General features: G+C 47.1%; 70 protein-coding genes and 1 riboswitch. Of the genes, 67 read left to right on the top strand and 3 right to left on the bottom strand.

Features of this window, described 5'->3' with window-relative positions; genetic code table 11:
• On the bottom strand, positions 1-1,631 hold a 1,631-nt coding region (locus MDMS009_RS16365; protein WP_043888324.1), incomplete at its 3' end, for a TonB-dependent receptor plug domain-containing protein.
• 27 nt (positions 1,632-1,658) lie between these two features.
• Positions 1,659-1,856: riboswitch (cobalamin riboswitch) on the bottom strand.
• Between the two features lie 141 nt (positions 1,857-1,997).
• Here MDMS009_RS16365 and MDMS009_RS12075 point away from each other — a divergent pair.
• The 13 genes from MDMS009_RS12075 (at position 1,998) to MDMS009_RS12015 (ending at position 14,882) form a co-directional block, all read left to right on the top strand.
• Positions 1,998-3,185 carry an O-succinylhomoserine sulfhydrylase gene (locus MDMS009_RS12075; protein WP_008291827.1) on the top strand — a complete coding sequence of 396 codons (1,188 nt, stop codon included), beginning with the start codon at positions 1,998-2,000 and terminating at the stop codon, positions 3,183-3,185.
• 111 nt (positions 3,186-3,296) lie between these two features.
• Positions 3,297-5,087, top strand: coding sequence for a vWA domain-containing protein (locus MDMS009_RS15895; RefSeq protein WP_052298175.1), 1,791 nt, complete (start codon positions 3,297-3,299; stop codon positions 5,085-5,087).
• Positions 5,088-7,772 carry a hypothetical protein gene (locus MDMS009_RS16405; protein WP_008291800.1) on the top strand — a complete coding sequence of 895 codons (2,685 nt, stop codon included), beginning with the start codon at positions 5,088-5,090 and terminating at the stop codon, positions 7,770-7,772.
• Positions 7,773-7,864: 92 nt separating this feature from the next.
• A complete protein-coding gene (locus MDMS009_RS12060; protein ID WP_008291798.1) occupies positions 7,865-9,199 on the top strand; it encodes an FAD-dependent oxidoreductase in 1,335 nt (444 codons plus the stop codon).
• 69 nt (positions 9,200-9,268) lie between these two features.
• Positions 9,269-10,138: a chemotaxis protein CheW gene (locus tag MDMS009_RS12055; protein WP_008291823.1), complete on the top strand. Its 870-nt coding sequence runs from the start codon at positions 9,269-9,271 to the stop codon at positions 10,136-10,138.
• A 38-nt stretch (positions 10,139-10,176) separates the two neighbouring features.
• Positions 10,177-10,653: a transcription elongation factor GreB gene (gene greB / locus MDMS009_RS12050; protein WP_036314617.1), complete on the top strand. Its 477-nt coding sequence runs from the start codon at positions 10,177-10,179 to the stop codon at positions 10,651-10,653.
• 78 nt (positions 10,654-10,731) lie between these two features.
• Positions 10,732-11,112 carry a MerC domain-containing protein gene (locus MDMS009_RS12045; protein WP_043888323.1) on the top strand — a complete coding sequence of 127 codons (381 nt, stop codon included), beginning with the start codon at positions 10,732-10,734 and terminating at the stop codon, positions 11,110-11,112.
• Entirely contained in the window at positions 11,105-11,503 is a 399-nt protein-coding gene (locus MDMS009_RS12040) for a TraR/DksA family transcriptional regulator (RefSeq protein WP_008291833.1), read from the top strand. The genes MDMS009_RS12045 and MDMS009_RS12040 overlap by 8 nt, the downstream gene beginning before the upstream one ends.
• On the top strand, positions 11,493-12,704 hold the full coding sequence (zigA, locus tag MDMS009_RS12035) for a zinc metallochaperone GTPase ZigA (RefSeq protein ID WP_008291812.1): 1,212 nt from the start codon (positions 11,493-11,495) through the stop codon (positions 12,702-12,704). The genes MDMS009_RS12040 and zigA overlap by 11 nt, the downstream gene beginning before the upstream one ends.
• Positions 12,704-13,339 (top strand): DUF1826 domain-containing protein, encoded by a 636-nt coding sequence (locus MDMS009_RS12030; RefSeq protein ID WP_008291813.1) that lies wholly within the window; start codon positions 12,704-12,706, stop codon positions 13,337-13,339. The genes zigA and MDMS009_RS12030 overlap by 1 nt, the downstream gene beginning before the upstream one ends.
• Positions 13,340-13,429: 90 nt before the next feature.
• On the top strand, positions 13,430-13,876 hold the full coding sequence (locus tag MDMS009_RS12025) for a Fur family transcriptional regulator (RefSeq protein ID WP_036314625.1): 447 nt from the start codon (positions 13,430-13,432) through the stop codon (positions 13,874-13,876).
• A gap of 79 nt (positions 13,877-13,955) precedes the next feature.
• Positions 13,956-14,657 carry an ABC transporter ATP-binding protein gene (locus MDMS009_RS12020; protein WP_008291811.1) on the top strand — a complete coding sequence of 234 codons (702 nt, stop codon included), beginning with the start codon at positions 13,956-13,958 and terminating at the stop codon, positions 14,655-14,657.
• 21 nt (positions 14,658-14,678) lie between these two features.
• Positions 14,679-14,882 carry a hypothetical protein gene (locus MDMS009_RS12015; RefSeq protein WP_043888322.1) on the top strand — a complete coding sequence of 68 codons (204 nt, stop codon included), beginning with the start codon at positions 14,679-14,681 and terminating at the stop codon, positions 14,880-14,882.
• A 174-nt stretch (positions 14,883-15,056) separates the two neighbouring features.
• Here MDMS009_RS12015 and MDMS009_RS15890 read toward each other — a convergent pair whose 3' ends face one another.
• The gene (locus tag MDMS009_RS15890; protein WP_008290350.1) at positions 15,057-15,875 is read right to left on the bottom strand and encodes an XRE family transcriptional regulator; all 819 of its coding nucleotides are present in this window, start codon (positions 15,873-15,875) and stop codon (positions 15,057-15,059) included.
• A gap of 105 nt (positions 15,876-15,980) precedes the next feature.
• Between MDMS009_RS15890 and MDMS009_RS12005 the strand changes: the two genes are divergently transcribed.
• Positions 15,981-16,265, top strand: a complete 285-nt coding sequence (locus MDMS009_RS12005) for a hypothetical protein (protein ID WP_043887910.1) — start codon at positions 15,981-15,983, stop codon at positions 16,263-16,265.
• On the opposite strand, the gene MDMS009_RS12000 is transcribed toward MDMS009_RS12005, so the two are convergent.
• Complete coding sequence (locus tag MDMS009_RS12000) at positions 16,266-16,718, bottom strand: hypothetical protein (protein ID WP_008290335.1); 453 nt, start codon at positions 16,716-16,718, stop codon at positions 16,266-16,268.
• A 15-nt stretch (positions 16,719-16,733) separates the two neighbouring features.
• On the opposite strand from MDMS009_RS12000, the gene MDMS009_RS11995 reads away from it, so the two are divergent.
• The 53 genes from MDMS009_RS11995 to MDMS009_RS11745 form a co-directional block, all read left to right on the top strand.
• Positions 16,734-17,303 carry a hypothetical protein gene (locus MDMS009_RS11995; protein WP_008290339.1) on the top strand — a complete coding sequence of 190 codons (570 nt, stop codon included), beginning with the start codon at positions 16,734-16,736 and terminating at the stop codon, positions 17,301-17,303.
• Positions 17,296-19,464: a transposase domain-containing protein gene (locus tag MDMS009_RS11990; RefSeq protein WP_008290354.1), complete on the top strand. Its 2,169-nt coding sequence runs from the start codon at positions 17,296-17,298 to the stop codon at positions 19,462-19,464. The genes MDMS009_RS11995 and MDMS009_RS11990 overlap by 8 nt, the downstream gene beginning before the upstream one ends.
• A gap of 50 nt (positions 19,465-19,514) precedes the next feature.
• Positions 19,515-20,279, top strand: a complete 765-nt coding sequence (locus MDMS009_RS11985; RefSeq protein WP_008290142.1) for an AAA family ATPase — start codon at positions 19,515-19,517, stop codon at positions 20,277-20,279.
• Entirely contained in the window at positions 20,276-20,887 is a 612-nt protein-coding gene (locus MDMS009_RS11980) for a hypothetical protein (RefSeq protein ID WP_008290358.1), read from the top strand. Before MDMS009_RS11985 ends, MDMS009_RS11980 begins: the two co-directional genes overlap by 4 nt.
• Positions 20,887-21,108, top strand: coding sequence for a hypothetical protein (locus tag MDMS009_RS11975; protein WP_008290147.1), 222 nt, complete (start codon positions 20,887-20,889; stop codon positions 21,106-21,108). The genes MDMS009_RS11980 and MDMS009_RS11975 overlap by 1 nt, the downstream gene beginning before the upstream one ends.
• A complete protein-coding gene (gene csrA, locus MDMS009_RS11970; protein WP_043887800.1) occupies positions 21,108-21,287 on the top strand; it encodes a carbon storage regulator CsrA in 180 nt (59 codons plus the stop codon). The genes MDMS009_RS11975 and csrA overlap by 1 nt, the downstream gene beginning before the upstream one ends.
• Positions 21,284-21,616, top strand: a complete 333-nt coding sequence (locus MDMS009_RS11965) for a hypothetical protein (protein ID WP_043887799.1) — start codon at positions 21,284-21,286, stop codon at positions 21,614-21,616. Before csrA ends, MDMS009_RS11965 begins: the two co-directional genes overlap by 4 nt.
• A 2-nt stretch (positions 21,617-21,618) precedes the next feature.
• Positions 21,619-21,888 carry a hypothetical protein gene (locus tag MDMS009_RS11960; RefSeq protein ID WP_008290127.1) on the top strand — a complete coding sequence of 90 codons (270 nt, stop codon included), beginning with the start codon at positions 21,619-21,621 and terminating at the stop codon, positions 21,886-21,888.
• A gap of 13 nt (positions 21,889-21,901) precedes the next feature.
• A complete protein-coding gene (locus MDMS009_RS11955; RefSeq protein ID WP_008290166.1) occupies positions 21,902-22,519 on the top strand; it encodes a DUF3164 family protein in 618 nt (205 codons plus the stop codon).
• 8 nt (positions 22,520-22,527) lie between these two features.
• The gene (locus MDMS009_RS11950; RefSeq protein WP_008290122.1) at positions 22,528-22,752 is read left to right on the top strand and encodes a hypothetical protein; all 225 of its coding nucleotides are present in this window, start codon (positions 22,528-22,530) and stop codon (positions 22,750-22,752) included.
• 362 nt (positions 22,753-23,114) lie between these two features.
• A complete protein-coding gene (locus MDMS009_RS11945; protein WP_237700449.1) occupies positions 23,115-23,666 on the top strand; it encodes an HD domain-containing protein in 552 nt (183 codons plus the stop codon).
• Entirely contained in the window at positions 23,663-24,271 is a 609-nt protein-coding gene (locus MDMS009_RS11940; RefSeq protein ID WP_008290338.1) for a regulatory protein GemA, read from the top strand. The genes MDMS009_RS11945 and MDMS009_RS11940 overlap by 4 nt, the downstream gene beginning before the upstream one ends.
• A gap of 16 nt (positions 24,272-24,287) precedes the next feature.
• Positions 24,288-24,662: a hypothetical protein gene (locus MDMS009_RS11935; RefSeq protein ID WP_008290342.1), complete on the top strand. Its 375-nt coding sequence runs from the start codon at positions 24,288-24,290 to the stop codon at positions 24,660-24,662.
• The gene (locus tag MDMS009_RS11930; RefSeq protein ID WP_008290124.1) at positions 24,662-25,570 is read left to right on the top strand and encodes an AAA family ATPase; all 909 of its coding nucleotides are present in this window, start codon (positions 24,662-24,664) and stop codon (positions 25,568-25,570) included. The genes MDMS009_RS11935 and MDMS009_RS11930 overlap by 1 nt, the downstream gene beginning before the upstream one ends.
• A gap of 75 nt (positions 25,571-25,645) precedes the next feature.
• Positions 25,646-25,966: a hypothetical protein gene (locus tag MDMS009_RS11925; RefSeq protein ID WP_043887798.1), complete on the top strand. Its 321-nt coding sequence runs from the start codon at positions 25,646-25,648 to the stop codon at positions 25,964-25,966.
• A gap of 168 nt (positions 25,967-26,134) precedes the next feature.
• Positions 26,135-26,680, top strand: coding sequence for a glycoside hydrolase family 108 protein (locus MDMS009_RS11920; RefSeq protein WP_008290134.1), 546 nt, complete (start codon positions 26,135-26,137; stop codon positions 26,678-26,680).
• Complete coding sequence (locus tag MDMS009_RS11915) at positions 26,667-27,245, top strand: 3TM-type holin (RefSeq protein WP_008290135.1); 579 nt, start codon at positions 26,667-26,669, stop codon at positions 27,243-27,245. The genes MDMS009_RS11920 and MDMS009_RS11915 overlap by 14 nt, the downstream gene beginning before the upstream one ends.
• Positions 27,246-27,247: 2 nt before the next feature.
• Complete coding sequence (locus tag MDMS009_RS11910; protein ID WP_081443580.1) at positions 27,248-27,475, top strand: TraR/DksA family transcriptional regulator; 228 nt, start codon at positions 27,248-27,250, stop codon at positions 27,473-27,475.
• The gene (locus MDMS009_RS11905; RefSeq protein ID WP_008290353.1) at positions 27,476-27,811 is read left to right on the top strand and encodes a DUF2730 family protein; all 336 of its coding nucleotides are present in this window, start codon (positions 27,476-27,478) and stop codon (positions 27,809-27,811) included.
• Entirely contained in the window at positions 27,808-28,098 is a 291-nt protein-coding gene (locus MDMS009_RS11900) for a VpaChn25_0724 family phage protein (RefSeq protein WP_008290323.1), read from the top strand. Before MDMS009_RS11905 ends, MDMS009_RS11900 begins: the two co-directional genes overlap by 4 nt.
• The gene (locus MDMS009_RS16300; protein ID WP_008290347.1) at positions 28,095-28,268 is read left to right on the top strand and encodes a hypothetical protein; all 174 of its coding nucleotides are present in this window, start codon (positions 28,095-28,097) and stop codon (positions 28,266-28,268) included. Before MDMS009_RS11900 ends, MDMS009_RS16300 begins: the two co-directional genes overlap by 4 nt.
• Positions 28,268-28,816, top strand: coding sequence for a DUF3486 family protein (locus MDMS009_RS11895; RefSeq protein ID WP_008290117.1), 549 nt, complete (start codon positions 28,268-28,270; stop codon positions 28,814-28,816). The genes MDMS009_RS16300 and MDMS009_RS11895 overlap by 1 nt, the downstream gene beginning before the upstream one ends.
• A 3-nt stretch (positions 28,817-28,819) precedes the next feature.
• Entirely contained in the window at positions 28,820-30,346 is a 1,527-nt protein-coding gene (locus MDMS009_RS11890; protein WP_008290169.1) for a terminase large subunit domain-containing protein, read from the top strand.
• 2 nt (positions 30,347-30,348) lie between these two features.
• Positions 30,349-31,914, top strand: a complete 1,566-nt coding sequence (locus MDMS009_RS11885; protein WP_008290130.1) for a DUF935 domain-containing protein — start codon at positions 30,349-30,351, stop codon at positions 31,912-31,914.
• On the top strand, positions 31,907-32,203 hold the full coding sequence (locus MDMS009_RS11880) for a Gp49 family protein (protein WP_008290712.1): 297 nt from the start codon (positions 31,907-31,909) through the stop codon (positions 32,201-32,203). Before MDMS009_RS11885 ends, MDMS009_RS11880 begins: the two co-directional genes overlap by 8 nt.
• Positions 32,204-33,421: a PBECR2 nuclease fold domain-containing protein gene (locus tag MDMS009_RS11875; RefSeq protein WP_008290145.1), complete on the top strand. Its 1,218-nt coding sequence runs from the start codon at positions 32,204-32,206 to the stop codon at positions 33,419-33,421. It begins immediately after the preceding gene.
• Between the two features lie 96 nt (positions 33,422-33,517).
• Positions 33,518-33,967 carry a phage virion morphogenesis protein gene (locus tag MDMS009_RS11870; protein ID WP_008290150.1) on the top strand — a complete coding sequence of 150 codons (450 nt, stop codon included), beginning with the start codon at positions 33,518-33,520 and terminating at the stop codon, positions 33,965-33,967.
• A gap of 230 nt (positions 33,968-34,197) precedes the next feature.
• Positions 34,198-34,650 carry a hypothetical protein gene (locus MDMS009_RS11865; protein ID WP_154646946.1) on the top strand — a complete coding sequence of 151 codons (453 nt, stop codon included), beginning with the start codon at positions 34,198-34,200 and terminating at the stop codon, positions 34,648-34,650.
• Positions 34,650-35,228, top strand: a complete 579-nt coding sequence (locus MDMS009_RS11860) for a hypothetical protein (protein WP_008290118.1) — start codon at positions 34,650-34,652, stop codon at positions 35,226-35,228. Before MDMS009_RS11865 ends, MDMS009_RS11860 begins: the two co-directional genes overlap by 1 nt.
• Before the next feature lie 173 nt (positions 35,229-35,401).
• A complete protein-coding gene (locus MDMS009_RS11855) occupies positions 35,402-36,496 on the top strand; it encodes a phage protease (protein ID WP_008290138.1) in 1,095 nt (364 codons plus the stop codon).
• Positions 36,496-36,897, top strand: coding sequence for a hypothetical protein (locus MDMS009_RS11850; RefSeq protein ID WP_008290156.1), 402 nt, complete (start codon positions 36,496-36,498; stop codon positions 36,895-36,897). Before MDMS009_RS11855 ends, MDMS009_RS11850 begins: the two co-directional genes overlap by 1 nt.
• Before the next feature lie 37 nt (positions 36,898-36,934).
• The gene (locus MDMS009_RS11845; protein ID WP_008290173.1) at positions 36,935-38,005 is read left to right on the top strand and encodes a Mu-like prophage major head subunit gpT family protein; all 1,071 of its coding nucleotides are present in this window, start codon (positions 36,935-36,937) and stop codon (positions 38,003-38,005) included.
• Positions 38,006-38,071: 66 nt separating this feature from the next.
• Entirely contained in the window at positions 38,072-38,494 is a 423-nt protein-coding gene (locus MDMS009_RS11840; RefSeq protein ID WP_008290141.1) for a hypothetical protein, read from the top strand.
• Positions 38,495-38,509: 15 nt separating this feature from the next.
• Complete coding sequence (locus MDMS009_RS11835; RefSeq protein ID WP_008290132.1) at positions 38,510-38,929, top strand: gp436 family protein; 420 nt, start codon at positions 38,510-38,512, stop codon at positions 38,927-38,929.
• On the top strand, positions 38,926-39,489 hold the full coding sequence (locus MDMS009_RS11830; RefSeq protein WP_008290165.1) for a phage protein Gp37: 564 nt from the start codon (positions 38,926-38,928) through the stop codon (positions 39,487-39,489). Before MDMS009_RS11835 ends, MDMS009_RS11830 begins: the two co-directional genes overlap by 4 nt.
• Before the next feature lie 3 nt (positions 39,490-39,492).
• Positions 39,493-39,741, top strand: coding sequence for a DUF2635 domain-containing protein (locus tag MDMS009_RS11825; RefSeq protein WP_008290139.1), 249 nt, complete (start codon positions 39,493-39,495; stop codon positions 39,739-39,741).
• 2 nt (positions 39,742-39,743) lie between these two features.
• On the top strand, positions 39,744-41,210 hold the full coding sequence (locus MDMS009_RS11820; protein WP_008290164.1) for a phage tail sheath subtilisin-like domain-containing protein: 1,467 nt from the start codon (positions 39,744-39,746) through the stop codon (positions 41,208-41,210).
• 15 nt (positions 41,211-41,225) lie between these two features.
• Positions 41,226-41,576 carry a phage tail tube protein gene (locus MDMS009_RS11815; RefSeq protein ID WP_008290154.1) on the top strand — a complete coding sequence of 117 codons (351 nt, stop codon included), beginning with the start codon at positions 41,226-41,228 and terminating at the stop codon, positions 41,574-41,576.
• Positions 41,577-41,580: 4 nt separating this feature from the next.
• The gene (locus tag MDMS009_RS11810) at positions 41,581-41,961 is read left to right on the top strand and encodes a phage tail assembly protein (RefSeq protein ID WP_043887794.1); all 381 of its coding nucleotides are present in this window, start codon (positions 41,581-41,583) and stop codon (positions 41,959-41,961) included.
• A gap of 81 nt (positions 41,962-42,042) precedes the next feature.
• On the top strand, positions 42,043-43,815 hold the full coding sequence (locus MDMS009_RS11805; protein WP_008290161.1) for a phage tail tape measure protein: 1,773 nt from the start codon (positions 42,043-42,045) through the stop codon (positions 43,813-43,815).
• Entirely contained in the window at positions 43,815-44,942 is a 1,128-nt protein-coding gene (locus MDMS009_RS11800; protein ID WP_008290153.1) for a DNA circularization protein, read from the top strand. The genes MDMS009_RS11805 and MDMS009_RS11800 overlap by 1 nt, the downstream gene beginning before the upstream one ends.
• A complete protein-coding gene (locus MDMS009_RS11795; RefSeq protein ID WP_008290121.1) occupies positions 44,935-45,957 on the top strand; it encodes a phage baseplate assembly protein in 1,023 nt (340 codons plus the stop codon). The genes MDMS009_RS11800 and MDMS009_RS11795 overlap by 8 nt, the downstream gene beginning before the upstream one ends.
• Complete coding sequence (locus MDMS009_RS11790) at positions 45,957-46,508, top strand: phage baseplate assembly protein V (protein WP_008290167.1); 552 nt, start codon at positions 45,957-45,959, stop codon at positions 46,506-46,508. The genes MDMS009_RS11795 and MDMS009_RS11790 overlap by 1 nt, the downstream gene beginning before the upstream one ends.
• Positions 46,505-46,966 (top strand): phage GP46 family protein, encoded by a 462-nt coding sequence (locus tag MDMS009_RS11785; RefSeq protein WP_008290120.1) that lies wholly within the window; start codon positions 46,505-46,507, stop codon positions 46,964-46,966. The genes MDMS009_RS11790 and MDMS009_RS11785 overlap by 4 nt, the downstream gene beginning before the upstream one ends.
• On the top strand, positions 46,956-48,020 hold the full coding sequence (locus tag MDMS009_RS11780) for a baseplate J/gp47 family protein (protein ID WP_008290140.1): 1,065 nt from the start codon (positions 46,956-46,958) through the stop codon (positions 48,018-48,020). Before MDMS009_RS11785 ends, MDMS009_RS11780 begins: the two co-directional genes overlap by 11 nt.
• Complete coding sequence (locus MDMS009_RS11775; RefSeq protein WP_008290129.1) at positions 48,011-48,598, top strand: YmfQ family protein; 588 nt, start codon at positions 48,011-48,013, stop codon at positions 48,596-48,598. Before MDMS009_RS11780 ends, MDMS009_RS11775 begins: the two co-directional genes overlap by 10 nt.
• Before the next feature lie 2 nt (positions 48,599-48,600).
• The gene (locus MDMS009_RS15885) at positions 48,601-49,548 is read left to right on the top strand and encodes a hypothetical protein (protein ID WP_008290149.1); all 948 of its coding nucleotides are present in this window, start codon (positions 48,601-48,603) and stop codon (positions 49,546-49,548) included.
• On the top strand, positions 49,548-50,069 hold the full coding sequence (locus tag MDMS009_RS11765; protein WP_008290664.1) for a hypothetical protein: 522 nt from the start codon (positions 49,548-49,550) through the stop codon (positions 50,067-50,069). Before MDMS009_RS15885 ends, MDMS009_RS11765 begins: the two co-directional genes overlap by 1 nt.
• The gene (locus tag MDMS009_RS11760; protein WP_008290144.1) at positions 50,069-50,431 is read left to right on the top strand and encodes a hypothetical protein; all 363 of its coding nucleotides are present in this window, start codon (positions 50,069-50,071) and stop codon (positions 50,429-50,431) included. Before MDMS009_RS11765 ends, MDMS009_RS11760 begins: the two co-directional genes overlap by 1 nt.
• 138 nt (positions 50,432-50,569) lie before the next feature.
• Positions 50,570-50,764 (top strand): Com family DNA-binding transcriptional regulator, encoded by a 195-nt coding sequence (locus MDMS009_RS16755; RefSeq protein ID WP_081443579.1) that lies wholly within the window; start codon positions 50,570-50,572, stop codon positions 50,762-50,764.
• Positions 50,730-51,491: a DNA adenine methylase gene (locus MDMS009_RS11755; protein WP_008290345.1), complete on the top strand. Its 762-nt coding sequence runs from the start codon at positions 50,730-50,732 to the stop codon at positions 51,489-51,491. The genes MDMS009_RS16755 and MDMS009_RS11755 overlap by 35 nt, the downstream gene beginning before the upstream one ends.
• 31 nt (positions 51,492-51,522) lie before the next feature.
• Entirely contained in the window at positions 51,523-52,413 is an 891-nt protein-coding gene (locus tag MDMS009_RS11750) for a hypothetical protein (RefSeq protein WP_008290170.1), read from the top strand.
• Between the two features lie 35 nt (positions 52,414-52,448).
• A partial coding sequence (locus tag MDMS009_RS11745; protein ID WP_008290359.1) for a hypothetical protein occupies positions 52,449-52,652 on the top strand: 204 nt, incomplete at its 3' end.

Below are 52,652 nucleotides of genomic sequence, written 5' to 3'. Positions count from 1 at the left end.
TCAATATTGACACTGGTACTATCAAAGCTGGGTAAGAAAACCGTGGTGATAAGGTCATCAATATCGTTTTTGAACAATGTCGCACTAGTCTGAACCCTGCCGTTTAACCAGCTCTGATCAAGGCCCAATTCCCAATTCTCACTGGTTTCTGGATCCAAATTTGGATTACCAGAGTAAGCGCTAAAAAAACTGTTAGGGGTAAACCCATACAATTCGTAAAGTGATGGTGCTCTGAAGCCTTCGCTGTAGGAGGCTCGAATTTGCGTAGACGGTGTTACCTCATAGCGGGTTGCAACACGGTATGAGGTTTCAGAGTCGAAATCATCAGTGTTGTCATATCGAACACCAAGCGTCGCTGAAAGTTTTTTTGTAAGCGTAATTTGATCCTGTAAATAAATGGCGCGATTTTGGCGTGATTTATCTGTCATCTGGTTTTGAATAAAGCCACCACCGAAATCCGTGAAACCCTCGGCTTCAATTTCTTCTTGTTCAAATTCGTAACCGACAGTGATTACATTGTTGTCAATAAGATAAAGATCATTCTGCAGGCTCAGTTTTTGTTTTTCCCCATCGTAGTCAGTGCGATTCAATGTTTCAAAAGCTGTTTGTCTGTCATTGCGGTTTTTGCGTTCGATATCGGTATGGGTCAAACTCAGTGTTGGTTGCCACACCCCATCAAAAAACTGGCCTTTAATTTCAGCACCAATATAGGTCTGCTTGCTACTGTTGTAGGCATCGAAGTCTTCAGAAAGAAAACCGTCAATGTCGGTTTCTGATTCTATGTGTCGGCCAAAGAAAGAAGCCTGAACGTTCTCGCCTTGCCAGCCAATACGGCTAGAGACTACTTTATTCTGGTGACCATCGTCATCACGGGAAATACCTGACGGCATGCGATCTTTGTTCGGTGCGGTGTCGTTATCTGATTCGTAAAGGCCACCAGTCAATGAGTAATTGAAACGGTCTTTTGAGCCAGAAACTGAAAACGTTTCATGATGCGTAGATTTGTTACCTGCAACCAGTTTAGCGCGAGCTTTAAGTGGCCCTTCACCAGCTTTAGTACGAATATGAATAACAGCGCCTATGGCATCAGCACCGTAAAGTACACTTTGTGCACCTCTAACGATTTCAATTGAGTCCACATCATCGAGCAGGAAGTTGCCGAAGTCGAAGGCACCGGTTGGCGAGCTAGGGTCATTAATTTCAATACCATCGATCATAATCAGAGTGTGGTTAGAATTAGTGCCTCTGGCAAAAACTGAAGTTTGTGAACCTCGGCCACCGGTTTCAGCAACGCGCAGTCCTGACACGCCTTTTAGAGCGTCTGCGAGACTGTGAAGCTGTTTGAGTTCGATTTCTTCTCTGGTAATGACAGAAACACTGCTGCCTGTATTTTTTACCGCAGTTGGTGTTCGTGTCGCTGTGACCACAATTTTATTGAGATCGGTGCCGGCTGCGTATGTGTTGATGGATATGCCTGTTAATAAAGCAGTACCAACAACGTGGGAAAGAAAGGTTTTTTTAAATAACATGATGATGCCTGTGCTTTGCAGTATCCACCCGATACTGCTGATGAGATCTATCCGCTGCAGGCGTGACGAAAGCTCGGCAAAGCCGATAATGATTCGCCACATCGCCCACCGCGACGCGAAGTTGGGATCAAAGTCCCGCTGACACAGGCCGGTCTCCGGACTTACAAGTAAACTTAGACAATCGCCTTCCCGTATTTCACAGTGGCCTTTTGAATGTCTATGACTTGATTACCGTTGCGGGGGCAGTATTGGATTTGCTTTTCAGCACACCAATTTCCCGATTATCCTGCATGTTTTCATGCAGACACCTGCGTCAGAGTGCGCAAACTCTAATCTTGGTGAGGTGCTTTGTCAAACTGACAGACTTAGTCTACTAATTGATTAGCTTTAAATTATTAGTGTGAAAAAACTGGTCAGTACAAGCCTTACCCATTAGAATTAAACGATTTACTTTATTAAGCATGACAGATGACAGATACGTTTAAAGACAAAGGCTTTGCCACTAAAGCGGTCAGAGTAGGCCACCGCAGAACCGCAGAGTCAGAACAGTCCGAGCCAATTTTTCCGACATCCAGCTTTGTCTTTGACAGCGCTGAACAGGCTGCTGCACGTTTTTCGGGGGATGAACCAGGTAATATTTATTCACGCTTTACCAATCCGACGGTGCGAACATTTGAAGAGCGTTTAGCCGCGCTTGAAGGCGGTGAGTCCGCGGTAGCAACGTCATCAGGGATGTCGGCGATTTTATCGACGATGATGGGGTTATTGGAGTCGGGCGATCATATTGTCTCTTCCATGAGTATTTTTGGTACAACTCGTGTGCTGTTTGACAAGTATCTGAGCAAGTTTGGTATCAATACTGATTATGTGAAGTTGTCTGATCTGGATGATTGGAAACGAGCGATCACGCCAGAAACTAAAATGTTGTTTCTGGAAACACCGTCCAATCCACTTAATGAAATTGCTGATTTAGAAGCTTTGTCTGCGCTTGCTAAAGAACATGATTGTTTATTGGTTGTTGATAATTGTTTCTGCACACCCGCTTTGCAAAAACCATTAGATTTCGGCGTCGATATTGTGGTGCATTCAGCAACGAAATACATTGATGGGCAAGGCCGTTGCATAGGTGGTGCCGTGGTTGGTGATGCTGAAAAAGTGGGTGAAGAGATTTACGGTTTTTTGCGTACAGCGGGACCAACGATGAGCCCATTCAATGCCTGGACTTTTCTTAAAGGCTTAGAAACATTGGATTTGCGGATGAAAGCGCATTCATCCTCTGCCTTGGACTTAGCGCAATGGCTGGAGCAACAACCCGCTGTCAGTCGCGTTTTCTACGCTGGCTTGCCAACACATCCTCAACATGAGCTGGCGAAGAAACAGCAGTCGGCATTTGGTGGCATTATCGCTTTTGAAATTAAAGGTGGCCAGCAAGATGCCTGGAAAATGATCAATGCCTTGGAGTGGATTTCTATTACGGCCAACCTAGGTGATAGTAAAACCACCATTACCCATCCAGCCACTACCACACATGGCAGACTGTCGCCTGAAGCAAAAGCACTAGCGGGCATTACCGATGGCATGCTTCGTATTTCGGTCGGGCTGGAAAGTGTTGACGATATCAAAACGGATCTGACTCTGGGCTTCTCACAGCTGTAAAGCAGCGGCATAAAACCTGCATAAATCAATCTAACTTAAAATTCGCTGTCAGAAAATTGTCTCCTCATTTGGAGGAGGCGACCTGATAGCAACCAATAGCGGGTTAGAGCGATGTTAAAATTCATCAAACTTATTTTGCCGGTTGTGCTGTTATGTTTATTGCCACAGCGGCAAATGTGGGCTGCTGATGAGCCTGTGAGTGATGTGCGGGTGGTCGTTGATATATCGGGCAGTATGAAAAAAAATGACCCGAATAACCTTCGAGCGCCAGCCGTTAGAATGTTAGTCGGCCTAATGCCGGAAGAAGCGCGGACAGGTGTGTGGACCTTTGCCAAGATGGTCAATATGCTGGTTCCATGGAAACCGGTTAATGATGATTGGCGGCAAACGGCTATTGAAAAATCAAGCCAAATTCACTCCTTGGGGCTGTTCACCGATATTGAACAGGCGCTGAAAAAAGCCACTGCCAATCAAAAACAAGCTAATCCCAAGTTCAGACGCAGTATGATCCTTCTCTCCGATGGGTTCATCGATCTGCAAGCTGGAAATACCGCCACGCAAAAGTCCAGACAACGAATCCTGGATAAACTTGTGCCTAAATTGAAGAAAACTCAGATAGCTGTTCACACTATTGCCCTGTCAGAGAATGCCGATCATGAGTTACTCAAGGCCTTATCAATGGCTACTGATGGCTGGTATCAACGTGCTGATAATGCCGAAGACTTACAGCGCATTTTCTTACATTTATTCGAAAAAGCAACGCAGCGAGATACGGTCCCATTGGCTGACAATCAATTCAGCATTGATGACTCTGTCACTGAAATGACCGTTTTGGCATTCAGACAAAAAGACACAGCAGCAACGACGTTGACCCTGCCGGATGGTTCCAGAATGACACAGTCTGATCGATCTGATGCGATTCGTTGGCAGCATGACAGCAGTTATGACTTGATCACCATTGATAACCCAGCAACGGGGCAATGGCAGATAAACGCAGAACTGGATCCTGATAACCGCGTGATGGTCGTGACGGATATGTCGCTAGAAACGACTGACTTACCCAATAATGTGTTGCTTGGAGAGAAGTTTGATTTTGAAGCAACATTAACCGAAAAAGGCGACGTTATCACCCGGGATGGATTTCTGAAGCTTGTTGATGGCACATTGGAACAGGACAAACAAGGTGAGGTGAAGTCACTGGCATTACTTAGACAGCCAGATAAAAGTAAATACAGGGCTACATTGGGTAATACCTTCAGAGACGGTCGTCATGATGTCATCGTAACAATGAAAAGTGCTACCTTTGAGCGACAACGTCGTCAAACCATCAATGTGATTGCCGCACCGATTAATGTTGAAGTAGAGCAACTTGATCAACAAACACGGAGTCATCGCATTGAGGTTCAAGCAGACGATAGACTCATTAAACCGGATTCTTTGACGATAACGGCACTATTAAGAGAAGAAGATGGCAGCGAGTGGCCCTATGATTTGCTGAAGACGGGCGACAATAACTGGCGCTTAACATTGACAGAACTGGAAGCACAAAAACCGTATCAGTTGTCACTACAATTACGTGGCGAAACACCAGAAGGACGTAAAGTGTTCTTACAACCAGAGCCGTTAACCTTAATGGATTCATTTGCCAATGCGACGAGTGAGTCTGAAGTCGTATCAGAAGACGCCAGTGATAACCCTGAAGTCTCTATGGCTGAGACTGCACAAGCAGAGAAGCTCATCGAGCCAGAAACAGAACAAAACATAATAGAACAGAATCAAGCCATGTCAGACAATATGAAATTATTGATTGGTAACGCTATTATCTTACTGTTGCTTCTCGCCGGTGTGGTTTGGTGGCGAAAACAAACAGCATCAACTGTTGTGGCCGGAGATTTAATTTAAATGACGCTGACGGATCCTATCTTTGAGTTATTGGCTTATGAAGTAGCAATTATTTTCGCGATTATTGCAGGGTTATTGCTGATTAAGAGTGTTAAACAACGCAAAAGAGTCAATAAAGATACAACTAACGCAGTAAAACAAATCAAACTAAGCCGTGAGCAGCGTGAGCAAACTATTAGAAAGGTCTTATCAGAGAGTTATGGCTTGGAAGGTGAAGCGCTCAATAGCCTGACGCAAGATTTTTTAGCGCGGGAAAGAACCATTTACACAAGGGTACTGACTCTCTATTCAGAGCAAGACGGAAACGCACTGGCAGAGCTCCCCAAACACATTGAAAAAGCAATTGATGAAAGTTTGGCGTTGATGCCTGTGGGACAGGGCAGTCAGACATCAGCCCCGCCGCACAACGGCGAAGACGAAAAGGTTGAAGATGCCGACCTTGTTGAGAATGAAAGCGCTGAGCCAGAACAAGAAAAAGAAGGTGACCTTGCCGACTCTGTCCAAACTGACGATGAGTCGAATGATACTCCTGAAAACGACGAGTCATTATTTGACGATAGCGCCAGTTCACCAGTAATCGAATCGTCCGAACAAGAGCTCGAACAAGAGCTCGAAACAGAGCCCGAACAAGAGGTCGTAACAGAGCTCGAACAAGAGCTCGTATCAGAAGAACCCGAACAAGAGTCCGAACAAGAGTTCGAAACAGAATCAGACCTAGAGCCAGAAACAGAATCTACACCCAACGCTTCTTCAGAATTTGAAACCCTTGATGCAAGCAATACCGAGTATCAAGCTGATTCAATAGAGTCTGATGAGCAGCTACTTAGCACCGATGATATTGAGGCATTGTTGGGTGGTGATGATATTCAGATAGAAAGCGATGTAGTAGACCTGTCAGAAAATACACCAAACGAAGCTGTTCAGAACGACGAACAAGAAACACACCAAAACAGCGGCGATAATGTTGCTATGCCTGATGAGGTGGGCGTTGAAACCTCTGATTTTGATACGGAGCAAACCGCCAAGCAATCAGAACCCCTCCCTCAGCCACAAATAGATGAAGCGGAATCAGGTCAATATGTCGAGTCAGAGATTACCGAGATAGATGGTGATCTCGGCACTGCTGCGGAGAGTGAATATTCAGAGTCAGTCGACGAAGCTATCGAGCGCTATGCTGAATCCACACAGGATCTCGAAACAGTTGGTGAATCAGAAAATGAACAGCAGGATATTGCTGATGAAGCGGTAATGCAACCGGTTGCTGAGCAAGAAAAAACTGCCCAGCCAAAAGCCAAAAACAGTTTGAAAGATTTTGTTAAATCAGACAGCTTTGATATTACACCAAAACCTAGTGAATCCAGCTTTAGTGAACAAGTTGAAACAAACCTATCAGCGGATGTAAATATTGATTCTGCTGCATTTATTTCTGATGACATTGTCGATGACGAGCAGCCATCAGAGTTGGCTAAAGAAACGGCAGAGGAACAACAGTTTGTCGAAGCAGAAGAACATCGAGACGAAGCAGACTACATAATTAGCACTGATGATTTAGCAGAAAATAATGTTGACAGTGATGCAGTAGCAAACACACTGCCAGAGCCAGAGCCAGAGCCAGAGCCAGAGCCAGAGCCAGAGCCAGAGCCAGAGCCAGAGCCAGAGCCAGAGCCAGAGCCAGAGCCAGAGCCAGAGCCAGAGCCAGAGCCAGAGCCAGAGCCAGAGCCAGAGCCAGAGCCAGAGCCAGAGCCAGAGCCAGAGCCAGAGCCAGAGCCAGAGCCAGAGCCAGAGCCAGAGCCAGAGCCAGAGCCAGAGCCAGAGCCAGAGCCAGAGCCAGAGCCAGAGCCAGAGCCAGAGCCAGAGCCAGAGCCAGAGCCAGAGCCAAGAGCTGATTCATCGAGCTATCAAACAGAAGCAGAACGTTTGCAATTGTTGATGACAGCAACCGAAACTGAACAGGTTGAGGTGCAGCCATACGCGGCAATTCAGGATGATGACACGGCAACGCCCGAAGCAGAAGAAGTCGCAGCTGTACGATCAGAGCTTGAAGATCTACGTGCAAAGGTGCGAGCTCGCACTGAACAATTAAAAGCCAATGTACAGTCACAAAGTTCAGCTATAACAGGCGATGATGAGCAGATAGCACCGTCTGAGTTTTCACAAACGCAAGAACAATACGACGTAACAGAAAGCAAAGACAATGATGTTAGTGAGACGATTGCTGAAAACCAGCCTGAAATTAACGAAGCGGATGCTGGTAATTCAGTTGAGTCTTCCGATTTAGAGGATGAGGAAGCCTTATTAGCTCAATGGCAACAGCAATTAGCAGAGGATGAAAAATCGGTCGCAAGTGAAGATACCGTTGACGCAAGTACGGAGCCAGCCGAAGATCCTGCCGCGGTTGATGCTAATAGTGTGCATGAAGAAATTGATACCGGTCCGCCAGTTGAATTGACCAACGCAGAATCTGCTGTATCTGAAATGTGGCAGGACTTAACCGAAGAACCTTTACCGTCAGAAGACGATTTGCAAGCGATGTTTGAGGAAATCAAACAACTCGATCAACCGCAGAGCAATCAAACTGATGAGCTGAACGACAAAGGCCATGCCGAACAAGGGCAACTAAAATCCATTTTGTCTTCAATTCCTTCATTTTCACAGATGAACAAAAAGCCGAATGAGCCGGAGTAGAATTTACTTATTTGAGTTTGATACAGGCTTTTAGACTGCGCTAGCTGCCTGATTCTGCTAAGATCTGCCAGCAAATTTCGCTGGAAGATAATATGACAGAACAAGTACATGATGTCGCCATTATTGGCGGTGGCGTATGCGGTACAGCGCTACTTTATATGCTGACTGAATACACCGATATTCAGGATATTGCCCTAATTGAAAAGTATGATGATGTTGCCAAGGTGAACTCGCATGGTCGCAACAATAGTCAGACTCTGCATTGTGGTGATATAGAAACCAACTACACCATAGAAAAAGCCGCTAAAGTCAAAGCGGCCGCACAAATGGTAGTGAATTATTCTGAAACATTATCTGAGCGTGATGAGGTCATTTTCAAATACCCGAAAATGGTGTTGGGCGTCGGTGAGAAAGAATGTCAGCAATTGCGTGCGCGTTTTGAGACATTCAAAAACGTCTTCACCACAATGCAGTTGTTGGAAAAAGACCAAATCGCTGAGATTGAACCCAATGTCATCATGGTCAACGGTCAAATGCGAAAAGAGCCATGTGTCGCCTTGGCGGTGCTGGATGAATATTCAGCTGTTGATTATCATCGTTTGGCGCAAACGTTTGTGTCAGAGTCAAAAAAGCGTGATGACAAAGACCTGCATCTACACCTGAATAGTCATGTTGAAAACATCATCGAAAAAGATGGCCTGTTCACGATTATCACTCAAGGTAGGGTCATTAAAGCCAGAAATGTGGTGGTATCAGCCGGTGGGCATAGTCTGCTTCTGGCTCAACAGATGGGCTATGGACTTGAGTTTTCGTGCTTACCGGTAGCGGGGAGTTTTTACTTCACACCACCGTTATTAAACGGCAAAGTTTATACCGTACAAAATGACAAACTGCCCTTTGCGGCGGTACATGGTGACCCTGATGTATTGGTGGAAGGGAAAACACGGTTTGGGCCTACTGCACTGTTACTTCCCATGCTGGAACGTTATAACAGCAAAACCTTTTTTGAGTTCCTCAAAGTCCTTAAGTTGGATCGGCGCGTGTTTAAAGTGTTCTGGGATCTATTTAAGGTGAGTGATATCCGCAATTATATTTTCAAAAATTTTCTATTTGAAGTGCCTGGGTTACGTCGTTGGTTGTTTATGAAAGATGCACGCAAAATTGTGCCGTCTTTGCAGCTCGAGGATGTGACTTTTGCCAAAGGTTTTGGTGGCGTTCGCCCGCAACTGATTGATAAAAAAACTGCTACATTGATGTTAGGTGAAGCAAAAATAAATCCAGGCACCGGTATTGTTTTCAATATGACGCCATCACCGGGCGCAACAAGTTGTCTTGAAAATGCAGAAATTGATATGCGACTGGTTGCTGGCAGGTTGGGCGCTAAAATTGATGAAGCCAAATTGAGCGCTACCTTAAAAGCCTCATAAATAGGACTGAAGCTCTGCTCTTTTTGGACGATACATCTTGTATCAGTAGCACAAGCGATAAGGGGCGTAATGGAATCGAACACATCAGTGAGCAGTAAAGCGAGAAAATTCAAAGATCAAAGACAGGTTTTTACCTTCTTTGTAGAAGAGATGATGTTCGGCCTAAGTGTCGATAATGTGCTGATGTTGGATCAAAATATCGATAAAATCCAGCGGGTTCCAGTTGAAGAACAGGGTTTTTGTGGCGTCATCAAGTTTCAGGGTGTCGTTGTTCCGGTTTTTGATTTTGCACACCGTGTGGGCGTTCGTTCTGGTTTAGATGCCAAAAAGCAGCTGCTTGAGCAAATCAAGCAAAGAGAACGGCAACATCTGGAATGGGTAAAACAACTGAGTCAGAGCCTGACACATGGTGACGCGTTTTTGTTAGATCTCGCTGCCTCTGATTGTGATTCCGCCCTCTGGTTTCGTCAGTTTGACTCACGAGATGAAGCATTGAATGACATTATTCATGCCTTTATCGATCCTCATAATCAATTACACCAAACGGGTGAGCAGGCGCTAAATCAGGTGCGAAGGGAAGGCTCCGATAATGTCGTCAATGACTTTAAACATAAAGCCAACCAACTTTTGCTGACACTCAAAACCTTGGGGCGACGTGCTAAAGAACAGATCGAGAGTGATATGCGTCAAGTTTTATTGTTTATTACGGATGATGGTAAAACCCCACGCTATGCCTTGTTGATTGATGAAATTAACGATGTAATCAGTTATGATGCCGCCGAGTTTCAATCCACCACAAACGGCGCTTTGTCACAAATCAAGAAAATACGTGAGATCTTGTTGGGTATATACAGCCGTGCTGATCTGAAGGATTGTTTGTTGTTTGACATCAATAAACTAACAGATGAACAACAAACTCAGGTTAAAAGTACTGCCTGACAAAACATCGGCCGATAATTAAGAACCGCTAATAATCTATGAAATCCTCTCCCTATATCACTGCTGACGGCATGTTTCGCTTGAATCAAGAATTGAGCGAACGCTGGGCTCGCCGCCGCGAGGTAGTACAAGCGTTGGCCGCCGCCGCGGCAGAGGGTGATCGTTCTGAGAACGCAGAGTATATCTATCGTAAGAAAGAACTGCGAGAACTTGATCGCCGTATTCGTTATTTGCAAAAACGTATCCCGGATCTGAATGTCGTTCATGATGTTCCCGATGATACTGGCCGTGTTTTCTTTGCTGCATGGGTCACACTGGAAACTGAAGCGGGAGAAGAAGTGACCTATCGCATCGTCGGCCCTGATGAAATTGATCATGCCAAGGGAAATATTAGCGTTGACTCGCCGCTTGCCAGAGCCTTACTTGGCAAGATGATTGATGATGATGCAATCATCCGTGTTGAAGATGGCCGAAAGCAATATTACATTCTAGCAATTGATTACCGCTCACCTTGAGACCTCATAAACGCAACAGACTTGCACTTATTAATCATCACTAATATGATATGATGTATCATAACTTTTGAGTCTGAAATGAAAGATAATATTGCCGTAGTTTGTTCGGGACTGTGTTTGTTGCACTGTCTTTTGTTGCCGGTGTTGTTGGCGTTGGGGATGACGGGGCTACTGACTGCCATGATGGCATCTGAATGGTTTCATGCCCTTGTACTTGTCCCAGTGATTGGTCTGGCAGTAGTCAGCCTTCCGGTGTCTTATTTCAAGCATGGTTCAATCAAACCTGTTGCGTTTGCCGGAGTCGGGATCAGTGGCTTGATAAGCAGTCTTTTTGTGGCCGAAGCATACGAACTCTGGCTTACCATTCCTTCAGCTTTATTGGTGATTTGGGCACATTTATGGAATCGCTGGCTATTGATTCGACACAACATGCAATGGGCGGTGCAGGCTGATGGATGAAAAAACGCTGTTAAATGCACCGGAAGAGGAATACATGAATGATGAGCAACTGACCTTTTTTGATGCTCGCTTACAGGCGCTGAGAAAGCAGACATTGGAAGAAATTGAATCAATACGAGCAGAAATACATCATAGCCGAGTCAGCGATATGAGTGATCGTGCCACGCTGGAAGAAGAGTCGATGATTGCCATTCGGATCGCCGACCGCAAGCGACAAATGATTCCTAAGATAGATGCTGCAAGACGACGGATTCGTCAGGGCGAATACGGTTATTGCCTGCAAAGTGATGAGCCGATTGGCATTGCCCGCTTATTGATACGACCGACTGCCGAATTTTGTGCTGATGTTAAAACGTTAAATGAAAAAAGGGAAAACCACTATGAGCATTGAAACCGATAATCGTCTTCCTGTCACAGTGCTGTCGGGCTTTCTGGGGGCTGGTAAAACCACGGTGCTAAACCATATCCTCAATAATAGGGAAGGCCGACGGGTCGCTGTTATCGTCAATGACATGAGCGAAATCAATATCGATGCTCAGCAAATAAACAATGATATTGACTTTAACCGAGCAGAAGAAAAGCTGGTAGAAATGAGTAATGGTTGCATATGTTGCACCCTACGAGAAGACTTGCTGGTGGAAGTTCGCCGCTTGGCAGACGAAGGACGGTTTGATTACCTGGTGATTGAATCAACTGGTATCTCCGAACCACTGCCGGTAGCCGAAACGTTTACTTTTGCCGATGAGTCTGGTGAGAGTCTGTCAGAAGTGGCACGCCTTGATACATTGGTCACCGTAGTTGATGCAGCCAATTTTATGAATGATTTTATGCAGGCCGATATGCTACAGGAGACTGGCGAATCATTAGGTGAAGATGACAATCGCAGTGTGGCTGATCTACTGGTCGATCAGGTGGAGTTCTGCGATGTCGTTTTAATCAGCAAGACCGATTTGTGTAGTGATGACCAACTCAATTCCGTTACCGGTGTGATCAAGAGTCTGAATCCTGAGGCGGAGATTATACCGATCGAACAGGGTCAAGTGGATCTGAGTAAAGTTTTGGCGACGGGACGTTTCGACTTTGAAAGAGCCGAGCAGGCGCCCGGCTGGCTCAAGGAAGCGAGAGGGGAGCATGTCCCGGAAACAGAAGAGTATGGTATCAGCAGTTTTACCTACACGGCCCGTAAGCCATTTCATCCGAAGAAATTCTATGATTTTCTGCATCAGGAATGGCCATGTGGCAAATTGATTCGTTCTAAAGGTTATTTCTGGCTTGCCAGTCGTCCCCAGTTTGCCGGTCAATGGAGTCAGGCCGGTGGTATCGCACGGCATAACGTTGCCGGTATGTTTTGGCGTGCGATGCCCGAACAAAGTTGGCCGCAGGATGAAGAGTCAAAACGGATCATTATGGAAAGCTGGGAAGAACCTTTTGGTGATATGCGTCAGGAGTTGGTCTTTATTGGCCAGAGTCTAGACGAAATGCAAATCAGATCGATGCTTGATGATTGTCTGCTGAGTGACGATGAGTTGTTGGCGGGTAAAGAGCTGTGGCAGCAGCTACCGGATCCATTTCCTAGTTGGGAACAAGCGTAATGTCAGGTGCATTAGCGAGACAGGAGCAGCAGACGCCAATATCTGTGTCTAACAGCCCTTTGGTGCTCAGCGATATCTATCAGCCGGGTATAAATTTCGCCATATGGGACAGAGCATTGGGGGCAGAGCTGAAGCAGGATGTTGACAGGCTGATGTTGCAAAAACAGCTTTTTAGTTTCAGAGTTATCCTGCGTCCAGAAGAAGTGTCTGAATGGCTCACAGCACAATGGCCTGGTAGCCATCTTGATGTCTTTCAGGATGATGTGCAGCAGTTAGTGACAATGTTTGCTGATTTATTTGACCTTACTCATGTCGGAATGAGACTGGAATGTGTGGATAAGACCCTTTGTCCCTTATTTCACATAGATAAGGTGATGGCGCGGATGGTGACGACATATCACGGTCCAGCGACGGAATGGCTAACAGAAGACAATATTAATCGTCAGGCTCTCAAATTACGCGATCATGACAGGGTCATGCGAGACAAAAGTTTGCTGCAGTCAGCCACTGCCGGCAATGTTTTGCTGTTTAAGGGGGAAGAGTGGCCTCAGGAAAATGTAAGGGGAGTGGTACATCGCTCTGCCCAGGCAACAGCAGATAACAGACGTTTATTATTGACGTTGGACTTAGTATAAGAGTTGAGTCGGCTGTAGCATGGGTCATTTACTGTTAGAATCTTGTTATCGATCCAGCCTTAACACTGACGCATTTTGGGCATTCAACGTATGAAATTAGACAAAATTATCCAGCAAGCTGAAAAAACCTGCCTTGAGCACGGCGGGCGACTAACGCCCAAGCGTCGTCAGATTTTAGAAATTTTACTCGCTAAGCCACAGCCTTTATCTGCCTATGAAATTGCTGAACTTTATCAGCAGGTTTTGCATGAAAAGATACCCGCTATGTCAGTGTACCGGATGCTGGATTTTCTTATCTCCCAAGGCTTGGTGCATAAGCTTGCTTCAGCAAACAAGTTTATTGCCTGTTCACATATTACTTGTGACCACAGTCATCAGACAGCGCAGTTTCTGATCTGTGACAATTGTCAGGCGGTTCGTGAGATCGGTATTGATAATCACCTTATCAATGCTTTGGAAAAAAGTATCACAGACAATCATTTCCAGTTAAACAGCCAACAGCTGGAATTACACGGTTTGTGTGAAAACTGCCAATAACGATGCAAAGCCAATAAGTTAGAATATTTCGCTATAAAACGATATGATATATCGTTATTTTTTGAGGTTTAGGTAGAGCATGCTTGAAGTAAGCAATCTGAATAAATTTTTTGATCATAATCATGCTGTTAAGGATTTGAGCTTTTCACTGGATGCAGGGGAAGTGCTCTGTCTGTTAGGAGCCAACGGTGCCGGCAAAACCACCACAGTGAACATGTTGTTGGGTTTTACTGAGCCTGATTCTGGTTTGGCTACTCTCGATGGCCTTGATATGCACAGGCAGAGTGAGCAGTGTCGTCGTCAGATGATGTATATCCCTGAAAATGTACAGCTCTATCCCGCATTTACTGCACTCGAAAATATGACGTATTTGGCTGAGTTAGCGAAAGTGGATGTGACAGCAGAGTCCATGGCTGCAGCATTAGAGAGGACCGGTGTTGAATCAGTTCATCACGCAAAAAAACTCGGCAGTTTTTCCAAAGGTATGCGACAAAAAGTGGCAATAGCCTTTGCTTTGCTTAAACACGCGAAGCTGGTGGTAATGGACGAGCCAACATCGGGACTTGATCCTGTTGCTACACGAGAATTTATTGACGTCATTAATACGATCAAAGAACGCGGAACAGCGGTATTGATTGTCACCCATGACCTGTTCTGTGCCAGAGAGTTAGCTGATCACATTGGCATTATGAGTCAGGGCCAACTCAAACAATTGCTGCATAAACCCACATTGAGTTTAGCGGAGTTGAATGATCAATATTTCCGTCAGTTTGCCGCTTAACAAATCAGGATATTCAACGTAGTGAAGAAACAGTTATTAGCAACACTTGTGACAGGCGCTTTGGCAGCCTCAGTTCAGTCCGTTTCAGCAAACAATCAGATGTCACCGATGATCGTGGTCGGCACGACACCAAGTTATAGTGAGAACAATCTCGCAGGCTCAGTGGACAGCATCACTAGAGATGAGCTGGCTATCAGTCATGTTGATGACACGATGGATGAATGAGGACAGATGGATTAAGTAAGACGGGATATAACGGGATTTAATGGTTTTAAATGGGAAGAAGCTTTTAATAATGAGGGTTTGAGTAACATTTAAAGCTTATTTAATAATTAATTATGGATCGCGATCATTTTAAATATAGTAAACATTTAGACACATGAATTGCGATCAAGCTCATTAGTGACGACGACCACTCCAAACAACTCGCCCAATAATCGAAAGCTCGTTCTGCAAATCAAAATCCAGTGATATCTCAAAAGGCTCATAAGCTGGATTATCACTGGTAACCTTTAACCGCTGACTTGGTAGGCGCTGTAGCCGTTTAACTAGTAATGACTCACCCATTCTGATTACATAGATGCCGTCACGTTTAGCAACGTTGTCAGTGTGATCAACGAGTATAACGTCGCCTGGACGCAATGCAGGCTCCATGCTCTCACCTTCTACATAAATCAGATATAAATTAGCTGGGCTGCTGTGTAGCTCGTTATATATCCATTCTTTTTTGAATATAAGTGCATCAGTTTCCTCTTCCTCGTGAATGACATAACCGTTGCCAGCTGATGCTTTTACATCAAACAGTGGGATGTGGGCGAATGTTTCCATAATGCTACCAGTTCCTGCTGAATAGTCTTTGATGCTCGATCCCACTTCTTCGTTGGAAGTGGGATCGACTTGCCCCACTTTAGATTTTCGATCCCGCTTTTCATAAGTTTCTGATTCGTTTGAATTTCTATGTGTTGATGATGAATTATCATCAACATCTAAGTGGGATCGAGTTGGAAAGGTTTCGTTCCCCGTCAGCACGTAATACGAATTAAACCCAAGCCCTAATATTTTTTCTAAATAAATAGCATCAGGGCTACGTTCACCTTTTTCATATTTGGCTTGTGACTGCCTTGTGATTCCAACAAAGTCAGCAACATCCTGCTGGGTTAAGCGTAGACGCTTACGCTCCTCTAGTATTCTGCCGCCAATGTAAACTAATGATTCCATTACAAGCCCTTGACAATGTTATTTTATGTGTACATAATTTTTGCAGGTGTTATGTTTTGTTTGCATTTATGTAAACGCTTATATATTTAATTACGGATTGTAACAATGAACTACAAGCAAATACATCAAGCATTGAAAGCCAAAGGTCTTTCTTGGTTAGTCGCTGGTGAAGTAATTGGTTGCACTCATCAGCATGTAATGAATGTTTGTGCAAGACGAGCGGAAAGTTTAAGAGTTGCACGATCAATATCCGTGCTAATCGAGAAAGATATTGCAGCAGTTTTTCCGGATATTCCCCGCTATCAGTCTGATGTAAAAACTGATCGCCAAGCCAAAATTGATCAAGCAAAAGCGCGTCTGGCAGAAGCCGGTCTTGCTGAGAGCGCCTAATCATGGTTGATAACTATCCGCATCAAGAGCACTTACATCCGCAAAAAGCACGCGCCCACAAAGCAGTTCAAACCAACGGCGATTCCAGTTCGGCGGCACAAGGTAAGTATCGGCTGGATGAGTGCGCTTCAACGTCGCAATCAAACTTTTTAGTTGATAAAGACGGAATGCCAGTTTCTCCTGGGTTTGGTGATCCAGATCGCCAATCTGCTTACAAAGCGTCGCGGATGAAGGCGGCAATACGTTTTCAACAACTTGCCAAGCAACAGTCTCAGCGAGTTGTGGAAGTTCCTCTGAATTGTCCGGTTCACGTATGTCCGATTTGTCAACTTTCAATGCTTTTAAAAAAGCTGATAGCTCGGATAAAAGCATGGTCGATGAAATGATGATGAATCCATCATTCTGCCCGTGTAAATACGCGGCACTGACGGGTGCTGGTCTGGTTGTTTTCACTTTGTTATCTCCTGTTTGGTTAAAACGCAGAACCAGCCTATCCCGTGCAGTACTGCCGCAACAATCAATAAATTTGGAAGTGGTGTTGTGATGAGAATTCCAAAAAGTAAGGTGGCTTGGAAACGCATCCAGCCGAACAATATAAAAGACGCGCTGCGGCTTAATAAAGAGTACGCCAGACAGTTCAAAAGGCTAACTGTTCCAGCTATCGCTGAACTGATGGCTGTCAGTGAAGACCGCTTATACAAATGGCTCTCTACTGGTGATATGCCAGTCAGTTTTATCCCGGCATATGAGCATATCTGTGAGATGGATTATGTCACCCAATATCTGGGTTACCGAAGTAACAAGCTGATGATTCAAATCCCCACAGGGAAAAAAGTGGATGAACTAGGTTTAGCCGAACTACAGCAGCTTTCTGCAGATGCAATGAGTTTGCTAATCAAGTTTTATCGTGAGGGTGAGTCGGTAGATATCCTTACTTCAGCGCTCACTCGACTGTTAGCTGGCGTGGCATACCACAGAGAAAATGTTATCTCTCAGAGTCAGCCAGGTCTAGATTTTGAGGGCGGTGAAGATGACTGAACAAAACAGGGAATGGTTCACAGCAACTGAATTAGCAAACAAACCAGGTCTTCCAAAGTACAAGCGTGGCGTTAATCAGCAGGCCTCAAAACAAGGCTGGAATACAAGGCAAGTAAAAGTAAGAGGTGGATCAGCAAATGAATACCACCTTTCCAGCCTGCCAGTAGAAACTCAGGCCGCGTTGATAAAACAACACCTGCCGACCCCAGTTAAGAGCAGCTCGGAAAGCACTGAATTTAGCTACGATCCTCAAGCATTATGGCAGCACTATGACAACAAGCCACAAAAACAAAAGGACGCAGCTCAGAACAAACTCAACCTGCTTTTGCAGGTCATGGCTCTGACAGAAAACGGTGGCGCCACACTTAAGAATGCCTTCTTACTGGTGGCTGATCAAAACGACATTAGTGAACGCACCATGCAAGGCTGGTATCACGGTACCAAGAGCAAGAAAGGGGTGAAATTCTATGCTCGTCAAGACTGGTTAGCCGCGCTGGTACCCGGCTTTGTTGGCCGAACGGTCACAGCAGATATGGATACTGAGGCTTGGGAATTTTACAAAGCCGATTACCTTCGCCTGGAGCAGCCAGAGTTCGAAGCCTGTTACTACCGACTACAACGTACTGCAGCCGAACAAGGCTGGAAAATCCCCAGCAAAAAAACACTGGAACGTCGCATCAAAGCCATACCGCTGGCAACCCGCGTTTATCTACGTGAAGGTGAAGCCGGTTTGATCAAACTGTTTCCTGCCCAACAGCGAACAGTCCAAGAGCTACATGCGCTTGAGTGGATCAATGGTGATGGCTACCAACACAACGTGTTTGTTCTATTGCCAAATGGCGATGTAACGCGCATGAAAACGTGGTTCTGGCAGGACGTCTACAGCCGCAAAATACTGGCTTACCGCGTCGATGAATCAGAAAACACCGACTCAATCCGAGCCAGTTTTGGCGATGTTGTGGATCAGTTCGGCATACCCGAACACGTCACTATTGATAACACCCGCGCTGCAGCCAATAAATGGATGACCGGTGGCGTTAAAAACCGCTATCGCTTCACCGTAAAAGAAGATGATCCACTCGGCCTATTCCCTACGCTCGGTATCAAAGTGCACTGGACATCAGTGATTGGCGGCAAAGGACACGGTCAGGCTAAACCTGTCGAACGTGCCTTTGGTGTTGGTGGTCTTGGTGAATATCTGGACAAGCATCCTAAGTTTGAAGGTGCCTATACCGGCCCAAACCCAATGGCCAAGCCAGAAAACTACGCCAAAAAAGCGGTACCCATTGAAACGTTCCTAGCAGTACTGGAACAAGAAATCATTGCTTGGAATGCCAAACCGGCTCGACGCACTGAAATCTGCAACGGCACAAAAAGTTTTGATCAAGCTTTCACCGAAAGCTATCAAACCGCCGTTATCAAAACAGCTAACCAAGAACAACGTCGCATGTGGCTGCTGATGGCTGAAGCCATCAAAGTGCAGAAAGATGGATCATTTAATCTTGATGCCGGATCAGCCACAGGACAAGGCAAAAACCGCTACCACGCGCCAGCGTTGCTCGACTTTGCAGGCCAGAAGATTACCGTTCGTTTTGACCCTCAAGCGCTGCATGAAATCGTCTATGCCTACACCTTAGATAATCGCTATATCGGTGAGGCGCAATGTATTGAAGCTACTGGGTTTGGTGATACTGAAGCGGCTCGAAGCTTCAACAAGCATCGCACTCGCTTTATCAAGGCCACCAAGCTGGCAGCGAAAGCCGAAGTCGCGATGGATGCAATGGAAGTGGCAAGTCGCCTGCCTTTGCAGCCACAGCCTGAAGTCGCCAACCCGAAAGTGGTCAGACCACTTCGCCCAGCGCCAGAACTAGGCCGACACATACCGCAGCCACAACTAACTGACGAACAAAAACAGGATCTGGCTACATTCCAAGCCGAGTTCCAACAGCCACAAGAGCCTGCAGCACAAATCATAAGAAATGATGACCCCAGAGCGCGCTACAAGCGTTGGGTCAATTTAGACCGTCGGTTGCGAGAAGGGAGTCAACTCTCAGCAGCTGATCAGAAATTCTGGGCGATGTACCAGAAAGGCGATGAGTTCCGCTTTATGAGCGAGTTCAGCGCTGACTTTGAGAGCTTCGACGAAACTGTCGAGGCATAAAAAAACAAACCCGCTGGCAGGCGGGTAAGTAAAACGTGATGAGGTAAATAATGACAACAAATCAAAACGTGGTCAACTTGGGAGACAGAGTCGAAGCCTCTGTCACCACGGCACCACTGAAAAACGTCATGCTCTGTACACGATTGCTGGAACAAGCGATGAATCGCCCAGCACATCTACCAGGTATGGTCACTTTCTTTGGCCCGAGTGGCTGGGGTAAATCGTTTGCTGCAGCTTATGCAGCGAATAAATACCGCGCTTACTACGTTGAATGCAAAAGCACCTGGACAAAAAAAGCGCTGCTCCTTTCCATTCTCAAAGAAATGGGCATCCAGCCAGATAAGACCAACTATGACATGGTCGAGCAAATCAGTCAGCAGCTGGCGCTGAGTGGTCTGCCGCTCATCATCGATGAGATGGATCACATCGTCGAAAAGAAAGCCGTCGAAGTAGTGCGTGACATTTATGAAGGATCAAACGCTGCCATCCTGCTGATCGGTGAAGAGAAGCTCCCGACCAAGCTGCTCAAGTGGGAACGGTTCCACAATCGAATGCTGGCTTGGCAAGGCGCTCAACCTGCCGATCTGGAAGACACACGACAACTGTCCCAACTTTACTGCCCGGACATCACCATTGCTGATGACCTGCTCGAACGCATCCAGCGTGAAAGCATGGGCGTCGCCCGTCGAATCTGCGTCAATCTCAACCAAGTTCAGCAAGCCGCCTACTCAGCTGGTACCGACCAAATCGACGTCAAACTCTGGGGTAACCGTCCCCTCTATACCGGCGACGCACCCAGGAGGAAGGTTAAATGACACAGCCTGTTCATATCACAAGAGCAAACGGCAAGCTGTCAGGTAGAGATGCCTGCTGGCAAGCCATACGTGAATTGAAAGTGTTTTCTTTACTTGACCTGGAAGCACACACCAGTGATCACAAACAGCTGAATGAAGTGAATCGCCGAACAGCCAGAACCTACGTGATAGGGCTGGAAGGTGCTGGCTATCTGGAACGCACCACCAAGCGCATGGGCGGTGCCATTGTCTGGAGGCTGACTCGTGATGTCGGTGTGAATGCACCTCGCGTCAACCGCAAAGGTGACCACGTCACTGGTGGCGAGAGCCGTGAACAGATGTGGCGAACCATGCGAATTCTGAGTGATTTCAGTTGGCGTGATTTGGTGGCATCAGCCTCTACGGAAGAAACACCTATCGAACCGAACACTGCCAAGGATTACATCACCTTTCTGGCTAAGGCGAATTATCTCAAAGAGATAATCCCAGCCAACCATGGTGGTGGTCTGGCGCGATACAAACTATTACCCGCGATGAATACCGGTCCAAAGCCGCCGATGATTCAACGCATTAAACAAGTCTTTGATCCCAATTTAAACAAGGTCGTATGGCCAAAGGATGGTGAGTAATGGATGAAGCGACAGTAGACGTAATTCAACAATTAATGGCATGGCACCAGAAACGAGTTGATGAATTGCAGCTGATAGTGGATCAAAAAGGTGCCTCTATCAAAATCGGTGAAGAGATTGAAATAACCGATCCGGAGGTGCTCAAAGGCGTTCATTTAGGCGTGAAGATTAGTTTGTCACTGCTTGGCAAGTTACCCATTTCATTAAAGGAAGGTGAGTAATGCTGATTTTAACAAGACGTGTGGGCGAAGCCCTGATTATCGGTGATGACGTTGTCGTGAATGTGCTTGGTACCAAAGGTAATCAAGTCCGGATCGGGGTTGAAGCCCCAAAAGATGTCTCTGTTCATCGTGAAGAAATTTATAACCGCATTCAGAAAGAAAAGGATGACAACAAATGAGCGACTGGAAACAAGTACTCAAAACCGAATGTGAGAAAACATCACAAGCCAAGGTGGCCGCTGTTCTCAGACAGAATGATGGCTTTCCTTCACCAACCGTGATTAACCAGGTCATCAAGAGTAAATACCCCGGCAGAACTGACCGACTGCAAGCACTCATTGAAGGCAAGTTTATGTCCGGCAGTGTGCAATGCCCGGTGGTTGGTGCTATCCCCAGCGACCAATGCATTGAATACCAAAGCCGCCCGTATGCAGCAACAAACCCGACACGCATTCAACTTTATAGAGCCTGCCGTGGCGGCTGTGAACACAGCAAAATTGGAGCCTAATCATGAACAAGAATTTGGGTAACGACATCATCAGCAAAAAAGTAGAAGACGTTCGCCACTGCTTAGCAGAACTAGCACGACGTGGCCTCACCATTACCGATATCAACATCGGTGAAGCCAGAAAGCCGACCATCACCATCGTCGGCTACAACGACAGTCCAGGTGGACTTAAGGGCGGCACAAAAACCCGCATTAAAACCGGCCTACGTCGTCTCGAAACCTACGCCACAGAAGTCAGCGGCTGCCAGGTGCAGTGGAAAGTTGTGGCTTAAACAGGAGTAACCCATGAATACAGCTATCAATACAGAGCAACACAAGGTGAACGCACAAGGTCACCTTGTACCCATTAGCAAAATCAAACAAATCGATCTGGATCGTGATGATCTTATCGAAGAACTGTTTGGTAAGGCCGAGTTGCTGCGAGAGCAGATGGTCGCCTTCAAAGCTCAGGCGATGAATGACGTTTATGCCTTCGTCGAGCTTGTTGCAGAAAAATACGATGCCAAGCTCGGTGGCAAAAAAGGCAATATCAGCCTCACCAGCTATGACGGTAAACGCCAGATTCGCATTCAAATGGCCGAGCTGTTGCACTTCGATGAGCGTGCTGAAGCAGCTAAATCCCTGATTGATGAATGCATTCAAGAATGGTCAGAAGGCAGCAACGACAATATCAAAGCCCTGGTCGATCACGCCTTCAAAACCAACACTGAAGGCCAGCTTAGTGCTGCCCGAATCCTCGGACTGCTGCGGCTGGAGATTGACGATCACAAATGGAAGCAAGCCATGGAGGCGCTGAAAGATTCGATGCAAATCACTGGCTCCAGCGCCTATGTGCGTTTCTATTACCGCCCGACCACCGAGAGCAAGTTTCAGAATCTGGCTCTCGATATGGCTGCTCTGTGAGGTCTTCTATGGAAATGATTGTATTCGAAGACAGGGGCCAGGACTTTCTGGAGTGGGACATCGATGAAGATGGCGTCGTTGTTGATTCAAGACCATTTCAGGCTGGTATCTGGAGTGGCACGTTTGTATCAGACATAAAAGTTGGTGAGCGACCAACCGTCACCAGTCCCCGTGATGGGGTTCAACGACAGTTGAAGTATCGCGTCATCGATATTCAGCCTAAATCCGCTTAACCAACGGCGCGTCAGCAGACAGGTGGTGCCAGCAAAAAACTAACAGACTGCAGCTGAGACGGTGGGTTTTATAACCTTTCTCCCCGCCGGGCAACGCCGACTGATCCACGAGACGGATTACTTAGCCCCTTCGTTGGGGTTAAGGCAGTGAAAAATCCGGGAGATGATATGGATGAATTAAGGAACCCAATCTGTTTTGCACGTTGCATCTGGCGGTCGCTTAGTCGTGGTCGGTATATATCTGGTCACAAGTACAAAACAGCAAAAGAGGTTACACCGGAAAACATTCATATCCTCCGCTGTAAACATTGTGGCCATAACTCCATTGCATGGAGCTGGGGATCGTTAGAGGAATCCAAATAATGAACATGAAAGAAGCAAGCGAGATGCGACCAGACATACTCACTATCAGTGGTGAATACTTTAACTTTATGTGTCCTGAAGAGTCTGAGTTCGACATTTACGTTGCCGCTCATGGCCTATCAAACATTTGCCGCTTCGCTGGCCACACTAATAAGTTCTACAGCGTAGCCCAACATTCGGTTTATGTGTCTGAAATTGTACCGCCTGAAATGGCTTTGCACGGACTGCTGCATGATGCCGCAGAGGCGTTTGTTGGTGATGTGGCCAGACCACTGAAAAACCTCTTGCCCGATTATCGTGAAATAGAGAAGCGTGTTGAAAAAGCCGTGTTAGGCCGTTTTGGGTTAGACGCTGAGATGCCTGCAGAAGTGAAGCACGCAGACTTGGTCTTGTTAGCCACAGAGCAGCGTGACTTGATGGCACCACACGATGATGAATGGCCGTTAATTAAAGATATTGAGCCATTAAAAAAAGCCATTGAACCAGTGTCTCCCAGCACAGCGTTTTTAATGTTTGTTGGCCGTTATCTACAAATCGTGGGGCAGCTATGAGTTCAAGACAAAAGCTAATCCAGCTTGTTCATATCGGCGCTAGCCGCTTGTTTAAGGACGAAGAAGCTCGTCGCACATGGCAAGGAGACCATACCGGTGAACGTTCGTGCAGCAAGATGACGGACAAAGAATTGAAACATTTAGTCAATTTGCTACGTGATGCCAAAGCGATTAAACCACCTAAACGCGCAGGCAGAAAGCCATTCAATCGCAGCCCGTATATGGCAAAAATTGAAGCCTTACTGACCGATATGCAACTCAGTTGGGAATACGCTGAAACCATAGCCTGGCACGTCACCGGTGGTAAAGGCCATGCAACAACAGGCCGTCCTGGTATTGAACGTCTGGAGTGGGTGCACAAGCGTCAGCAGTTTGAAGCGATCATTGCCGCGTTATATCAGGAACAGAAAAAACGCAGCCTGCTGCAAACCGTTGAGTACCTACTGGATGCCATGAACCTGAGCGAAAGCTATGTCGAGAAGCTGGTAGCAGGCCGTGCGAATGCCAGCAAGTGGCGTCGTAATGTGCCGCTACTCAATGCCATCGTCGATCACCTTAATGACAAAGTCGCGTTTGAACGTGCCACTCAAGTAGCGCTGCCATAAGCAAGGTACCGAGCCAGTGAATTTACCTGATTATTTACCACCTGTAGCCAGAGAGATAGCCGATGTGATCGGTCTTGATGGACTGTTGCGTCTGGTGAAACAGTTCGGTGGTGTCACTATTCGAGTGCCGGGGCAAGGTGACCTAAAGCAAGTGCTTAGTCCAGATCAATACAAACAGTTCGTGCATACCTTCCGTAATGAGAAAATCGCCATCCCCAAGCTTCAAGCAAGGCTATACCAAGTGGATCTGGCAGAGACAAGCCGTCTGCTTGATCAAGGCTTTACCAAAGCAGAAGTCGCCCGGACACAAAAAATTACTGAACGCGCTGTCTACAAACGCCAGGCTAAACAGCGTCAACTTGAAAATGACAAACAACAGGATCTCTTTTAATGTTCGATTTTATCAATCCACTCACAACTGATGACTTCAACGATAGTGTTGAGTTTTTATACCCTAATTTTTTGCCTAAAAAACAAATCACTATGATCTATGCCGATGGCGGCATGGGTAAAAGCTGGTTGCTTTTCGGGCTGGCAAAATATGCCACTGAACACAACAGTGGTAGTGAGCAAGGCGCGATGAATGTGCTGTACATCGATGTCGATAACCCCATCAGTGTGCTGAAAGAGCGTGGCATCGAACATAAACTGATCGAAGCCTGCCCGAATCTAACCTACTCGCACCGCAGTAAGTTCAATGGTGAGCCACTCGAACTGCTGGATGAGCTTGAAAACAGAGCCTATGGCAACGCGTTTAAAAACATGCTGCTGATGCTGGACAGTCTCAGAGACTTTGGTGATATCAATAATGACCTGACAGCCATGCGGATCGGCAACAAGCTGAAAAAGATACGTGACGCCGGTGCCACCATTATTGTGTTGCATCACTCCACCAAGAACGGCAGCAACTATCAAGGATCAAACAACCTACGTAACAGCGTCGATAATATGTACCGTCTTATCAAAGCGGACTCGCCCGAAGGTGAAATTCGCTGGCTGCTCGAAGTTAAAAAAGAACGTGCTGCCATTGCCAATATCGCACTAAGAATAGAAGTGGCAGATCTGTTTTTAACCGAACTGGATCTCGACGAAGTCACACTCAACGATGAAGAAAGAGCGTTTATCGACAAGGTAAAAACCGTGCTGAAGGAGCAAGGTAGTTTGAATAAAACCAAGCTACTGGACGCCTGCGGTCACAAAAAAGATGATAAAACCGCCCGTGATAGACTAGATCGCTTTGACCGTATTCACTGGCAATCTGAGAAAATAAAAGGTGCTTACACCTATAGTTTGGTTTAACAACCACTACAACGCGAACAACCTATCTGCTAAGTTGTAGCGGTTGTATCGGTTGTTGATAAAAGGAACTTAAAAATGAAAAAACTCGCTTTTTGTATCTATGCGCTACTACTTTCTTCATCAGTTTTTGCAGCCGATGACTCACTCTTCCAGCCATGGTGTGATGCTTTCACTGCTCAGGGTATGGTGAGTTTGGCAGCGAATCGCATTTATGGCAGCCCCAGTACATTGAATGATGAGCAGTATGAGTCGCGTAGTAACTGGGTAAATAATAGCTACCGAATGGCAGCTGAGAGATTTGCAGCCCGTTCCGGGCAGAGTTTTGAAAAAGTAGATATGGATGCAATGTCAAACGGTTGGGTTCAACGGTGTCAGCTGAAAGACCAAGTCCAATGAATCTTATAGGTAAATTTCCAGCTTGGTTATAACTTCCAGCCAGTCTGAAAAAAATAACTCAAGATTGCCCAGACTTCTAAAACCTGCTTAACTAAATTGTAGTAACACCCCAGCGCCCTGAACTCATTCAGGGCGTTTTTGTTTGTGCCAGAAAGCATCATGCAACCCATGGACACAAACAAAACCTACCCAGAACTTTTCCTCAAAGCAGTCAATCATGTCTTGAAGATTGAAGGCGGCTATGTGGATGATCCAAACGATGCCGGTGGCGAAACCAACTACGGCATCAGCAAGCGTCAATACCCCCATCTTAATATCAGACTGCTGACATTAGATGATGCCATTGCACTCTATTTCCGTGACTACTGGCAAGCCTATGGCTGTGGCGATTTGCCACCAGTCATTGGTTGTTTCTTGTTTGACTCGGTAGTAAACCACCGGCCCAAAACAGCAATCAAATTCCTTCAATGCGCTTATCGCGTGGAAGTAGATGGTGTGATCGGTGATGAAACGCTTGGCGCTATCAGACGTTTCGCTAATAACGAAGACTACCTTACTAACAAGCTCACTCTCAGCCTTGCCTATCGGGCTGACTTCTATCATGACCTCGCCGTTGAAAACCCATCACAAGAACGCTTCATTATGGGCTGGATGCGCCGTCTGTTTGTGTTGCAGCAATTTATCAATACAGAGGTGACTCATGGAGCCGATTAGCATTGCTTTAGGATTAGCGCAATTCGTGCCGGGGCTAACCCGGCTTTTAATGGGGGATAGGGCTGGTAACGTCGCTGATAAGGTTGTTAAAGCAGCCAATGCAGTAACGGGCGCAGGTAACGCTGATGAAGCCTTAGCCAAAATAAAGCATGATCCAGAGCTTCAACTAAAACTGCAAAAAGAAATGAACGTTATCGTTCTCGCCGAACTAGAAGCCGAGAACAAGCAGTTGGCCACCATCAACGCCACCATGCGAACCGAGTACACCTCTGGCGATTCATTCGTCCGTCGCTGGAGACCTTTCTTCGGTTACACCATTGCCGTGACATGGTTTGTACAAATGTCTGCTTTGGGCATTGTGATCGTTATTTCACCGAATGACGCTCCTGCTGTTATCAATGCCATGGTCAACCTATCTGGTATGTGGGCAATCGCGCTTGCTGTGCTGGGTGTCTCAGTGAAAAAGCGTTCTGATGATAAACAAGTGTCAGCCGGACAAACGCCACCTCCGGGCGTATTTCAGAATCTATCTACTCTTTTAAGCCGTAACAAGGAAAGTAAATAAGCATGGTGGACGTGTTCGACCGCGCCCAGGAGCGCGAACAAAAAGACAGGGATATCGCGATTCAGACGGTGCTTCGAAGTAGCAGAGAAACAGAACAACCTGATGAAGAAAACGGTATTCGCTATTGCTTGGATTGTGGTGAGCCGATTCCAAATAAAAGACTGGAAGCAAGACCAGACGCGGTGCGCTGTGTGGACTGTCAAAACATTAAGGCTAAGCGGGAGCGATAAATGGAATTAGATTACACCGCATACAGGTTTTGGTTTGATGTGTTTCTGGCTTTTTTGTTTGCAGGTAATTGGGTTTACACCTGGCTAATCAATCGCCATCGCGTGAATAAAACAGAGATTAAAGAAGTGAGCCAGCAGATAGTTAAAGTAGTTAGCCGAATGGATATCGTTGAAGAGCGAATGAATGGTGCACCAACGCATACCGACCTTAGCAATATCTACAATCGCATGAATGGAATGAGTGAAAACATCAGCGAAATGACTGGCTCTTTGAAAGCCATGACAACCCAGCTAACGCTAATCAATGACTATCTGTTACGAGGAGATAAGCGGTGAGCTTTAATCAAATACTCACAGAATCTATTCGTCTTGCCTTATTGCAGGCATTGGAGCAAGACCCTGGCTACTCGCATAACGAAAACATCTTGCAAATGATTTTGGCCAGTGTTGGTCATGATGTGTCTGCTGATCGTGTTCGTACCGAATTGCGCTGGCTGGAAGAGCAAGGTCTGCTGGCGATTACAACGGTTGGTGAATTGTTGATTGCCAAGGTGACTCAGCGTGGCGTCGATGTTGCGCTGGGGCGGAGCCGAATTGATGGTATTGGGAGAGCGCGACCATGATTAGAAAATTAAAGAACTGGCTGTTACAGCAAGATATAAAGAGCTTCGGCAAAGAAGTGTTAAAGAGTGTGGTTATTTTTTGCTACATCATTGCCGCTGGTTATTTCTTTGGTGTTGGGATGTCACATTCTTATTCACCCATCACCATCAGCGTAGAGACGACTGAATAATGGCTCGCGCCTCATCCATTGAGCAATTGCCAGCCGATATTCTGGAGCAGCTGCAAACCCTGTTGCGAGATCCGCGAGTCTCACAACTGGATGCCACAGCACAAATCAATGCCATCCTTGAACAGCTCGGCACTGATGATCGCGTCAGCAAGTCTGCGGTCAATCGATATGCCGTCAAGATGAAAGATGTCGGAGCCAAACTACAGCAATCACGCGAACTGGCCAGCATGTGGATCGGCAAGCTGGGCGCTGCACCGCAAGGCCAGGTTGGTAAGTTAGTCAATGAAATCATCCGCACGATGGCGTTTGATTCAGCAATGCATATGGCTGAAGGTGATACCCCTGTAGAGCCAAAAATGCTGGCTCAATTGGCACTCGCTGTTCAGCGACTGGAGTCAGCGGCCAATATGAATGAAGAGCGAGAGAAAGCCATCAGAGCCGAAGCCGCTAACGAAGCTGCAGCGACAGCTGAAAAGTCTATGGTCAGCCAAGGCATGAGCCAAAAAGCAATTGATTCAATCAAGACAGAAATACTGGGGCTGGGTTAAGCGATGGGCGCTGCTTTAGCCATATACAAAGATTACGATCCGAATGATGTCCTGCTGCCATATCAAAAGAACTGGATGGCAGATGACAGTATTCTTAAGCTTGCTGAAAAGTCACGACGTACAGGTTTAACTTGGGCTGAAGCAGCCGATCAAGTATTAGCCGCCTCATCGTCAAAGGCTGCGGGCGGTACCAACTGCTACTACGTTGGTTCTAATAAAGAGATGGCCGTAGAGTTTATTGATGCTTGTTCGATGTGGGCTAAGTCATTCAATAAGGCTGCCTCAGCCATTGAAGAGGAAATCTTTGAAGATGAAGACAAAGATATTCTCACCTTCACTATTCGCTTTGCCAGCGGCTTTAAGATTCAGGCACTCAGCTCACGACCCAGCAATATGCGTGGTCGTCAGGGTAATGTCTGCATTGATGAGGCGGCATTCCATGATGCACTTGATGAGCTTTTAAAAGCTGCGTTAGCTCTGACGATGTGGGGCAGCAAAATTCGAATCATCTCTACGCATAATGGCGTAGAAAACCTGTTCAATGAACTCATCGAAGACAGTCGATCTGGAAAAAAAGATTACAGCGTTCATCGAATCACACTGGATGATGCGTGTGAAATGGGTCTCTATAAACGCATCTGCCAAATTCAGAAAATTCAATGGACACAAGAAGGCGAAGACGAATGGAAAGCTGGGCTTCGTAAAAATACTGCCAGTACCGAAGATGCCGAAGAAGAATATGACTGCGTCCCCAAACAAGGCGGTGGCACCTATATCAGCCGCGCCCTACGTGAGTCCCGCATGCATGATGTGCCGGTGCTGCGCTATTCCGGTACCGCCGAGTTCAACCTGTGGCCAGAGCATCTTCGCCAGGCAGAAATGCTGGCCTGGTGTGAGGTTAATTTAAAGCCGCTTTTAGACCAGTTAAATCCCAATTTACGCCACGTTTTAGGCGAAGATTTTGGTCGCTCCGGTGACTTAACCGTGCTGACACCGATGACCATCAGTCAGCAGCTCAGGCGCGTAGTGCCATTTATGGTTGAACTGCACAACGTGCCGTTCAAGCAGCAAGAGCAGGTGCTGTTTTATATCTGTGATCGTTTGCCTCGATTCAGTGCGGCCAAGCTGGATGCCCGTGGTAATGGTCAGTATCTGGCAGAGCAAGCCAAGTACCGCTATGGCGTCAATGTGGTCGAAGAAGTGATGCTTAGCCAAAGCTGGTACCTGGATAATATGCCCAAGTTCAAAGCTGCGTTTGAGGACGACACCATTCTTATCCCGCGTGATGCCGATGTCGCAGACGATATCGGTGCGCTGCAAGTGATTAAAGGTGTACCGAAATTGCCCGATGGTAAAACCGATGCTGCCAAAAGCCGACACGGTGACGCAGCGATTAGTTTGGTCATGGCGCATGCTGCCAGCTTTGATTTGGCTTCACCGATTGAGTGGACAGCAGCCCCCAGCAAAACCGAACGCGACAACCCCGACAACGACTACAGCAGCCTGATGCAAAAAGGCGGTGGATGGTAACAATGGAACAAGTAAGAACAAGTCAAATCGTAGATGCCGCTGGTAAGCCAGTACAGGTGCGAGAAGCACTGAGTGAAGAGCAAACATCCAAGCTCGGCTTTATCAGTAAAGAGTTTGAGAACCATCCTTCAGGTGGTTTAACACCACGCAAGTTAGCCAGCATTCTGCAAGCAGCTGAACAAGGCAATCTGGTCGAACAGGCCGACCTGTTTGAAGATATGGAAGAAAAAGATGCCCATGTCTTTGCGGAAATGAGTAAGCGAAAACGGGCGTTGATGGGTGTCGATTGGGATGTGGTCGCACCGCGTAATGCCGATAAAAAAGAAGAAGCGCTTGCCGAAGAGGTCAAAGAGTGGCTGCTTGACATGGAAGACTTCGAAGATCACCTTTTCGATATCGGTGATGCGATTGGCAAAGGCTATTCGATGCTGGAACTCGGTTGGCATAAGCTGGGTAAAACGCTGTTACCAACGCTAGAGCATCAATCAGCACGCCTATTTACCATCGATGAAAATGATCGCAAAAAGATTCTGCTGCGTAACAGTGGTGGCAGAGGTGATGAATTGTGGCCGTTTGGCTGGGTAACGCATGTTCATAAAGCCAAGTCTGGCAGCATTGCCCGTGGCGGTTTGCATCGTATCCTCGCATGGCCATACCTGTTTAAAAACTACAGCATTCGGGATCTGGCCGAGTTTCTGGAAGTCTATGGCATACCAATGCGACTCGGCACTTACCCCAGCGGTGCCAGTGATGAAGAAAAAAATACCTTGCTTCGCGCCGTCATTGGTATCGGCCACAGTGCTGCAGGCATCATGCCCGATGGTATGGATGTCGATTTTAAAGAGGCCGCCAAGGGAGCCAGCGACCCATACCAGTTTATGATCAACTGGTGCGAGTCGGTTCAGTCTAAAGCGATTCTCGGTGGCACCTTAACCAGTACGGCACAAAATACCGGTCTGGGTTCTAACCTGGGTGATATCCATAATGAAGTGCGTCATGATCTGCTGGTCAGTGACGTGCGGCAAATTGCTGGCACCTTAAACCGTGACCTACTTTGGCCAATGGTTGCACTCAATATTCCCGGTGCCGATCCACGCCGTGGCCCACGTATCAAGTTCATCTCTGAGGAAGGTGAAGAACTTAACGAACGCGCCGAACGCGATAAGCTTTTGTTCGATATGGGCTACCGGCTTAACCAAGAAAAACTGACGGAGATCTATGGTGAAGGCTATGAACCGGTTCCAACTAACACCCCTGAACAAAATGATGCTGCACGCCCGAATGCCGCCGCTACCGCTGCAGCCAAAGCCGGTGATAATGAAACAGAGTTAGATGGTGTTGTGAATCAACTGGCAACACAAGCACAGTCACCGTTAGACGACCTTTATAACCGTATTAAATCCTTATTAGAGGAAGTGGATGATAACGGTGGCACGCTAGAAGACTTTCAGGATCGCCTGGTCGAAGCATTCGGTTTTCTTGACCCGGAAGAACTTGCTGACGTGATTCAAATGGCGCTGGCCACCGCTGAGCTGGCTGGGCGTTATGAGGTGTCTGAAAATGACTGAAATAGAAAATGAAATTCAAAAGAAAGAACTTAACGCTCCAAGGTTAACTCCAGATATGCTTCAGGCTGTAATCAAGTCAGAGCAGTATCACGTATTTGAAGGAAGCCAATTAACTGTCTGCTGCTTAACTTTACAAAATGGCTTTACTGTAACAGGTGAATCAGCTTGCGCTAGTCCAGAAAACTTCGACGCTGAAATAGGTGAGAAGATAGCCTATGAGAATGCCAAAAATAAAATCTGGCAACTGGAAGGTTATCTGCTGAAGCAAAAATTGCATGAAGCTGGCTAAATGAACATCAATTACGGCTCCATGCCTTTCAATAAAGCGGTTGATGCGTTTCGTGACAAGCTGAACCTGCCGACGGCATCCTGGACAGATATCTATGAGGGCCAGCATGCCCGTGCCTTTGTCATTGCCGGGGCGATGAAAGAAGACCTGCTTAACGATTTTCGTTCATCAATGGACAAAGTGATTACTGAAGGCATGAGCCTGAAGGACTTTCGCAAAGACTTTGATCAGATAGTCAGCAAGCACGGCTGGGGCTATAACGGTGGTCGCAACTGGCGCAGCCGGGTTATCTACGAGACCAATCTGTATCAAAGCCATAACGCTGGTCGATATGCCCAGATGCAGCAAGTCAAACACACTCGACCATTCTGGCAGTACATACACAATGATGCTGTCGAGCATCCACGGCCAGAGCATGTAGCCTGGGACGGATTAATCCTTGATGCCGACGACCCATTCTGGCAGACCCATTACCCCCAGAACGGCTGGGGTTGCAAGTGTCGGGTCAGAACACTCAGCAAACGCGATATGGATAAGCTCGGTAAAACTGGCCCGGATAACGCTCCTGCAGTAGAACTGGAAGATAAAGTGGTCGGTGTCCGAGGCCCGTCGCCTCGTACCGTAAGCGTACCCAAAGGTGTTGATCCGGGCTTCGCCTATAATCCAGGCAGAGCCGCTTTTGGTGAGCAGCTGGCTGATGATGTGATGGCGCAATACACAAAAACACGCACTCAGTGGACAACGCTCACACCACAAGGCTGGGCTGAAGCTGGCAGAGAACAACAGATACCTTTCACCAAGTCGCCGGTGAAGTTGGGATCACGCTTAAATAAAAAAGCAGAAGTATATGAGCAGCTGCAAAAACAAGTGGGTGAAGAGAAACTCTACACCCCCGGAGGCTTACCGTTTCTGCTCAACAGCAAGGCATTATCAGAACATATTGATCCCGCCCGTGCTGAGTTCCTGCCGTTACTGGACGACTTGCTGACCAATCCTTATGAAGTCTGGTTATCGTTCCAGCAACACAACGGCACTGGCAAAGTGGTGCTGCGCTCTCGCATTGTCAAAGCCTACGATATCGGTAAAGGCCGGTACCTGGTCGCGGTGGCCAATGTGAGAAAGGGGTTACTGGAAAGCTGGACGTTTATCCCGACATCACGCCGTAATTACCTGAACAGTCAGCGTAAGGGGTATCTGGTGTATGGGGATGAAGAATGATGGGGCCACTTTTCCTGACGCACCAGGTTGGCGGGTTTTTGATGCTATGGGCGTACGCGCCAGCATCGCAACCGATAAACATAGTATAGGTGAATAATGGCAGGCGCATCAATCAGTATCGACTATAGCTTCCCGGATAAAGCCATCGCCGCCCGGCTACGCGCCCTGGTCGATGCCGGTGAAGACTTGGAACCCGCCTTTATCGATATCGGTGAAGGTTTACTTAACAGCACCCATGATCGATGGGATCAGCAAGTCGATCCTGAAAGTAACCCATGGGAGCCACTCGATCCGAAATATCAGGCACGTAAAAAGAAAAACGCCGACAAGGTGCTGGTGCTAGAAGGATTCATGCGTGACACGCTAGCCTATAACACCAGCAGCCAGAGTATGGAAATGGGTACCAACCTTATCCAGGGCGCGACCCATCAGTTCGGTGATGAAGACCGAGGTATTCCCGCCAGGCCCTACTTGGGTGTGTCAGAAGACGATGAACAAATGATAATTGATACCCTTTACGAACACTTTCAAGATGCACTACGTTGAATCTCTGTGTGCCGTTCTAAGCTGTTTTAACTGTTGATGTGCGGTCAGTATTGGAATATAAAAGTATTAAACGATTGTGCGGGAATTTAAACGGGGTTAAGCGGTCTTTAATAGTGTTGCTATTGCTTGGATATGTAAAACTGTGACAATATGCCTTATTATGGATAACTACTAATAGGGAGTAACCCTGATGCTGATGGTTTGATTGGTGTCGGGTTTTTTTGTGCCTGATGGCAGACAAATATCAATCAAGAACAGACTTACTCGTTGAAAATGCATCGCTTCGGGGAAGTATCGCAACAATGCGAGCTGCTGAGTGGTCAAAAACTATAAGGTGGTTTATTGCTGGGTCAGCATTGGTTTTAGGGCTATATCTTTTATCGCCAGTTGCAATTTCATGGGCTGGTAAAACAACAAAAGCTGATATTGGCATTAACGCGAAAATCCACGCTGAAATTAACAAGGATGAAAAGTCAGCTGAAGAGAGTAGTTATCTAGTTGGCTTGCTCGGTGGTCTCTTTGGTGTGTTCGGGATTTTATATGGTAGAGGTCAGTCAAGACATAGAAAAAATGTGGTTGAACGCTATCAACCATATAAAGAGATGTATGAAAAAGAAGTGGACAGTAAGAGAACATCTAGTGACTTAACGCCAAGAGGCGAAACAAGACCGGAGGATGTGTGATGGATTCACAATTGAATGATTCAATATTACTGATCGCGTTATTTATTGGGATTTGGTACGCCTGGTTTGTTGAGTATAGAAGCTATTTGAACGACTCTACTCGTCAGCGCCTTTTTGATATACGTGATCAATTATTCAATGCCGCTGAAGCGGGAGAAATTGATTTTGATAATGAATTGTATTGCATTACACGCACGACTTTGAATGGGGTGATTAGATACACCCATCAGTTAAGTGCGATGCATTTTATCCTGACGTTATTTTTGGGCCGGAATGATATTAAAAATAGTCCTCAGTTAAAACGTTATCAAGAGCGTTGGGAGGATGCTTTCTTAAAAACAGAGTCAGAGCATCAAAAGAAACTGATATTAAAAGCCCAAAAAGAAATGCACCTTACTGTCTTTTATCACATTGTCAGAGGTTCACTCTTTTTAAGGGCGGTACTATATATGACGGCATTGCTCCTAATTCTAAAAAATCGCAAGATTGATAATGCTGTCACGTCAAAAAGTGTACGTAGTAAATGGACAATGCTGGATGCTGAAGCTAATTGCATAGGTCAAGCGGTTGCATCTTAACTTCTGATTGTTGCCGTTTTTATGCGTAGACGGTATCTTCAATAACAACAAATATTTAATGCCCTGAACTGTTTCAGGGCATTTTTTTTGCCCCGCATTCGTAGAGTGGCACCTGTTCTTGAAATAAACGACGAACAGGAGACTCGCCATGACATCATTCCCTCAAGGTCGCTATGCATAACGTAGCGCTTGCAATCTGCTCACTACTGGTCGGCACTGATGGTGCCGTCCAGTTATTTCCTGCTGGCAAGTTCGATGCCCCTCGCGGTGCGATGGCAGGGAGTGGCCCTTGGTATCTTGATGATGTTTCTGCAGCTGCACTTATTAATCGCGTTCAATCACGCAAGAACGACATCGTTTTCGATTACGAACACCAAACTTTGTTGGCTGCTAAAAATGGTCAGCCTGCACCCGCTGCCGGTTGGGGTAAGCCTGCCGCGTTGAGTTGGGTGCCTGATAAAGGTCTCATGTTGTCTAGTCCTGAATGGACACCAAAAGCCAACGGCTTCATCACCAACAAAGAATATAAATATATTTCACCCGTTTTCACCTATGACCCCAAAACAGGTCATGTCTTGGATTTACTTCATGTCGCGTTAACCAATAACCCAGCCATTGATGGAATGGATGATGTATTGGCAGCGGCTTCCCTTCTCCCGCAACCAAAACAAGAGGACGCTTCTATGAACGAGGAGACTTTAAAGCTGTTACGCCAATTATTTGGCCTTGCAGCTGATGCCGATGAATCAGCGGTGACTGCAGCTCTGACTGCTATGAATAAGCAGGTTACCAACATGGCAACCACATTGGAGCTGAAAGACACTTCAGGGCTTGCTGCGCTGACAGCGGTTAGCAATGCTCTCGGTGAGCTAAAGAAAAAAGCCGATAGCGCTGATGAAGCTGTTGCTGCTGCCACTGCGGCTACCCCCGACACCGCTATGGCTGTTATTAAAGAGCAAGGCGAAGAAATTGCTGCTCTGACAGCGCGCCTGGATGGCAATGACAAGGACGCCATGATTGCCGCAGCCAAAGCAGATGGCAAGCTCACTCCCGCCATGGAGCTGTGGGCTAAAGACCAGCCGGTTGATGTGCTGAAGTCCTACCTTAAATCAGCCGCCCCCATTGCCGCCCTGACAGGTAAACAAACCACCACACAGCAAGTCGATGACGACGGCAACCCCGTTCTGTCTGATGCGCAGTTGGCGGTTTGTACGCAATTGGGTGTCGAGCCAGCCGAATACGCCAAATCACTCAAAGGAGATAAGTAATGGCCGCATTAACCAAAGACCGTAATACCCCGCAACGGTTAGGTGAAGTTCACAACCATCCAGTGGCGGCATCAAGTGTCATCTTTGCTGGCTCTATTGTTGTGCTTGATTCATCTGGCAATGCTGAGGCTGGTTCAACGGCAACCGGTTTGAAAGCCGTAGGCCGTGCAGACCAGCACGTTGATAACGGTGCTGGCTCTGCCGGTGATAAAGCCATTGATGTACGCAAAGGCACGTTCTTGTTTGCAAACGATGGCTCGATTGACCGCACCGATATCGAAGCCACCGCTTACATCGTCGATGACCAGACAGTGGCTAACACTGACGACACCGGCTCCCGTAGTGCTGCAGGCAAGATTGTCGACGTTGATGTTGACGGCGTCTGGGTCAAATTCGACTAAGACTTCACTGGTTTAGCTAATTAATAAGGATGACACCATGAAAAAACTGATTCTCTTGCCGATGGCCATCGTCGGCGCTCTCGTAATGATGACCTCCGCGATGGCGGCTGACTGGTCATTGCCAGCCAGCCTAATGACCGGCCCTGCCTCATTGAATACGGCCATGATGGGTGATGCAATGCCAATGCTGGCGTTTGGCGGCATCATCATTAACAAACAGGCTATTCAAGATATTTTTATTGGCCTGAAAACCGTCTTCCATAACGCACTCAAAGCCCGAACCAGTAACTGGCAACTGACTGCGATGGAGGTCATGTCTAGCACCAAGACCGAAGACTACGCCTGGTTAGAACGTTTCCCGAAAATGCGTAAATGGGTGGGTGAAAAGCATGTCAAAGCCTTGAAAGCCGGTAAATACACTGCCACCAATGAAGATTGGGAAACGACCATCGCGGTTGATCGTAACGATATCGAAGATGACACCTTGGGTATCTACAACACCCAAGCCAATATGGCGGGTGACTCAGCGGGTGAACTGCACGACATCATCTTGGACGATCTGAAAAACAACGCCTTTATTAATGAAGGTCTTGATGGTCAGTACTTCTATGACACCGATCATGAAGTGAATGAAGATTCGGTATCGAACAAACTGACAGTGGCATTGAGCGCGGCAACATCAGCGGCTGCAGCGGCGTCTTACGGTGCGGCACGTACTGCAATGATGAAGTTCACCGATGACGAAGGCATGCCATTGCGTCTGGTACCCGACTTGCTCGAAGTGCCACCGGCTTTGGAAGCTGTCGCACGTAAATTGGTCGAAGCCGACAAGCTCGACGATGACAGCCCGAACCCCTACAAAGGCACAGCCAAAATTGAAGTCAATCCGGGGTTAACGTCTGATACTGTCTGGTTCCTCCACCACACCCGCAACGCTGTGAAGCCTTTCATTATCCAGATGCGTAAGAAGCCTGTCTTCGTCAGCCAGACGGATATGGAAAACGATGATGTATTCAATAAGCGTGAATACAAGTTTGGTGCCGAAGCGCGAGCGACTGGCGTGTATGGCTTCTGGCAACTGTCTGTCGGTTCCACCGGCGGCGCGTAGTTAATCAGCCTTTAAGACAACTTTATCAGGGCGGTTTTCCGCCCTGATAACCAAGATAAGGAACGCATGATGGAAAACTTACTACAACTGCTACGTGAGAAGGCATTCGACAAAAAGCCTACCGTCGAAGAACTGAAAAAGTTTGATGGTCTGGACAGCATTACAGCCAAAGAGCGTGATGAAGCCTGGAAAGTCATTCAGGACGAAAAGCAGGCTCAGTCTAAAACGAATTCAGAAGCTGATGATAATGGGGGTGGCGGTGACTCAGACAAAAACAGCACAACCACAACAACCACTACAACCGACAGTGACCCTGATTCTAAACCAAGCACCAAACAGAACGCTTTACCACACTACCGTGTGACCGTGATGCGGGATGGGTTTCGTCGTTTAGGTCGTGCCTGGTCAGGCAGTGATGATGTCGAGCTGAGCGAAGAAGAGGTCGCCATCCTGGAAGCCGATCCGATGTTCAGCGTTGTCGAGCTATAAGCGGATATCTCAACGATGCCTTACTGCACACAACAAGACCTGGTCACCCGATATGGAGAGGATGAACTGATCCAGCTTACGGATAAGCAAAACACGGGTCAGCTGGACACGGACGTCATTAATTTAGCCATTGCCGACTCAGACAGCATGATTGATGGTTATCTGGGTGGCCGTTACAGCCTGCCGATTGACCCGCTGCCAAGGTCATTGGTGCGTATTGCTTGCGAAATTACACGCTATTACTTGTACGAAAATCTAGCGCCCGATGAAGTAAAAGACCGGTACAACGAAGCAGTCAAGTCACTCAAAAGCATCGCCCGTGGCGAATTGAGCATTGGTATCAGTACAGAAGGTGCCAAACCTCTCAGCCAAAACACAGTGAAAATCAACACCGGTGGCAATGTCTTTAACCGTAAAGATAAGAGCTTTATATGAACAGCATTAGCACCGTTGAAGATCACATCATTGAAAAAGCACAGGCGTTATTTGGCAATACATTAAGCGCTGCTGAAGTGTTACCCAGCGCGTTGAACTTGGCAGTACTGAAACAGTTGGTTGCCTCAAACAGAACGCCGGGCGTTTACACCACGTTTCTCGGTGGTCAAGGCAACTCACGCGGTAGCCTCAATGGCCGTTTTGATGTGTATGTCATCACCCGTCACGTTGGTAACCACAGCGCCCGGCGTCGAGGTGACACAACCACCATTGGTGCTTATGACATTTTAGCGGCACTGATTCCTAAGCTGCATGAATCGACGATTGCAGGGGTCGGTTCACTGGCGCTGAAGAATGTCAGGAATCTGTTTTCAATGCAGCTGGAGCAAAGCTTCAAAGCCACGATGTATGCCGTCACTTTTGAGTTGCCAAATATGCCATTTCCTAATGACTTTGACCCATCAACGTTGGCTGATTTTGTCACCTTTCATGCTGAACATTCATTGGTCGACGGCGACGACGAACCCGACGCTATTGACCACATAACATTGGAGCAATAAACCATGCCAGACCGAATTTTTATCAAACCCGCCAAGCAGGCTGTCAATGTGCGAAAGCTACGCGGCGGTCTGTTAAATCAGCACGGTGAATACGTGCCACGTGAAGTGTATTACCTGAAGCGGATAAAAGACGGTGATGCGATTGAGCTAACCAGTGACGCCGACATTAAAAAAGCGTTGGCCAAGGCTAAAACGGATGCCAAAAAAGCCGTTGCTGCCAAACCCACAGATTCAACTGATAAGGATGCATAAGCATGGCTATTTCTTTTGATACGATTCCTGAAAAATTACGTCTACCGTTTACAGCCATTGAGTTCAGTAATCGGTTGGCAGGTAATGCCAATATTGATTTTAAAATGCTGGTTATCGGTCAGCGACTGTCAACCGGCACGATTCCAGCGGGGCAAGCAGTTCGTGCCAATAGCCCTGAAGAATTGGAAGCGTATTTTGGTCGAGGCTCTATGTTGGCTGAAATGGGCAAGGCACAAATCAATGCCGATCAGTTTACTGAAAAGTGGTTCTTGGCTTTAGATGATGCATCAGGCGGTGAACAAGCAACCGGGTCAATCACCGTTACTGGCCCGGCCACGCGAGGAGGCACAGTCTTTCTTTACATCGCAGGCTATCGCTTACTCATTGGTGTTGACGCTGCTGACACGGATGAAGATATTGCCAGCGCTATCGTTGCAGCCATTACGGCAGAGACGACCTTACCGGTAACAGCCGAAGTTAATGGTGCAGAGTCGACTGAGGTCGATATCACTTGTAAGTGGAAAGGTGAAACCGGCAACGATATTGATATGCGACTCAATTTCTACGATGAAGCCTTGCCTGATGGTGTCGGCCTCACCTTTGTGGCCATGTCTGGCGGTACCGGTAATCCTGATCTTACTGATGTGTTCACTGCTATTGGTGATGAATGGTACAACTGGCTTGCAGTGCCTTATACCGATACAGCCAACTTAGTGGTGCTAGAAGCCGAAGCAGAAAGTCGCTGGGGGCCAATGCGTGCCATCGGCTTTCGGGCATTTACTGCGTTTAAAGGCACCCACTCAGAAACCGGGACTTTTGGCAGTGGACGAAATGGCCCACACGTCACCTGCATGGGTACCAATGACTCACCGACTCCGCCTTATCTATGGGCTGGCGTCAATTGTGTTGTCGCTGCCGCTTCCTTGCAAATTGACCCGGCACGTCAGCTAAGAACGCTGGCATTGCCTGGTATTAAGCCACCGAAAAAAGAACTGCGTTGGGATGGTACCGAGCGTAATCAGCTGCTGTTCGATGGTATTGCTACTTACAGTGTTGATCGTGGTGGATTGGTACGAATTGAACGTCAAATCAGTATGTATCAAACCAATGCGTCCGGCTTTGCTGATGACAGTTATCTCAACATCAACACGGCAGAAACATTAGAACGCATCCGCTTTGAGCAACGGGCAATGGTGTCTCAAAAATTCCCGCGTCACAAGCTGGCGGATGATGATTTTGATATTCCAGCCGGTCAGGCGGTGGTGACGCCTAATGCCATGGAAGATGAGTTTTTAGCCTTGTATACCGTCTTTATGGATCGCGGCTGGTGCCAGGATTATGAAGGTTATAAAGCCACAATCATCGCTGAAATTCATGATGACGATCCAGACCGTCTGGATATGTATGACTCACCAAAACTCATCAATAACCTACGTGTCACGGCTGTGCACACTGAATATCGTCGTTAAATTTAGGAGTAAGCAATGAGCGAACAAGTCACAGGAAAAGTAAAAGTCAGAATTGACGGCGGTGTTATTGAGTCAGAAAACGAAGCCACGTTAGATCCGGGTGGTGTTTCAAGAGAACCGTCGAGCCATGGTGGCAAAACCTATTTCACCGAATCAGATTCACCACCGAACCTGAAGTTTAAAATCCTGCTCACGTCAACGGTTGACGTGACAGAGGTGAATAAGTGGAAAAACAAAACCGTCACGTTTATCACTGATACCGGCCAACGTTATTTAATGCGTAACGCCTTCACTGTGAATGTGATTGAGCATGGCATGACCAGTGCGGATGTCGAGATGTCAGGCGATATGGCGGAGAAGGTATAAACGCATGGCCACGATAACAATTTCACTCGAACACGGCGTCAAAATGGGCGATAAAACCCACACTACAGTCTTGCTGCGAGAGTTAACCCCTGGAGACATCATTGATGCGGGGCTAGCGTCTGAACGTGTCACGGCATCAGATGATGGCTATGTGTTTGCTGTCAGTCCGACATTGATGGGGCTTCATACCTTGGCGAAGCAGATTGAATCTATTGGTGATTATGACGGCATTGTTGATATTGATGACCTGCGTAAATTTCACCGTGAAGATTTTGAGCTGCTTCAGTTTCATGCAGAACGATTAGACCAGGCAGTGCTGGAGTCTGTCATGCAGCGGGGGAAGCATGATGCGTCTGGCGGAGAACCTGAACTGGCAGACGATTAAGTTCAGCCAGTACAGCCAGACGCCTCTTAACTACACATTAAATAGACCTTTAAGACTCTTTTATACGCAGCTAATGAAACGATGAGCCAAAACGACTTAACAACCAGCATCAACATCAACGCCGGAGGTAACTTCGGCCGCCAGATGCGTGTTAATGAAGACCGTTGGAAACGCTTTAGCAAAACAGGCCAACGTCAAATGGGCGTGTTGCGTAGAAGTGTCAGCAGCTTTGGTAACGGGCTTGATAAGTTAGGCAATCGTTACACCGCACTATTGACCGGTGCCGCTGGTGCCGGAACAGCCAAGTTTTTAGTCTCGCTTGAGCGTCGCTTCACTCGGCTAGGCATTCAAGCCAATATCGGTGCTGAAGCAATCGATGAACTGAAAAAGAAAATCTATGAAACGGCACAATCACCCGACATCAGAGTTGACCCAAGTCAAATCACCAGCGCGATTGAATCTATTGTCGAGAAAACCGGTGACCTGGACTTTGCTGAAGCCAATATCCGCAACATTGGTTTAGCCATCCAGGCAACCGGTGCAGAAGGCACATCGATTGGTGAAGTGCTAGGTGAGTTCCAGAAAATGGGCATCGTCTTGGAAAAAGACGTGCTTACGGCACTCGACACACTCAATGTGCAAGGTAAAGAAGGCGCGTTCACCTTGCAAAATATTGCGGCATTAGGCCCTCGTGTTGTCACCGCTTACACCTCGATGGGGCGGCAAGGTATTCCTGCTATTCGTGAGATGGGTGCGGCATTGCAGGTTATCCGTCAGGGTACCGGCTCATCAGAGATGGCAGCGACGGCTTTTGAAGCCTTAATGCGGACACTGAGTGATGCTAAGAAAATAGACATGCTCAAAAGCGGCGGCATCAAAATATTTGATGCTGAAGCTTTAAGTCGTGGCGAAGAAGTGTTGCGACCAATCAATGAAATCATGGTCGACATTATCAAAAAAACACAAGGCAAAAAAACACTGTTAAGCACCGTGTTTGATGCAGAAGCCATGCGTGCATTCAATTCTTCCACTGCCGAGTTCCAGCGCACTGGTGGGCTGGAAAGCTTAGATAAATTCATGAATGTCCACGCTGATGGCACCACCACATTAGAAGACTCGACCAGAGCAGCAAATGATGCCGCAGGCGCTATGCGAAACCTCTACACTGCCTGGCAACAATTTGCTGACTCAAACCTGACTACCTACATTCAATCATTGGCGGACACGATCAATGACATTGATAAAGAAACACTGGATATGCTCATCAAAGGTGCAGCAGGTCTGGTTGCAGTCGGTGGCACAGCTATCCTAGCGAGGAAACTCTATAAAGGTGGCAAGGGTATCTCCGACTTTGTTAAAGGCAGCAAAGCTAAATCCGCCATGGGTGGTGCACTAGGCGGGATGGATGGGGTAACGCCTGTTTATGTTGTCAATATGCGCGGCGGCATGGATCCAACGGGTATGGATCCAAAAAAGAAACCAAAAGTAAAAAAACCTAATCGTAGGCAAATGCTTAGAGCAGCGCCAAATATGAAAACAATAGCAGCGATGGGTGCCGGAGCGATGGGTACTGCTGGTTTAGCAGTTGGCGCTGCTGGTTTGGCAGGTTACGGAGCCGGTAAGGTTATTTATGATAATGCATTAGAAGGCACTGAGTTTGCTGACGCATTAGGCCGTTCGATTGCTAAAGCCTTGGCTTTGTTTGGTAATGATAATGCTCAGGCCGCATTAAGTGCGGAAAAACGCAGCCAACTGCAAATTGAAGTCACCGATAAGCGTGTCCAGGTCAAAAATATCCAAAGCGATGACATGGATATTAATGTCGATACTGGCCCTACAGTGGGGAATCTGTAATGGCCGAACAAGTATTGACATGGCGCGAGCAACTTCAACAATCCTCATTCCGTGGCGTTGAGTTTTATGTTGATGACCATACGCTCGAATTTGGTCGCCGTGTCCAGTTGCATGATTATCCCTTTAAAGATGATGCCTATGCCGAAGACTTAGGCGGCAAAGATGCTGTGTACTCCTTTCCTGCTTTTGTAGTGGGTGAAGATTACAGGCAGCAGCGTGACAAACTGATTGAGGCTTTAAACAAAAAAGGCTCTGGCACCTTAGTTCATCGTTACCTCGGACGTGTCCGTGTGCAGGCTGGCCCCAGCAGTTTGCGTGAAACCAATAAAGAAGGTGGTATTGCCCGATTTACTCTGACTTTTTACAAAGCTGAGTCACGCGCCAAGCCAACATCAAAAGTTGACACGCAACAACGCGTCAATGCAGCGGCCAAAAACGCACAAGCTGTAGTGAAGCAACAATTTACATCGGCATACAGCGTTACCGGCTTTCCAGGTTGGGTGAAAGAACAGGCGAAAACCGTCTTATCCGATATCGAGTCACGCTTTTCCGGATTAGGTGTTATCGATGCCACCATTGCCGATTTTGTTGGTTTGCCCGATGCCTTAGCGGGGCAGGTGATTGGCAGTGTCGGCAGTCTTTCTGCCATGACTCAGTTTCGTAAACTGTTCAGCTTTGGTAGCGAATCAGCCGCCGTGCCAACCACCACGCCAAGTCGTGTTCAGCAAGCCTCAAATCAGCAGGCAATCATTAACCTGGTACAACAATCATCACAAATTGAAGCGGCCAGAGTGGCTAGTACCCGTGATTATGACTCGGCTCAAGATGCGATTGCCGCACGTGATGAACTGTCTGAGGTATTAGATGAGCAAATGCAAGCGGCAGACGATGAGACCTATATCGCACTGCAAGATTTACGGGCTTCCATGGTTCAAGACCTGACAGAACGTGCCGCCAACCTCAAGCAAGTTCGTCGCTATACACCACAAGCGACATTGCCCTCATTAGTGATTGCGCATCAGCTCTACCAAGACGCTGATCGTGCAACCGATATCGTCTCTCGCAATAACATCGGTCACCCCGGATTTGTACCCGGTGGTCAGACTTTGGAGGTGTTGGATGCATGATGTCGCCTTGAAAGTGAATGGTCTGGACTGGTATGGCTGGGAAGAGGTTCGGATCAATCGTTCAATTGTTCAAATTGCGAATGAGTTTAATCTCAAGCTGACTGATAAATGGTCTGAAAACAGCGCGCCACGCCCTATTAACGATGGCGATTCCTGCAAGGTGACGATTGATGATCACACGGTCATCACTGGCTATATTGATGAAGTTGATCATAGCTATGATGACAGCACTAATGGCATTCAAGTAGCAGGGCGTGATGCAACCGGTGACCTGGTTGATTGTAGCGCGCCATCGTTTCAGTGGGCTGGTCGTAACCAATTAGAGGGTGCGTCAGTACTCTGTGAGCCATACGGTATTCCGGTGTCCTCAACGGTTGATACCAGCAAACCGTTTGCCACAATGAAATCAGATGAAGGTGAAAGCACCTTTGAAGTGCTCGATACCGTCGCTAAAATCAGAGCAGTACTGCTAGTGTCTGATGGTTTGGGTGGCCTAAAAATCACACGTTCCGGAACCCGACGCCTGAAAGGCAGTTTAGAAACCGGTGTCAACATTAAAGCCGGTAGTCGTAAACGCTCATCACGCGAACGCTTTAGTCACTACACGGTTAAAGGCCAAACCAGCAGTGCCTGGATAGATACGGTATCGGTGTCAGCTACCGTGGCAGATAAAGCCGTTACTCGTCATCGACCTAAAATTATTCTAGCTGAAGATGCCTTAGATGCCGCTGGCTGCAAAGCCAGAGCCACATGGCATAGAAATATTTCTGCAGCGAAAGCTCAGACATTTAATTACACGATGCTGAGCTGGTATTTAGACGATGAATTGATCGAACCCAATTGCCTTATCGCAGTGAAAGACCACTACCTGAATGTCAATCGTGACCTATTGATCGTAGGCATCACCTATATAGTTGATGATAAAGGGCTGCGCGCTGAGCTGATCCTTGGTTTGCCTGAAGCGTTTGAACTACAAGCCCTGCCAGAGCCAAACGATGAAGGCGGTGTCTGGTAATGCGTCGCTTACAGAAATTACTGTCACCATTAAAACGTGGCCTGCAACAAATGCTACGTGTCGGTGCCTTGCTTAAAGTCAATGACGCACCACCGATTCAAATGGTGCAGATCGAAACCTTATCTGGTGAGGTGATTGAGGTGCCTCGCATTCAAGATTACGGCATAACATCCGTGCCACTACCCGGAGCAAAAGGTGTCGTCGCGGCTATTGGCGGTAAAACCAATGGCTATGTTTGCATCAAGATGGATGATAAGCGCTATCGTCAAGTCAGTCTCAAGCCGGGCGAAGTTGCACTCTACGATAGTCAAGGACAACTCGTTCACCTCAAGCAGGGTGGCCTGATGGAGTTGATTGCCAACACACAAATCACGGCCAAAGTGCCGGTTTTTCGTATCGAAGGCCAACTGAACGTCACCGGCGACATTATCGATCACGTCGATAGCGATGGTCTGACCATGGCGAGCATGCGTTCTACTTATAACGGCCACAATCATAATGGCGATAGTGGCGGCACCACCAGTAACCCTAATCAGAGTATGACACCATGATGGATTTTGTTATCAAAATGGTGAATAAAAATGGTCGTCCACGCTTTGTGCTGGAAACCGATCCATTAAAAATTACCTACGTCGCGATACTGGAAACAGCCGTCATCGTGGCGCTTTTCACTGACAGACAAGCCGACTCAGATGACGTCATCCCCGATGGCACCAATGATAAACGTGGCTGGTGGGGCGATGCCTTGGCGTCTGTTTCTGGTGACTTGATCGGCTCACGGCTTTGGTTGTTACAACGTGAAAAGCAAACCGAGCCTGTGCGAAAAGCCGCTGAAGACTATGCCGATGAAGCCTTGCAGCATCTCATTGATGATGAAGTGGTTGATTCCGTGCAAGTCACAGCCAGTTACCCACGCGCTGAATGGTTAGCCTTAGATATCGACATCGAAACAGCAGACGGCCAGCTTTTAAATTTCAATTATGCCTGGGAGGCTTTCAATGGCGTTTAAACGTCCTTCATTGGCAGAATTACATGCCCGTTTAACGGCGAATATTGATAGCAGAACCGATGGTCAGCCACGTCTGCGCCGTTCACCGTTTAATATCTTTGCCACGGTCATGGCGGGTGGCATGCATGAGATGTATGGCTATCAAGCCTATAAAGCGAAGCAGTTATTGCCTGATAGCGCCGATGAAGCGCACTTTGGTCGTCTCGCATCAATTGAAGGCACCGAGCGAAACCCATTCGAATACGCGATCGGCCAATGTGAAGTCACCGGCACCAATGGCGCTGTTATCGAAGCCGGTAAAACTCTAAAACGTGCTGATGCGGTTGAATACACAGTCGATGATGAAGTCACTATTGTCGGTGGTGAAGCCGTTATTTCAGTCACAGCCGTTTTGCCAGGCGCTGAAGCCAATGCCATCGCTGGCGTTGCCTTAACCTTTGTCGATACCCTTGCCGGTATTAATGGCCAAGCCATCGTTGACGCAGACGGTATTAACAATGGTACCGACATCGAGCAGCTTGAAAGTTGGCGTCAACGTCATATCGAAAACATCCAGCAACCGGCTCAAGGTGGCGCGGCACATGACTACATTAGATGGTCAAAACAAGTGCCAGGTGTTACCCGTGCATGGCAATATCCGGGTGAGATGGGTGAAGGCACTGTCACCGTTCGTTTCGTGAGAGATAACGATGACAGCATCATCCCTGATGCGACTGAAGTGGAAGCGGTGTATGACTATATTTTTGAACAGCACCCTGTTACAGCCGGGATCTATGTTGTTGCCCCCATCCCTGTCGCTTTAGATTTAACTATCGCGTTGACACCGAATACCACGGTTGTCAAAGCAGCCGTTGAATCCGAAATAGCCGACTTACTTTCGCGAGAAGCGATTCCAGAAGATGGTAATGGCAAAGGCACTATCAAAGTCAGCCATATCCGAGAAGCGATTAGTATCGCTGCTGGTGAGACCGATCATGTTTTAGTTAGCCCGACAGAAGACGTCACGCTAACGCTAGGCCAAATTCTCGTGCCAGGTGATATCACATGGCAATAAAAACCCAGCAATACCTCACTATGCTGATGGCCTTAATGCCTCGCGGCCTGCTTTGGGACGATCTGCAACACGATCCTGACTTTATCGGCTTGTTCGAATCAACCGCTGAAGAGCTTGCCATCCTTCACGCCCGTGAAGATGACCTGTTAGACGAAGCAGACCCGCGTACCACCTATGAAATGCTTAATGAGTGGGAAGCCGCTTACGCGCTGCCCGATCCGTGCGTAGATGACGTGCAAACCCTTCAGCAGCGACTGGCTAGCCTATACGCCAAAGTGACCAATAAAGGGGGGCAAAGCATCCCGTATTTTATAGCCATTGCAGAATCGATTGGCTATCAAGTCACTATCACCGAGTTTTCGCGCTGGACAGTCGCAGACCGAGTCAATAAACCGCTTTATGGGCAGTCTTGGCAGTTTGCATGGCAGGTCAATGCGCCTGAAGAAACGATTAGCTATTGGAGAGTGAATGGCCGCGTCGATGAGCCATTAGCATCATGGGGCAATAAGCGCCTCGAATGCACACTCCATAGATTAAAACCCGATCACACCACACTCATTTTTTCCTACGGAGGATAATAATGGAACCACGTAATTATGAAGCGGATGCTTCAGCATCACCTCCTGATGCCCCAGCAGTACCGTCAGTTGGTTATCCAACAAATGGTGATCCTACATCCGGTACACCAGCGACATGGCCCGGCGCGCATTGGTTCTACAAAATGGGCGAGTCACTACGCAACGTCATCACTAATGCAGGCCTCACACCTGATGATGGTGATTTAAACCTGCTGCAGAAAGCCATCGTCAAGCTGGTCTCAGCCACCAACCACGTTGTACGGCTGGAAGATGTCACCTTTGGTCCATCAGTAGCCGATGGCGATGCCGTGTACTGGGACACTGCCAACAGCCGCTATGACCGTGCCATTGCCGACGGTACCGACAAACAGAAGATGGTCGGCTTTGCGGATGTCACCAACAGCCTGGTCGAAGCGTTTGGTCGTTCGGCGCTGTTCTCCGGCCTGACGGTGGGTGACAAGTATTATCTGTCTGGCAGTACGGAGGGGGAAATTACTGCAACTGCGCCATCCGAAAAGGTGGTCGTCGGTCTGGCTAAATCAGCCACCGTGATGTTTGTTGATATTGACCCGATTGCCGGTACGCCTATTCAGGATCAGACGACATGGAATACGGGAACCGATACGACTGAGAGTATTATCAGCCCCGACAAGCTTGATGCCAAAATCAAAACGATGGCTATTGGCGAGGGGCAGGTCTGGCAAGACGTTTTTGTCAGTCGTTCAGAGGGTGTTACTTATACAAACACTACTGGTAGATCTATTCAACTGGCGATAGTTCTAAGCGCTGGCAGTGGGCCTCGTAATTTCCTTGTTGACGGTGAAGTTATCTGCACTATCGCAGGTGATTCTGATGAACAATACGTTAATTTGATTATTCCGAACGGTAGCACATATCAAGCCGGAGCTGGAGTTCTTTCGGGATTTGATGTTTGGTGGGAGCTTAGATAATGAAATATTTTAAAGACGAAAATAATAATGTCTTTGCATTTGAATCCGATGGCTCACAAGATCATTTAATTAAGTCTGGCATGACTGAAATTGATGAGTCAGAAATTCAATCTGTCATAGATTCAAAACTAATAATCGATGATCGGCTTGCTAATAAGCATTCTGAGATTGTTCAGAAATTCAAACTAGCCATGGCTCCAGTCACGAGTCTTTATACGGCTGAAGAAATTGCTAGCTTCCCAACGCAAGAGCCAGAAGCAATAGCTTGGCAGTCGGACAATGCCGCGCCGACGCCACTGATTGACTTCATTGTTGCAGAGAGAGCCAGCGTTGATAAAGCAACCCTAGTCGGACGAATCATTAGCAATGCGTCCAATTATAAAAGTGTGGCTGGCCCAGCTATTGGAAAAAAGCAGGACTATGAAGACTTGCTCTATGCACTTCAAACACAGCACGAAGATGAGCAGCAGCCGGATGTGATTCAAGCTGATATTGACGCGATTGTTGTGGATTACAGCTAATGCCTAAGCAATCAAAAATATCCTGGTCAGACCTGACACCGGAACAAAAAATCAGTTTTGGAAATGGCTGTGGCCCTGACTGGCTACCCGAACCAGTTGCTAAGCTGTTATTTGGCTGGTTCTTCGAGGCGAGTTGCCGTCATCACGATTTTAACTACCAACGTGGTGGTGGTGATAAGGATCGTCTCTCAGCTGACCGAGGCTTTTTTAAAGCCATGCTGCGAGATGTCAAGCGGCTGCATTGGTCATTACAATTGCCAGCAGCTATAGAAGCTGTTGGGTTCTATGGTCTGGTTCGCTTCTTTGGCCGTTTTCATTTTGAAGATGGCCAATACAAATCGCTAGACCAAATACTGAAGTAAAGGAAGAGACAGCGACTCGGCAGTGCGCCAACACTGCCGAGCCGTCAACCCACAGGCACATACCCTGTGAGCCAACCAAGGCCATCCCGCCGCGTCGACGCAGCCGGGCCAGCCTAGCACAAACAGATAGAGGCTCACATGAAAGAAGTTAGATGTGGTGGCTGCAGCCGGTTACTGGCTAAAGCTGAATACGTACAAATCGAAATCAAGTGTCCGCGATGTAAGACACTCAACAACCTGAAGGCCATTGAGCCTCTTAATCCAGCACCAGCGAGTGCCAGACCAATAGAGGAAAAACATGGCCAAACCAATTATCCCGTGGATGGGCGGTAAAACCCGACTCGCAAAAGACATCCTGCCCCTGTTTCCGGAACATCAATGCTACGTCGAAGTCTTTGCTGGTGGCGCAGCGCTCTTTTACAAAAAGGAACCATCCAAAGTCGAAGTGCTTAATGACATCAATGGTGAGCTGACCAACCTTTACCGGGTTGTTCAGCACCACCTTGAAGAATTCGTCCGGCAGTTCAAGTGGGCCTTATCCAGCAGACAACTGTTTGAATGGGAAAAAGCCAAAACACCCGAAACGCTCACCGATATCCAGCGTGCAGCCAGGTTCTACTATCTGCAAAAGCTTGCCTTCGGTGGCAAGGTCGACGGCCAGAGCTATGGCACCGCCACTACCAGTCCGCCACGGCTCAATCTACTCCGCATCGAGGAGGATCTGAGCGCCGCTCACCTTCGCCTGGCCAGAACCAACGTCGAGAACCTAGACTGGCAGCGCTGCATTCAGAAATATGATCGACCAGGCACACTGTTCTATCTGGATCCACCGTACTATGAAACCGCAGGTTACGGTCAAGACTTTGGTTTAGAACAATACGAAACCATGGCAGAACTGGCCCAAACTATCCAAGGCAAAATGCTCATCAGCATCAACGACCACGACACTATTAAAAAGGTCTTTAAAGGCCTCTCAAATAAGCCTTTAAATATCAATTACACGGTAGGTGGAAATCACAATAAAAAAGCATCCCGTGAGCTGCTAATATGGAATTGGTGATAATTAACAAATGGAGTCACATTCTTAAGCGATGATTACACTAAATACCGAGAAAGGCTTAATCCGTGTTGATTCATGGGGAGATATTCAAGACTTAGCTGGTTTTGAGGAAAACCTCGATCCATCAGACCATAAATTAAAGGAGATTCTAGGTAATTATACTTTTACTGAAAAAATTCGTTGTGGTTTATCAACTTGTCATTCGCCTCATAACAAAGGCTATATTGTCTCAACTGAAGATGGCTATACCACTAACATCGGCCAGTTATGTGGTGCCAGTTACTTCGGTGTTGAATTCAACACTCTATCGAAACGCTTCGACCGTTTTGTTACTGAATCTGAAAACCGTGCCACATTAAGAGAGTTTGATATTGATTCTGTTCAACAACAGGTTTCGGAACTAAAGGCTCAGGAAAAAGGTGCCAATTGGGCTAATTCTAAACTTAGCCCGTTTAAACAGAATAAATTTCCTACCATATCTAAAGCCTTGTCTAGCATGATCAAGACACGGAGTAATCAACTTATAATTACCGTGAAAGCTACTGTGCAAGAGGTTGAAGCTATTGAGGCTGCTCAAAATGTAACCCTTGAAAGGCCTCATTATGTTGAACGTCCTGTTGCTGAAATTGCTGGCTTAGAGGCTTTGTATGATGAGAACGACATCAGAGAGTTGGTGGTTATTCAGCTTGAAAGCAATCTCAATCAATTGAGAGATGCCGATATAAATCAGCTCAGTTATCAAGATTTAGAGAAATGGGCGAAGTGGGTTAGAGAGGTTGACTCTTTAGTCAGTAAAGCCACACAAATCATTCTCTTTGCCAGAGTGTTTCTCACTAGAGAGAACTTAAAACCACTTGATCGTTTAGGTGGCAGTTATGATGAATCTTCTGCATTTACTTCTTATATAAAGCAGCTTAAATAGATCATTAATTACCTATAGTTAGTTTGGAGTTTGTTATGTCTGGTTTTGTTTCTGTTGAGGTCGAAGGGAAGCTCTATGAGTCTGAGTACCATGAAGTTGGTGGTGTGGTTCGGGTTTATGGTGATCTAGGTGACCCTCATAAGCCAGAGGTCGAGTTCACCACTCTTGGAGGTATGAAGCCAGACCAAGTCGCTAGGATTTTGCTGAGACGTTTGGTTAAGCGAGGAGTAGTTTCGCCA

The organism is Methylophaga thiooxydans DMS010, from assembly GCF_000156355.1.
Classification (GTDB): Bacteria; Pseudomonadota; Gammaproteobacteria; order Nitrosococcales; family Methylophagaceae; genus Methylophaga; species Methylophaga thiooxydans.
The sequence above is the reverse complement of the archived record's forward strand: the minus strand, read 5'-3'. Positions and strand labels throughout refer to the sequence as shown.

What these genes read in the sequence shown, in the direction of transcription:
- MDMS009_RS12075 (WP_008291827.1), top strand. Translation starts at nt 1,998, where the DNA reads ATGACAGATACGTTTAAAGACAAAGGCTTTGCCACTAAAGCGGTCAGA.
- MDMS009_RS15895 (WP_052298175.1), top strand. Translation starts at nt 3,297, where the DNA reads ATGTTAAAATTCATCAAACTTATTTTGCCGGTTGTGCTGTTATGTTTA.
- MDMS009_RS16405 (WP_008291800.1), top strand. Translation starts at nt 5,088, where the DNA reads ATGACGCTGACGGATCCTATCTTTGAGTTATTGGCTTATGAAGTAGCA.
- MDMS009_RS12060 (WP_008291798.1), top strand. Translation starts at nt 7,865, where the DNA reads ATGACAGAACAAGTACATGATGTCGCCATTATTGGCGGTGGCGTATGC.
- MDMS009_RS12055 (WP_008291823.1), top strand. Translation starts at nt 9,269, where the DNA reads ATGGAATCGAACACATCAGTGAGCAGTAAAGCGAGAAAATTCAAAGAT.
- greB (WP_036314617.1), top strand. Translation starts at nt 10,177, where the DNA reads ATGAAATCCTCTCCCTATATCACTGCTGACGGCATGTTTCGCTTGAAT.
- MDMS009_RS12045 (WP_043888323.1), top strand. Translation starts at nt 10,732, where the DNA reads ATGAAAGATAATATTGCCGTAGTTTGTTCGGGACTGTGTTTGTTGCAC.
- MDMS009_RS12040 (WP_008291833.1), top strand. Translation starts at nt 11,105, where the DNA reads ATGGATGAAAAAACGCTGTTAAATGCACCGGAAGAGGAATACATGAAT.
- zigA (WP_008291812.1), top strand. Translation starts at nt 11,493, where the DNA reads ATGAGCATTGAAACCGATAATCGTCTTCCTGTCACAGTGCTGTCGGGC.
- MDMS009_RS12030 (WP_008291813.1), top strand. Translation starts at nt 12,704, where the DNA reads ATGTCAGGTGCATTAGCGAGACAGGAGCAGCAGACGCCAATATCTGTG.
- MDMS009_RS12025 (WP_036314625.1), top strand. Translation starts at nt 13,430, where the DNA reads ATGAAATTAGACAAAATTATCCAGCAAGCTGAAAAAACCTGCCTTGAG.
- MDMS009_RS12020 (WP_008291811.1), top strand. Translation starts at nt 13,956, where the DNA reads ATGCTTGAAGTAAGCAATCTGAATAAATTTTTTGATCATAATCATGCT.
- MDMS009_RS15890 (WP_008290350.1), bottom strand. Translation starts at nt 15,875, where the DNA reads ATGGAATCATTAGTTTACATTGGCGGCAGAATACTAGAGGAGCGTAAG.
- MDMS009_RS12005 (WP_043887910.1), top strand. Translation starts at nt 15,981, where the DNA reads ATGAACTACAAGCAAATACATCAAGCATTGAAAGCCAAAGGTCTTTCT.
- MDMS009_RS11990 (WP_008290354.1), top strand. Translation starts at nt 17,296, where the DNA reads ATGACTGAACAAAACAGGGAATGGTTCACAGCAACTGAATTAGCAAAC.
- MDMS009_RS11985 (WP_008290142.1), top strand. Translation starts at nt 19,515, where the DNA reads ATGACAACAAATCAAAACGTGGTCAACTTGGGAGACAGAGTCGAAGCC.
- MDMS009_RS11980 (WP_008290358.1), top strand. Translation starts at nt 20,276, where the DNA reads ATGACACAGCCTGTTCATATCACAAGAGCAAACGGCAAGCTGTCAGGT.
- MDMS009_RS11975 (WP_008290147.1), top strand. Translation starts at nt 20,887, where the DNA reads ATGGATGAAGCGACAGTAGACGTAATTCAACAATTAATGGCATGGCAC.
- csrA (WP_043887800.1), top strand. Translation starts at nt 21,108, where the DNA reads ATGCTGATTTTAACAAGACGTGTGGGCGAAGCCCTGATTATCGGTGAT.
- MDMS009_RS11965 (WP_043887799.1), top strand. Translation starts at nt 21,284, where the DNA reads ATGAGCGACTGGAAACAAGTACTCAAAACCGAATGTGAGAAAACATCA.
- MDMS009_RS11960 (WP_008290127.1), top strand. Translation starts at nt 21,619, where the DNA reads ATGAACAAGAATTTGGGTAACGACATCATCAGCAAAAAAGTAGAAGAC.
- MDMS009_RS11955 (WP_008290166.1), top strand. Translation starts at nt 21,902, where the DNA reads ATGAATACAGCTATCAATACAGAGCAACACAAGGTGAACGCACAAGGT.
- MDMS009_RS11950 (WP_008290122.1), top strand. Translation starts at nt 22,528, where the DNA reads ATGGAAATGATTGTATTCGAAGACAGGGGCCAGGACTTTCTGGAGTGG.
- MDMS009_RS11945 (WP_237700449.1), top strand. Translation starts at nt 23,115, where the DNA reads ATGAACATGAAAGAAGCAAGCGAGATGCGACCAGACATACTCACTATC.
- MDMS009_RS11940 (WP_008290338.1), top strand. Translation starts at nt 23,663, where the DNA reads ATGAGTTCAAGACAAAAGCTAATCCAGCTTGTTCATATCGGCGCTAGC.
- MDMS009_RS11930 (WP_008290124.1), top strand. Translation starts at nt 24,662, where the DNA reads ATGTTCGATTTTATCAATCCACTCACAACTGATGACTTCAACGATAGT.
- MDMS009_RS11925 (WP_043887798.1), top strand. Translation starts at nt 25,646, where the DNA reads ATGAAAAAACTCGCTTTTTGTATCTATGCGCTACTACTTTCTTCATCA.
- MDMS009_RS11920 (WP_008290134.1), top strand. Translation starts at nt 26,135, where the DNA reads ATGGACACAAACAAAACCTACCCAGAACTTTTCCTCAAAGCAGTCAAT.
- MDMS009_RS11915 (WP_008290135.1), top strand. Translation starts at nt 26,667, where the DNA reads ATGGAGCCGATTAGCATTGCTTTAGGATTAGCGCAATTCGTGCCGGGG.
- MDMS009_RS11910 (WP_081443580.1), top strand. Translation starts at nt 27,248, where the DNA reads ATGGTGGACGTGTTCGACCGCGCCCAGGAGCGCGAACAAAAAGACAGG.
- MDMS009_RS11905 (WP_008290353.1), top strand. Translation starts at nt 27,476, where the DNA reads ATGGAATTAGATTACACCGCATACAGGTTTTGGTTTGATGTGTTTCTG.
- MDMS009_RS16300 (WP_008290347.1), top strand. Translation starts at nt 28,095, where the DNA reads ATGATTAGAAAATTAAAGAACTGGCTGTTACAGCAAGATATAAAGAGC.
- MDMS009_RS11895 (WP_008290117.1), top strand. Translation starts at nt 28,268, where the DNA reads ATGGCTCGCGCCTCATCCATTGAGCAATTGCCAGCCGATATTCTGGAG.
- MDMS009_RS11890 (WP_008290169.1), top strand. Translation starts at nt 28,820, where the DNA reads ATGGGCGCTGCTTTAGCCATATACAAAGATTACGATCCGAATGATGTC.
- MDMS009_RS11885 (WP_008290130.1), top strand. Translation starts at nt 30,349, where the DNA reads ATGGAACAAGTAAGAACAAGTCAAATCGTAGATGCCGCTGGTAAGCCA.
- MDMS009_RS11880 (WP_008290712.1), top strand. Translation starts at nt 31,907, where the DNA reads ATGACTGAAATAGAAAATGAAATTCAAAAGAAAGAACTTAACGCTCCA.
- MDMS009_RS11875 (WP_008290145.1), top strand. Translation starts at nt 32,204, where the DNA reads ATGAACATCAATTACGGCTCCATGCCTTTCAATAAAGCGGTTGATGCG.
- MDMS009_RS11870 (WP_008290150.1), top strand. Translation starts at nt 33,518, where the DNA reads ATGGCAGGCGCATCAATCAGTATCGACTATAGCTTCCCGGATAAAGCC.
- MDMS009_RS11865 (WP_154646946.1), top strand. Translation starts at nt 34,198, where the DNA reads ATGGCAGACAAATATCAATCAAGAACAGACTTACTCGTTGAAAATGCA.
- MDMS009_RS11860 (WP_008290118.1), top strand. Translation starts at nt 34,650, where the DNA reads ATGGATTCACAATTGAATGATTCAATATTACTGATCGCGTTATTTATT.
- MDMS009_RS11855 (WP_008290138.1), top strand. Translation starts at nt 35,402, where the DNA reads ATGCATAACGTAGCGCTTGCAATCTGCTCACTACTGGTCGGCACTGAT.
- MDMS009_RS11850 (WP_008290156.1), top strand. Translation starts at nt 36,496, where the DNA reads ATGGCCGCATTAACCAAAGACCGTAATACCCCGCAACGGTTAGGTGAA.
- MDMS009_RS11845 (WP_008290173.1), top strand. Translation starts at nt 36,935, where the DNA reads ATGAAAAAACTGATTCTCTTGCCGATGGCCATCGTCGGCGCTCTCGTA.
- MDMS009_RS11840 (WP_008290141.1), top strand. Translation starts at nt 38,072, where the DNA reads ATGATGGAAAACTTACTACAACTGCTACGTGAGAAGGCATTCGACAAA.
- MDMS009_RS11835 (WP_008290132.1), top strand. Translation starts at nt 38,510, where the DNA reads ATGCCTTACTGCACACAACAAGACCTGGTCACCCGATATGGAGAGGAT.
- MDMS009_RS11830 (WP_008290165.1), top strand. Translation starts at nt 38,926, where the DNA reads ATGAACAGCATTAGCACCGTTGAAGATCACATCATTGAAAAAGCACAG.
- MDMS009_RS11825 (WP_008290139.1), top strand. Translation starts at nt 39,493, where the DNA reads ATGCCAGACCGAATTTTTATCAAACCCGCCAAGCAGGCTGTCAATGTG.
- MDMS009_RS11820 (WP_008290164.1), top strand. Translation starts at nt 39,744, where the DNA reads ATGGCTATTTCTTTTGATACGATTCCTGAAAAATTACGTCTACCGTTT.
- MDMS009_RS11815 (WP_008290154.1), top strand. Translation starts at nt 41,226, where the DNA reads ATGAGCGAACAAGTCACAGGAAAAGTAAAAGTCAGAATTGACGGCGGT.
- MDMS009_RS11810 (WP_043887794.1), top strand. Translation starts at nt 41,581, where the DNA reads ATGGCCACGATAACAATTTCACTCGAACACGGCGTCAAAATGGGCGAT.
- MDMS009_RS11805 (WP_008290161.1), top strand. Translation starts at nt 42,043, where the DNA reads ATGAGCCAAAACGACTTAACAACCAGCATCAACATCAACGCCGGAGGT.
- MDMS009_RS11800 (WP_008290153.1), top strand. Translation starts at nt 43,815, where the DNA reads ATGGCCGAACAAGTATTGACATGGCGCGAGCAACTTCAACAATCCTCA.
- MDMS009_RS11795 (WP_008290121.1), top strand. Translation starts at nt 44,935, where the DNA reads ATGCATGATGTCGCCTTGAAAGTGAATGGTCTGGACTGGTATGGCTGG.
- MDMS009_RS11790 (WP_008290167.1), top strand. Translation starts at nt 45,957, where the DNA reads ATGCGTCGCTTACAGAAATTACTGTCACCATTAAAACGTGGCCTGCAA.
- MDMS009_RS11785 (WP_008290120.1), top strand. Translation starts at nt 46,505, where the DNA reads ATGATGGATTTTGTTATCAAAATGGTGAATAAAAATGGTCGTCCACGC.
- MDMS009_RS11780 (WP_008290140.1), top strand. Translation starts at nt 46,956, where the DNA reads ATGGCGTTTAAACGTCCTTCATTGGCAGAATTACATGCCCGTTTAACG.
- MDMS009_RS11775 (WP_008290129.1), top strand. Translation starts at nt 48,011, where the DNA reads ATGGCAATAAAAACCCAGCAATACCTCACTATGCTGATGGCCTTAATG.
- MDMS009_RS15885 (WP_008290149.1), top strand. Translation starts at nt 48,601, where the DNA reads ATGGAACCACGTAATTATGAAGCGGATGCTTCAGCATCACCTCCTGAT.
- MDMS009_RS11765 (WP_008290664.1), top strand. Translation starts at nt 49,548, where the DNA reads ATGAAATATTTTAAAGACGAAAATAATAATGTCTTTGCATTTGAATCC.
- MDMS009_RS11760 (WP_008290144.1), top strand. Translation starts at nt 50,069, where the DNA reads ATGCCTAAGCAATCAAAAATATCCTGGTCAGACCTGACACCGGAACAA.
- MDMS009_RS16755 (WP_081443579.1), top strand. Translation starts at nt 50,570, where the DNA reads ATGAAAGAAGTTAGATGTGGTGGCTGCAGCCGGTTACTGGCTAAAGCT.
- MDMS009_RS11755 (WP_008290345.1), top strand. Translation starts at nt 50,730, where the DNA reads ATGGCCAAACCAATTATCCCGTGGATGGGCGGTAAAACCCGACTCGCA.
- MDMS009_RS11750 (WP_008290170.1), top strand. Translation starts at nt 51,523, where the DNA reads ATGATTACACTAAATACCGAGAAAGGCTTAATCCGTGTTGATTCATGG.